This window comes from Campylobacter sp. JMF_14 EL1 (assembly GCF_027737585.1).
Classification (GTDB): Bacteria; Campylobacterota; Campylobacteria; order Campylobacterales; family Campylobacteraceae; genus Campylobacter_B.
The window spans coordinates 57,672-115,342 of sequence record NZ_JAOVTW010000003.1 but is presented as its reverse complement, the minus strand read 5'-3'; the positions used below and the strand labels follow the sequence as shown (position 1 = coordinate 115,342).

54 protein-coding genes and 1 other RNA gene (2 of these 55 cut by a window edge) are annotated in these 57,671 nt (G+C 41.0%); 20 read left to right on the top strand and 35 right to left on the bottom strand.

From position 1 onward, the window contains the following. The 7 genes from OFN73_RS05690 to OFN73_RS05660 all read right to left on the bottom strand — a co-directional run. A protein-coding gene (locus OFN73_RS05690) for a hypothetical protein (protein ID WP_270862619.1) crosses the window boundary here: on the bottom strand, positions 1 to 1,481 show its 5' portion. 319 nt of this gene lie to the left of the window's left edge; 1,481 of the gene's 1,800 nt are visible here — the first part of the coding sequence; it begins with the start codon at positions 1,479 to 1,481; its stop codon lies beyond the left edge, outside the window. A gap of 67 nt (positions 1,482 to 1,548) precedes the next feature. Then, positions 1,549 to 2,184 carry a protein-L-isoaspartate(D-aspartate) O-methyltransferase gene (locus OFN73_RS05685; protein ID WP_270862618.1) on the bottom strand — a complete coding sequence of 212 codons (636 nt, stop codon included), beginning with the start codon at positions 2,182 to 2,184 and terminating at the stop codon, positions 1,549 to 1,551. Positions 2,185 to 2,191: 7 nt separating this feature from the next. Next, complete coding sequence (locus OFN73_RS05680) at positions 2,192 to 2,896, bottom strand: hypothetical protein (RefSeq protein WP_270862617.1); 705 nt, start codon at positions 2,894 to 2,896, stop codon at positions 2,192 to 2,194. Positions 2,897 to 3,093: 197 nt separating this feature from the next. Continuing rightward, the gene (locus tag OFN73_RS05675) at positions 3,094 to 4,116 is read right to left on the bottom strand and encodes a ribonucleotide-diphosphate reductase subunit beta (protein WP_270862616.1); all 1,023 of its coding nucleotides are present in this window, start codon (positions 4,114 to 4,116) and stop codon (positions 3,094 to 3,096) included. Positions 4,117 to 4,165: 49 nt separating this feature from the next. Further along, entirely contained in the window at positions 4,166 to 4,846 is a 681-nt protein-coding gene (locus OFN73_RS05670; RefSeq protein WP_270862627.1) for an anaerobic ribonucleoside-triphosphate reductase activating protein, read from the bottom strand. Positions 4,847 to 4,909: 63 nt separating this feature from the next. Next, a complete protein-coding gene (nrdD, locus tag OFN73_RS05665; RefSeq protein WP_270858139.1) occupies positions 4,910 to 5,074 on the bottom strand; it encodes an anaerobic ribonucleoside-triphosphate reductase in 165 nt (54 codons plus the stop codon). Positions 5,075 to 5,103: 29 nt separating this feature from the next. Continuing rightward, positions 5,104 to 7,203, bottom strand: a complete 2,100-nt coding sequence (locus tag OFN73_RS05660) for a ribonucleoside triphosphate reductase (RefSeq protein WP_270862615.1) — start codon at positions 7,201 to 7,203, stop codon at positions 5,104 to 5,106. A gap of 141 nt (positions 7,204 to 7,344) precedes the next feature. Here OFN73_RS05660 and OFN73_RS05655 point away from each other — a divergent pair, with 141 nt between their 5' ends. From OFN73_RS05655 to OFN73_RS05640, 4 genes are all read left to right on the top strand, one after another. After that, positions 7,345 to 7,890, top strand: coding sequence for a hypothetical protein (locus OFN73_RS05655; RefSeq protein ID WP_270862614.1), 546 nt, complete (start codon positions 7,345 to 7,347; stop codon positions 7,888 to 7,890). A 52-nt stretch (positions 7,891 to 7,942) separates the two neighbouring features. Beyond that, complete coding sequence (gene rpsU / locus OFN73_RS05650) at positions 7,943 to 8,155, top strand: 30S ribosomal protein S21 (protein ID WP_270858142.1); 213 nt, start codon at positions 7,943 to 7,945, stop codon at positions 8,153 to 8,155. Between the two features lie 136 nt (positions 8,156 to 8,291). Then, complete coding sequence (locus tag OFN73_RS05645; RefSeq protein ID WP_270862613.1) at positions 8,292 to 9,653, top strand: sodium-dependent transporter; 1,362 nt, start codon at positions 8,292 to 8,294, stop codon at positions 9,651 to 9,653. Positions 9,654 to 9,661: 8 nt separating this feature from the next. Further along, complete coding sequence (locus OFN73_RS05640; protein WP_270862612.1) at positions 9,662 to 10,081, top strand: hypothetical protein; 420 nt, start codon at positions 9,662 to 9,664, stop codon at positions 10,079 to 10,081. A gap of 183 nt (positions 10,082 to 10,264) precedes the next feature. On the opposite strand, the gene OFN73_RS05635 is transcribed toward OFN73_RS05640, so the two are convergent. Further along, entirely contained in the window at positions 10,265 to 11,017 is a 753-nt protein-coding gene (locus tag OFN73_RS05635; RefSeq protein ID WP_270862611.1) for a sulfite exporter TauE/SafE family protein, read from the bottom strand. A 9-nt stretch (positions 11,018 to 11,026) separates the two neighbouring features. After that, positions 11,027 to 11,779 (bottom strand): peroxide stress protein YaaA, encoded by a 753-nt coding sequence (gene yaaA, locus OFN73_RS05630; RefSeq protein WP_270862610.1) that lies wholly within the window; start codon positions 11,777 to 11,779, stop codon positions 11,027 to 11,029. 70 nt (positions 11,780 to 11,849) lie between these two features. Here yaaA and OFN73_RS05625 point away from each other — a divergent pair, with 70 nt between their 5' ends. From OFN73_RS05625 to OFN73_RS05605, 5 genes are all read left to right on the top strand, one after another. Then, positions 11,850 to 13,118 carry an anthranilate synthase component I family protein gene (locus tag OFN73_RS05625; RefSeq protein ID WP_270862609.1) on the top strand — a complete coding sequence of 423 codons (1,269 nt, stop codon included), beginning with the start codon at positions 11,850 to 11,852 and terminating at the stop codon, positions 13,116 to 13,118. Then, on the top strand, positions 13,115 to 14,716 hold the full coding sequence (gene trpD / locus OFN73_RS05620; RefSeq protein ID WP_270862608.1) for an anthranilate phosphoribosyltransferase: 1,602 nt from the start codon (positions 13,115 to 13,117) through the stop codon (positions 14,714 to 14,716). Before OFN73_RS05625 ends, trpD begins: the two co-directional genes overlap by 4 nt. 180 nt (positions 14,717 to 14,896) lie before the next feature. Then, entirely contained in the window at positions 14,897 to 16,270 is a 1,374-nt protein-coding gene (locus tag OFN73_RS05615) for a WG repeat-containing protein (protein ID WP_270862607.1), read from the top strand. After that, entirely contained in the window at positions 16,271 to 17,374 is a 1,104-nt protein-coding gene (locus OFN73_RS05610; RefSeq protein ID WP_270862606.1) for a DNA adenine methylase, read from the top strand. A gap of 2 nt (positions 17,375 to 17,376) precedes the next feature. Continuing rightward, positions 17,377 to 18,003 (top strand): phosphoribosylanthranilate isomerase, encoded by a 627-nt coding sequence (locus tag OFN73_RS05605; protein ID WP_270862605.1) that lies wholly within the window; start codon positions 17,377 to 17,379, stop codon positions 18,001 to 18,003. A 32-nt stretch (positions 18,004 to 18,035) separates the two neighbouring features. On the opposite strand, the gene sodB is transcribed toward OFN73_RS05605, so the two are convergent. Then, positions 18,036 to 18,659 carry a superoxide dismutase [Fe] gene (sodB, locus tag OFN73_RS05600; RefSeq protein WP_270862604.1) on the bottom strand — a complete coding sequence of 208 codons (624 nt, stop codon included), beginning with the start codon at positions 18,657 to 18,659 and terminating at the stop codon, positions 18,036 to 18,038. Positions 18,660 to 18,810: 151 nt separating this feature from the next. On the opposite strand from sodB, the gene ribH reads away from it, so the two are divergent. The 4 genes from ribH to OFN73_RS05580 are packed head-to-tail and all read left to right on the top strand — an operon-like array spanning position 18,811 to position 21,093. After that, positions 18,811 to 19,281: a 6,7-dimethyl-8-ribityllumazine synthase gene (gene ribH, locus OFN73_RS05595; RefSeq protein WP_270862603.1), complete on the top strand. Its 471-nt coding sequence runs from the start codon at positions 18,811 to 18,813 to the stop codon at positions 19,279 to 19,281. 2 nt (positions 19,282 to 19,283) lie between these two features. Then, positions 19,284 to 19,673 (top strand): transcription antitermination factor NusB, encoded by a 390-nt coding sequence (nusB, locus tag OFN73_RS05590; RefSeq protein ID WP_270858155.1) that lies wholly within the window; start codon positions 19,284 to 19,286, stop codon positions 19,671 to 19,673. After that, a complete protein-coding gene (gene pyrF, locus OFN73_RS05585) occupies positions 19,670 to 20,356 on the top strand; it encodes an orotidine-5'-phosphate decarboxylase (RefSeq protein WP_270862602.1) in 687 nt (228 codons plus the stop codon). Before nusB ends, pyrF begins: the two co-directional genes overlap by 4 nt. Continuing rightward, positions 20,353 to 21,093 (top strand): DUF3108 domain-containing protein, encoded by a 741-nt coding sequence (locus OFN73_RS05580; RefSeq protein WP_270862601.1) that lies wholly within the window; start codon positions 20,353 to 20,355, stop codon positions 21,091 to 21,093. The genes pyrF and OFN73_RS05580 overlap by 4 nt, the downstream gene beginning before the upstream one ends. A gap of 1 nt (position 21,094) precedes the next feature. Here OFN73_RS05580 and OFN73_RS05575 read toward each other — a convergent pair whose 3' ends face one another. The 12 genes from OFN73_RS05575 to OFN73_RS05520 form a co-directional block, all read right to left on the bottom strand. Beyond that, entirely contained in the window at positions 21,095 to 21,550 is a 456-nt protein-coding gene (locus tag OFN73_RS05575; RefSeq protein WP_270862600.1) for a hypothetical protein, read from the bottom strand. A gap of 9 nt (positions 21,551 to 21,559) precedes the next feature. Continuing rightward, entirely contained in the window at positions 21,560 to 22,276 is a 717-nt protein-coding gene (locus tag OFN73_RS05570; protein WP_270858159.1) for a DUF4230 domain-containing protein, read from the bottom strand. Positions 22,277 to 22,298: 22 nt separating this feature from the next. After that, the gene (gene ilvA / locus OFN73_RS05565) at positions 22,299 to 23,510 is read right to left on the bottom strand and encodes a threonine ammonia-lyase (RefSeq protein ID WP_270862599.1); all 1,212 of its coding nucleotides are present in this window, start codon (positions 23,508 to 23,510) and stop codon (positions 22,299 to 22,301) included. A gap of 2 nt (positions 23,511 to 23,512) precedes the next feature. After that, complete coding sequence (locus OFN73_RS05560) at positions 23,513 to 23,902, bottom strand: CoA-binding protein (RefSeq protein ID WP_270862598.1); 390 nt, start codon at positions 23,900 to 23,902, stop codon at positions 23,513 to 23,515. Continuing rightward, positions 23,899 to 25,008 carry a tRNA (uridine(54)-C5)-methyltransferase TrmA gene (gene trmA, locus OFN73_RS05555; protein ID WP_270862597.1) on the bottom strand — a complete coding sequence of 370 codons (1,110 nt, stop codon included), beginning with the start codon at positions 25,006 to 25,008 and terminating at the stop codon, positions 23,899 to 23,901. The genes OFN73_RS05560 and trmA overlap by 4 nt, the downstream gene beginning before the upstream one ends. Further along, positions 24,995 to 26,698: a Na+/H+ antiporter NhaC family protein gene (locus OFN73_RS05550; protein WP_270862596.1), complete on the bottom strand. Its 1,704-nt coding sequence runs from the start codon at positions 26,696 to 26,698 to the stop codon at positions 24,995 to 24,997. Before OFN73_RS05550 ends, trmA begins: the two co-directional genes overlap by 14 nt. A 21-nt stretch (positions 26,699 to 26,719) precedes the next feature. Next, the gene (locus OFN73_RS05545) at positions 26,720 to 27,964 is read right to left on the bottom strand and encodes an ankyrin repeat domain-containing protein (RefSeq protein ID WP_270862595.1); all 1,245 of its coding nucleotides are present in this window, start codon (positions 27,962 to 27,964) and stop codon (positions 26,720 to 26,722) included. 85 nt (positions 27,965 to 28,049) lie between these two features. Next, positions 28,050 to 30,599 (bottom strand): bifunctional aconitate hydratase 2/2-methylisocitrate dehydratase, encoded by a 2,550-nt coding sequence (locus OFN73_RS05540; protein WP_270862594.1) that lies wholly within the window; start codon positions 30,597 to 30,599, stop codon positions 28,050 to 28,052. 132 nt (positions 30,600 to 30,731) lie between these two features. Beyond that, positions 30,732 to 32,900 carry a heavy metal translocating P-type ATPase gene (locus tag OFN73_RS05535; protein ID WP_270862593.1) on the bottom strand — a complete coding sequence of 723 codons (2,169 nt, stop codon included), beginning with the start codon at positions 32,898 to 32,900 and terminating at the stop codon, positions 30,732 to 30,734. A 6-nt stretch (positions 32,901 to 32,906) separates the two neighbouring features. Next, the gene (locus tag OFN73_RS05530) at positions 32,907 to 33,116 is read right to left on the bottom strand and encodes a heavy-metal-associated domain-containing protein (RefSeq protein ID WP_442867887.1); all 210 of its coding nucleotides are present in this window, start codon (positions 33,114 to 33,116) and stop codon (positions 32,907 to 32,909) included. Positions 33,117 to 33,418: 302 nt separating this feature from the next. Continuing rightward, positions 33,419 to 33,727: a hypothetical protein gene (locus OFN73_RS05525; protein ID WP_270862592.1), complete on the bottom strand. Its 309-nt coding sequence runs from the start codon at positions 33,725 to 33,727 to the stop codon at positions 33,419 to 33,421. Positions 33,728 to 33,895: 168 nt separating this feature from the next. Then, positions 33,896 to 37,003, bottom strand: a complete 3,108-nt coding sequence (locus OFN73_RS05520) for an Eco57I restriction-modification methylase domain-containing protein (protein WP_270862591.1) — start codon at positions 37,001 to 37,003, stop codon at positions 33,896 to 33,898. 150 nt (positions 37,004 to 37,153) lie between these two features. On the opposite strand from OFN73_RS05520, the gene OFN73_RS05515 reads away from it, so the two are divergent. Genes OFN73_RS05515 through acpS form a run of 3 tightly spaced genes read left to right on the top strand, consistent with a single transcriptional unit; the run spans position 37,154 to position 38,753 of the window. After that, positions 37,154 to 37,891: a YebC/PmpR family DNA-binding transcriptional regulator gene (locus OFN73_RS05515; protein WP_270858167.1), complete on the top strand. Its 738-nt coding sequence runs from the start codon at positions 37,154 to 37,156 to the stop codon at positions 37,889 to 37,891. Between the two features lie 9 nt (positions 37,892 to 37,900). Then, positions 37,901 to 38,389 carry a peptidylprolyl isomerase gene (locus OFN73_RS05510; RefSeq protein ID WP_270862590.1) on the top strand — a complete coding sequence of 163 codons (489 nt, stop codon included), beginning with the start codon at positions 37,901 to 37,903 and terminating at the stop codon, positions 38,387 to 38,389. 1 nt (position 38,390) lies between these two features. Beyond that, positions 38,391 to 38,753 (top strand): holo-ACP synthase, encoded by a 363-nt coding sequence (gene acpS, locus OFN73_RS05505; RefSeq protein ID WP_270862589.1) that lies wholly within the window; start codon positions 38,391 to 38,393, stop codon positions 38,751 to 38,753. Here the strand turns inward: acpS and OFN73_RS05500 are convergent. The 3 genes from OFN73_RS05500 to hcp all read right to left on the bottom strand — a co-directional run bounded on the left by OFN73_RS05500 (position 38,747) and on the right by hcp (position 42,198). Further along, positions 38,747 to 39,838, bottom strand: coding sequence for an AI-2E family transporter (locus tag OFN73_RS05500; protein ID WP_333720436.1), 1,092 nt, complete (start codon positions 39,836 to 39,838; stop codon positions 38,747 to 38,749). The two genes, acpS and OFN73_RS05500, sit on opposite strands and share 7 nt — an antisense overlap. A 111-nt stretch (positions 39,839 to 39,949) precedes the next feature. Next, positions 39,950 to 40,468, bottom strand: coding sequence for an EexN family lipoprotein (locus tag OFN73_RS05495; protein ID WP_270862587.1), 519 nt, complete (start codon positions 40,466 to 40,468; stop codon positions 39,950 to 39,952). 98 nt (positions 40,469 to 40,566) lie between these two features. Then, on the bottom strand, positions 40,567 to 42,198 hold the full coding sequence (hcp, locus tag OFN73_RS05490) for a hydroxylamine reductase (protein ID WP_270862586.1): 1,632 nt from the start codon (positions 42,196 to 42,198) through the stop codon (positions 40,567 to 40,569). Positions 42,199 to 42,288: 90 nt separating this feature from the next. Between hcp and OFN73_RS05485 the strand changes: the two genes are divergently transcribed. Together OFN73_RS05485 and OFN73_RS05480 are read left to right on the top strand one after the other, a co-directional pair. After that, positions 42,289 to 42,939 carry a Crp/Fnr family transcriptional regulator gene (locus OFN73_RS05485; RefSeq protein WP_270862585.1) on the top strand — a complete coding sequence of 217 codons (651 nt, stop codon included), beginning with the start codon at positions 42,289 to 42,291 and terminating at the stop codon, positions 42,937 to 42,939. 120 nt (positions 42,940 to 43,059) lie between these two features. Continuing rightward, positions 43,060 to 44,622: an ankyrin repeat domain-containing protein gene (locus tag OFN73_RS05480; RefSeq protein WP_270862584.1), complete on the top strand. Its 1,563-nt coding sequence runs from the start codon at positions 43,060 to 43,062 to the stop codon at positions 44,620 to 44,622. A gap of 172 nt (positions 44,623 to 44,794) precedes the next feature. Here OFN73_RS05480 and ruvB read toward each other — a convergent pair whose 3' ends face one another. After that, positions 44,795 to 45,808, bottom strand: a complete 1,014-nt coding sequence (gene ruvB, locus OFN73_RS05475; RefSeq protein WP_270862583.1) for a Holliday junction branch migration DNA helicase RuvB — start codon at positions 45,806 to 45,808, stop codon at positions 44,795 to 44,797. A gap of 9 nt (positions 45,809 to 45,817) precedes the next feature. Then, a complete protein-coding gene (gene panB / locus OFN73_RS05470; RefSeq protein ID WP_270862582.1) occupies positions 45,818 to 46,612 on the bottom strand; it encodes a 3-methyl-2-oxobutanoate hydroxymethyltransferase in 795 nt (264 codons plus the stop codon). 103 nt (positions 46,613 to 46,715) lie between these two features. On the opposite strand from panB, the gene ssrA reads away from it, so the two are divergent. Continuing rightward, positions 46,716 to 47,076, top strand: a transfer-messenger RNA (tmRNA) gene (gene ssrA, locus OFN73_RS05465). Positions 47,077 to 47,140: 64 nt separating this feature from the next. Beyond that, positions 47,141 to 47,899 (top strand): metallophosphoesterase family protein, encoded by a 759-nt coding sequence (locus OFN73_RS05460; RefSeq protein ID WP_270862581.1) that lies wholly within the window; start codon positions 47,141 to 47,143, stop codon positions 47,897 to 47,899. An 84-nt stretch (positions 47,900 to 47,983) separates the two neighbouring features. Here OFN73_RS05460 and OFN73_RS05455 read toward each other — a convergent pair whose 3' ends face one another. The 8 genes from OFN73_RS05455 to leuS all read right to left on the bottom strand — a co-directional run. After that, positions 47,984 to 48,484, bottom strand: coding sequence for a hypothetical protein (locus OFN73_RS05455; RefSeq protein WP_270862580.1), 501 nt, complete (start codon positions 48,482 to 48,484; stop codon positions 47,984 to 47,986). 125 nt (positions 48,485 to 48,609) lie between these two features. Further along, on the bottom strand, positions 48,610 to 49,290 hold the full coding sequence (locus OFN73_RS05450) for a 3-methyladenine DNA glycosylase (RefSeq protein ID WP_270862625.1): 681 nt from the start codon (positions 49,288 to 49,290) through the stop codon (positions 48,610 to 48,612). Further along, positions 49,277 to 50,125, bottom strand: a complete 849-nt coding sequence (locus tag OFN73_RS05445; RefSeq protein WP_270862579.1) for an ATP-binding protein — start codon at positions 50,123 to 50,125, stop codon at positions 49,277 to 49,279. Before OFN73_RS05445 ends, OFN73_RS05450 begins: the two co-directional genes overlap by 14 nt. After that, positions 50,118 to 53,093 (bottom strand): DEAD/DEAH box helicase, encoded by a 2,976-nt coding sequence (locus OFN73_RS05440; protein ID WP_270862578.1) that lies wholly within the window; start codon positions 53,091 to 53,093, stop codon positions 50,118 to 50,120. Before OFN73_RS05440 ends, OFN73_RS05445 begins: the two co-directional genes overlap by 8 nt. Next, positions 53,093 to 53,983 carry a M23 family metallopeptidase gene (locus OFN73_RS05435; RefSeq protein ID WP_270862577.1) on the bottom strand — a complete coding sequence of 297 codons (891 nt, stop codon included), beginning with the start codon at positions 53,981 to 53,983 and terminating at the stop codon, positions 53,093 to 53,095. Before OFN73_RS05435 ends, OFN73_RS05440 begins: the two co-directional genes overlap by 1 nt. Then, positions 53,970 to 55,193 (bottom strand): Mur ligase family protein, encoded by a 1,224-nt coding sequence (locus OFN73_RS05430; RefSeq protein ID WP_270862576.1) that lies wholly within the window; start codon positions 55,191 to 55,193, stop codon positions 53,970 to 53,972. The genes OFN73_RS05435 and OFN73_RS05430 overlap by 14 nt, the downstream gene beginning before the upstream one ends. After that, positions 55,174 to 55,725: an LPS assembly lipoprotein LptE gene (lptE, locus tag OFN73_RS05425; protein WP_270859283.1), complete on the bottom strand. Its 552-nt coding sequence runs from the start codon at positions 55,723 to 55,725 to the stop codon at positions 55,174 to 55,176. Before lptE ends, OFN73_RS05430 begins: the two co-directional genes overlap by 20 nt. Positions 55,726 to 55,731: 6 nt before the next feature. After that, on the bottom strand, positions 55,732 to 57,671 hold the 3' portion of the coding sequence (leuS, locus tag OFN73_RS05420) for a leucine--tRNA ligase (protein WP_270862575.1). 493 nt of this gene lie beyond the right edge of the window; only the last 1,940 of its 2,433 coding nucleotides appear in the window; its start codon lies off the right edge, out of view; its stop codon occupies positions 55,732 to 55,734.

Below are 57,671 nucleotides of genomic sequence, written 5' to 3'. Positions count from 1 at the left end.
CGAAATGCTTTCGCGCTGGACGGGGAAATTTGGGTGTCATTGACATTTGCTGCGCAGATGATAAAGAGGTTTTTTGGCACGGCGAAATAGGATTTATTGTCTTTGACGATCACGCTGAATTTTTCCATTTCCGCCTCATCAAGGGTGTCGATGAAATGCGAGTTTTTGGTGCGGATGATAGAGAGTGGGTCGTTTTCGTCGTATCTGCGCTCCAAAAGCGCAATGCTCTCGCCAAAAATTTCATCGAAATTTCCGCTATCAATGGAATCGATTATCAAATAATACTCGCCTTTTGGATCTTTTAGCGCCTTTTTGCAAAGCGCCTTAAATTCGCCATTTACTAGCTTACCAGCCACGAAGCCATCAATAAAATCGCTATATGAGAAACTCTCGTGGAAGCTAAGGTAGCAAAAATGGCTTGGGGAGAGCTTTTTATCCTTGATTAATGCGCGAATTCTTCTAGTTTTTCCTGATCCGATTGCGCCGAAAAATATCGTATTTTTGGCGACTTCTTCGCTTTTGTAATTTTGCAAATACTCGAAAAATAGCGAAGCATAGACCGGTTTGGCGTTATATGGAGCTTGGGCAGGGTATGGTTCGAACTCGCTCATAAATTTCGCGCTAGCCTCGTAAAAATCGGAGAAATTCTCGATTTGCATGGTGTAGAGCGAATTTAGCAAATTCACGCTTTCGTTTGTGTATAAAAATGTCGGAAGCTCATCGTTAGCCTGCGTGAAAATACTAGCTAGCAAGTAGAGTTTTTCTGGGCTAGCCTGCTCCAAGTCCGCGCCCGCACCCATGCCTAAATTCAGCGAACCCTCGTCGCCTAAATAATGCTCTAATAAGAAAAAATTGTCCGCCTTCATCGTCGCTTTTAAAAACTCAATTACGACAAAAGGCTGATTATGCAAGCAAATATCAAAAAATTCGCTGGCTAAATTCGCGTCAATGCTGATAAATAGCCTATACATCGTGTCGTAAAAATTTATGATTTTTTGCTTAAATTCGTTTCGTTGCAACCTCTCTTGGGTCGCCATATTGAAATTTTTGATTATATTTTCTATGAAAATGTAGAGCGAGACGACATCTTTATCCTCACCGCTAAGCACGCTCTCTACGCTAGTGGCGGCTGTTTTTGGGAAAAGATCTTTTTTGGCTGCGATGCGATCTTTGAAGACAAAATCGTAATAAAACGCGCCGATATTCGCGTCAAAAAACTGCTCCATAAAAAAATATTCAGCATGCGGAAATTTCTCGCCGAAGCTTAAAATTTTGTCGCTTCTTAAATTTCCGTCGCTGAAATTTATGTATAAATTCGACAAAAAATCGCTCTCAAAATCATCGAAACTATTTAAATTGTGCTTTAAAGTTTGCAAATGTTTTGAAATGGCTAGGTGTTTTTTGACCCAATACTGGTTTTTGCTATGATTTTTCCAATCGCTAGCAAGCGCGGTAATTTGCTCTTTTGTGAAATCTTGCATGGACTTTTCCTTTTAAGATAAATAAACTTTGCAAGATACCTAAATTTAAATAAATAATAAATAAAACTTATTGTATGCCCGAAATCAGCGGGACAAATTCACACGCACCCAAATTTTCTTGGCTTATCTCGCTAGGCGAAATTTTATGAAATTTAATGATATATTGCGCTCCGCCCTCACTCATGGGAGCAACCAAAATACCGCCGATTTTAAGCTGAGCGAAGAGCCTGTCGCTAATTTTGGACGCGCAGGCTGAGAGCAGTATCCTATCATAAGGCGCAAACTCGCGCCAGCCCACATTACCGTCATCGTGGCGGAGATTTATGTTGCGAATACCCAAATTTGCGAAGTGTTTTTTCGCCTCGCCCACTAGCCTCTCTACGCGCTCCACGGCAAAAACCCTACGCACCATATATGCCAAAATCGCAGACTGATACCCGCTCCCGCAGCCGATTTCTAGGACATTTTCTACGCTCTCATCAATGTCAAGTGCCATACTCATTCTAGCCACAGTTAGCGGAGAGCTAATCCACTGAGATGCCAAAATCGGTTGCGCATTTAGGCTAAACGCATGCGCGCTAAATGGGGCAAACTCGCTACGAGATACGCTTTTTAATGCGTCATAAAGCGCTGGCGAAATAGCGATTTTATCAGCGATTTCCTCCGCCATTTTTTCGCAACGAAGTTTTTCTAATGTCTGCATTTTATTTTTATCTCTCCGAATTTAAAATTTTGAGTTGCTTTATTTTCAGCCAAGCATAAATCAAAAATATAAAACCGATAAAATTAGTGAATATAATAAAATATCCAATCAGCCAAAGCACTGCAAATACCTTAAATGACCCAATTTCGCTCACAATAGCAAGTTCATTAAAAGCCTTATAAACATTACTATATACTAAAATCATAAATAATACAATGTAAATTAGCACAAATATGGGAATTATCCAAAAGTCTTGCGGATTTAATGAAGCACCGAATACTGCCTGAGCAACTACCAAACTAAATAAACATACAAAAAAAAGACAAAACAAATTTTTTATCGATTTTAACGCATACTCATAAGATTTTGTATTACATTTACTATCAATAAATTTAAACAAAGAAAGCGATAAAAATGGTGTCAAAATTAGCGATGACATAAACCACAAAAAAACTACACTTATCACTATAAGCGACAAGTCATTTGTTTGAAAAAAAGTTTTGTTTTCTACCATTTCGCTGACTTGTTCATTGCCACCAAATAAAAGACCTATAATAAGCAAAACAAACCACGGCATGGCGAAAAATACGACATGAAGCCAAAATCCCCATTTTTTTATTTTTATAAAATCAGCTTCATCTACAAAGCGTTCTTGCAAATTTATACTGTTTTCATCTGTTTGGGCAACCCCAAATTCTTTCGTTTCTCCCATATTTTATTTACTCCAAAATTTAAATTTTTAAAAAAGCTAAAAATTTTGCAAGCTCGCAGATAAAGTGAGCTTAGTTTAATTTTTAGCGAAGTTATTTTTGTGGTATTTTGCGCGCTATAAGTGCAGTGCAAAAAACGGGCTGACCGCCCAGCCCCTTAGCATTGCGCAAGCAAAATTCGCACAAAATAGCCAAAATTTTAAAAATCGTCGAAACTCAAACTTCCTTTTGAGTAGTTTGTAACCTTGCTTTCGAAGAAATTTGACTTTTGATCGTTAAATTTAGAGAAATCATCGACCCATTTTATCGGGTGAGAGGCGCCGTATTTTTTCTCTAAACCAATCGCAAGCAATCGTTGATCGACTAGGTAGTGTATGTATTCTTCGATGATATCGTCTGTAAAGCCCATGATTTGGTTATCTGTGATATATTTGCCCCATTTGATTTCCAAATTTCCAGCTGTTTCAAACATCTCATAAATTTTGCTGATATTTTTCTCGTGGAAAAGGTCCGGGCGTTCTTTGCGCACGGAGTTTATCATGTTTTGGAAAAGCAATAGGTGTGTGATTTCATCTCTTTGGATAAATCTAATCATCTGCGCTGAGCCAAGCATCTTGCCAGCGCGCGCCAAGGCATAAATCGAAGTAAATCCGCTGTAAAAATAAATGCCCTCTAAAATTTGATTTGCAACCATTGCTAACAGCAGTTTATCGTCCGTAACCTCGCCTGCTAGCTCCTCATACACACTTGAAATATAGGCGTTTTTCTCGCGCAAAACATCGTCGTGTTTTTCCATTTCATAAATCAAATCGGTATTTTCGCAAATCGCCTCGACCATTACCGCGTAACTTTTGCTGTGATTTGCCTCTTCGTAGGCTTGGCGAGCGAGCACAGCGTTGATTTCAGGGGCTGTTATATAAGGATTTATATTATCAGCTAGATTATTTGTCTGGAAGCTATCCATTGAGATGAGCTGGCTCCATACCAAATCATACATGCGTTTTTCGGCGGTTGTGAGATTAAAGTTATAATCCCTCACATCATCAGTCGTATCGACCTCTTTGGGAAACCAAGTGTTTGCCTCCATAATGTCCCAGAGTTTGAGCGCCCATTGGTATTTTGCCTTGGTGAAATTTAGTATTCCGTGCGGATTGCCATTAAAGACCTTGCGATTAGTGAGAGTTTCGTCTGAAAAGGGGTTGTAGATTTTTTTTCTATCCATAATTTTGCCTTTTTTTGAAATTTAACTCGCAATTCTAGCAAAATACAAATTAGAAATTTCTAAGAGAGATTTTTAGAGGCGAGATTATCTTAGAAGGGTCGAAATTTTGCTTTGGCGCACCAAGACCGCCCAAATTTTCGCCAGTATCAAGGAAATTTTGCAAAAAATACTCGCCCGTGTATCCTTGCTCGCACAAAATTTGCGCCATTTGCGAAATGTCGCTTTCGCTTAAAAGATCGCTATGCACGGTAGTTCGCACCTCGAAGGCGAAATTTACGGATAATAAAAATTTCAAAGTTTGAAGGAATTTTTCGTAGAAATTTGATTTTGTGATAAAGCTAAATTTAGCCTCATGCGCCTTAAAATCGAGCGAGACAAAATCGACTAAGCCCAAATTTACGGCGTTTTGTATGATTTGTGGATTTGAGCCGTTTGTGTCGATTTTGACCTCAAAGCCCAAATTTTTCGTTTTTTGCAAAATTTGCATAAATCCCCTAGCGCAGGTGCATTCGCCCCCGCTAAACACCACGGCTTCTAGCTTACCCACGCGCGAGCGCAAAAACGCAAATAGCTCATCTTCGCTGATTTTGCCCTCGCCACGCACGACGCTAGGGTTGTAGCAATACCGGCATCGCATATTACACCCCGCAAACCACACAATAGCCGAGAGCCGCTCAGGGAAATCTGTCATCGTAAATGGCGTGATATGGTAAATTTGAGAATTTTGCATAATTGTGAATTTTAAAATTTCGCCAAATTTAAACGCGCTAAATTTGGCGAAATTTAGCAAATTTTATTTTTCTTCGAATTTTACCTTATTTTCGTCGAAAAACACTCTCTCTTTGTGTTCGCCCTTTTTGCCTACATTGAAGCTCTCCACAGGGCGCAAATACCCCATTACACGGGTATAAACTACACATTTTGTGCGTTTTTTTTCTAACTCTTTTGGGAATTCCATTTTTTGCTCCTTATTTAAATTTTCAAATTTCAAGCACCCTTGCTCTCATACTCCGCCATTAACTCAGCGTCGCATTTCGGGCAGTATTCGTGCTCGCCTGCGATATATCCATGCTTCGTGCAGACGCTAAATACAGGCGAAATCGTAATGTATGGGAGTTTGTAGTTGCTAATGACATTTTTGATAAATTTCTTGCACGCTGTGCCTGAACTAATGCGCTCCTTCATATACAAATGAAGCACCGTGCCCCCTGTATAGCTACTTTGTAGCTCGTCTTGCATATCCAGTGCCGCAAACGGATCGTCGCTAAAACTTGCTGGGACTTGGGTAGAGTTTGTGTAGTAGATATTTTCTCCAAAGCCCGCTTGTATGATATCTGGGTAGCGTTTTTTATCCTCTTTGGCGAAGCGATATGTGGTGCCCTCAGCTGGCGTTGCTTCGAGGTTGTATAGATTTCCTGTGTTTTCTTGGAAAAGGCGAATTTTATGGCGCAAATACTCGATCAATTCTAGCGCAAATTCACGGCCAAATTTGGTCGTAATGTCTTCTTTATCATCTGTGAAATTTCTAATCATTTCGTTTGCGCCGTTAATGCCAATGGTGCTAAAATGGTTGTTAAAGCCCGGCAAATAGCGCTTGGTGTATGGATACAATCCGCGTTCGAACATCTCTTTTACGAACACACGCTTTTTCTCCAAAGTGCTTTTTGCTAACTGCAAAAGCGTTTCAAGCCTAGCGTAAAGCGCCTCTTTATCGCCTTTATAAAGGTATCCAAGGCGGGCTAAATTTATCGTTACCACGCCGATACTTCCAGTCATCTCAGCACTGCCAAAAAGCCCGCCACCGCGCTTTAAAAGCTCTCTAAGATCTAGTTGCAGTCTGCAACACATCGAGCGAACTGCGCCTGGTTTGTAGGCTTTGGGGTTTTCGACTTTGTTGCCGTTTTCGTCCGTGATATACTGGCTTCCGACGAAATTTTGAAAATAGCTTGATCCGATTTTGGCCGTGTTTTCAAACACTGCATTTGCCGCGTCGCTGTCCCAGTCGAAATCCTGAGTGATATTTACGGTAGGAATCGGGAAGGTAAATGGCTGACCGCATTTATCGCCTGCTGTCAAAACCTCGTAAAATGCGATAACAATGCGCCTCATCTCAGGCTCAAAATCGCCATAAGTAAGCTCTATTAGGGAGTTTTTGCCACGCTCTTTTGCCCTTTGCAACAGTTCCTCATCATCGATTCCCTCAAAAAGGTGGTGTTGGTTTGAGGTAGGGATTTGCGCCTTTAAATCCTCTGGGCAGGTCATATCAATCGTAACATTTGTAAATGGGCTCTGACCCCAGCGCGCTGGGACATTTAGGTTATAAACGAAGCTTGTGATTGCCTTTTTAATCTCTTTGTCGCTTAATTTATCCTTAAAAACATAAGGGGCAAGATAGGTATCAAAGCTAGAAAACGCCTGCGCTCCCGCCCACTCGCTTTGCAAAATTCCTAAGAAATTCGCCATTTGATGAAGCGCCTCTCTAAAATGCTTCGGAGCCTTGCTCTCTACGCGACCACGCACACCGTTAAATCCCTCGTCCAAAAGCACTCTTAGGCTCCAACCAGCGCAGTATGCGGTTAGGCAGTCTAAATCATGGATATGATAATCGCCGTTTCTGTGCGCAGCGCCTTCTTCGCGCGAATACACCTTGTCTAGCCAGTAGTTTGCAATGACCTTACCGGCGGTGTTGTTGATAAGTCCTGCATTTGAATAGCTTGTGTTTGAGTTGGCTAAAATTCGCCAATCTGATTTGCCGATATATTCATTGACGGTTTGGGTACAGTTTATGTAGGTGGTATCTTCTTCTAGCCCATAGACATGCTCTCTTTGCATTTTGTGCGTGTGGCGATAGATCATAAAGCTTTTTAAAACATCGAAATTTCCGCTTTCAAACAGCTTTTTTTCTATTATGTCTTGGACATCTTCGACGCTTAGGCTATCTTTGAAAACAATCGTTTTTAGGACATTTTCGAAGACTTTTTCATCAAAATTTGCGCCCACACTCTCATAGGCTTTTTTAATAGCGTCTTTTATTTTATAATCTTTGAATTCTTGAAAACTACCATCTCTTTTAATAATTTTTATCATTAATTCCCCCTAAAAAAGAAACGCGAAAGTATAGCAAGGCAAGATTAAAATTCGGTAAAAATTTTAACTTTTAAAACAAAGCCAAATTTAACCAAGCCAGAGTATAATCAAACGCTAAATTTAATAGTAGGATCAAGTTCTATGAGAATTTTAAATTTTACGATTTTAAGCATGTTTGTGGCTATATTTTTTGCTGGCTGTATCGCTACAAAATCGCCAAACAATGAGGTTTTACAAGCTAGCAAGCAAAATTTGCCAAGTGGGGAAATTTCAAATCAAATCCTAGAAAAACTTGCCAAAGATAGCACAAAAAATTTGCTTTCAAATAACAAATTTGCAAAAGAAAAAGGACGTTTTTCTATCATAGGAATTAGCGAAATTTCGTGCGAAAAAAGGTGCGAATTTGACACAGATTTTTTGCGCAAAAAGCTTAAAGTGGGGCTTATCCACTCAGGCAAGGTTGTCGTCATTGATGCTCCGAGCAAGGACGAGATTGTATTTAGCAACGATGGCATAAAAAAATCCGACACTGCTCACGCAAAATCGATTTATGCGCCAGATTTTCTGCTCGTTCCTAGCGTGAAAAAATCACAAAATGGCGAGATGAAATTTGAACTCTCACTCAAAGAGACAGAAAACAAAAAACAAATTTGGAGCTACAACAAAAATTTTAATGCCAAAATTTAAGTTTATTTTGGCTAAAATCACGCCTTAATTTTTTTGAAAGGTGGTGAGGAACGTGCCAGGAGTTAAGGTACATCCGAACGAATCATTTGATGAAGCTTACAGACGCTTCAAAAAACAAACAGATCGTAACCTTATCGTTACAGAAGTTCGTGCTAGAAAGTATTTCGAGCCTATGACTGAGATCCGCAAAAAACAAAAAATTGCGGCTCGCAAAAAAATGCTTAAAAGACTTTACACACTTCGTAGATACGAATCTCGTTTGTAATTCTCGGGCGAATTTCGCCCGAATTCTCTAAATTTCACCTAAATTTTTCAAATTTTGCCCATTAAATTTCATATCAAATTTTAAATAAATTCTAAATTTGCTATAATCCCAAAATTTTATTGCAAAAAGGACTTGCATGAACACAAAAATTTTCTCATCACGTTGGGCATTTATCTTAGCCTGTGTCGGCTCAGCTGTTGGCATGGCCAACGTCTGGGGCTTCCCATACAAACTCGGCGCCAACGGTGGCGGTGCGTTTTTGTTAATCTACATTTTTTTCATTGCACTTTTCGCCTTTGTCGCACTCTCAGCCGAGTATGCTATCGGCAGACGAGCAGGAACTGGCACGCTTGGATCGTATGAATATGCGTGGAAATCTCGCAATCTAGGCATCGTGGGCAAAATTTTGGGTTGGCTTCCACTAGCTGGATCAATGTGTATCGCAATCGGCTATGCTGTAATCATCTCGTATGTCTTAAAAGCCCTATTTCAGGCACTCAATGGCTCGCTGATGAGCGTGGATACCTCGACTTGGTTTGGCTCGTTTGCCTTCACGCCATACTCTGTCATACCTTTTCACTTTATCATCGTCGCGGGCACCTTGCTTAGTATATTTTTAGGCGCAAAGAGTATCGAGCGCACAAACAAGATTATGATGCCACTATTTTTTGTGCTTTTTGCGATTTTGGCTGTGCGTGTAGCCACGCTCGATGGCGCAGGGGCTGGGTATAAGTTTATGTTTAGTGCAGACTGGGAAAAGCTAAGCGATACAAATGTTTGGATTACCGCAATGGGACAAGCGCTATTTTCGCTATCTATCACGGGATCAGGTATGCTAGTATATGGTGCATATCTGCACAAGGACGAGGACATCGTCGATGCGGCGAAAAAAACTGCGCTTTTTGATACAATCGCTGCAATTGTTGCGGCTTTGGTAATGATTCCAGCGCTTTTTGCTTACGGCGAGGACCAAACAGCGGGCCCTGGACTGCTTTTCGTAACACTGCCAAAAATTTTGCAAGACATGCCAGGTGGCGGAATTTTTGCGATTATTTTATTTACGGCGGTGATTTTTGGCGGAATTTCATCGCTTCAAAATATGTTCGAGGCCGTAACTGAGTCGCTTTTGCATAAATTTCCAAGCTTAAATAGGGCTTTGGTTTTGGTGATTTTGTGCGTGGTCTGCTTCGGAATCGGCGTAAATATGGAGACAATCGCGCCAAGCGATACAAACCCAGCGACCACATTTTACGAAGTTCATCTGCACAACTGGGGTCCGTGGATGGATCTAGTATCCATCTATATAATCCCAATCGGCGCGGTTTTGGGCGCGATTTCGTGGTTTTGGATTTTGCGCAAGGACGAGCTTTTGGACGAAATCAACACAGGCTCGGCTAAAACATACTCAAACGCCTGGTATTATATCGGCAAATTTATTTATGTGCCAATCGTGCTTGTTTTGTGCGGTATCGCATTAATAAACAAAGTCGCGTTTTAAGTAAAATAATGTATAAACAATGCGAAGTTTGTAACGAAAAAGTAAATAAATTGCAAAATTTATTTACTTTTAAATTCGATGAGTATATAAAATGCAAAAATTGTGGAACAATATATGAAATATCAAATATAAAATTTTGCAATTTTTTATCAAATATAGTCGAAACTTTTTATGCTCTTTTTTGTATATTTTTTTCTATTGGATTTGCGATATATATAGATGAAAATTTTGATACATATTGGTTGATTTCCGTGTTTATTTTTGTATTTTCTTGGTTTTTATTATCTTTTATTTGTATGTTTTTGGAGTGGTTAATTTTACTTTTATTTGTCACTAAATTTGAAATTTCAAAAGATGATAAAAGAGATAAAAAACGAAATATATTCACTAATTTGTTTGGCAAACAATTAGGTAAATTTAAAAATTGAAGGAATTTTATGAGAAATTTATTTTTACCACCAAAAGTAACTATGAAATTTTAAATTTCGCAGAATTTTACCATTTACTCTGCTTTTAATTTGAGCTTTGTAGATTGCTTTGGAAGCCGCTTTGCGCTTCCTCGCAATGACACTTAAAAGCAAAATTTCGCCAAATTTTAAAATTCCGAAATTTTACAAAATCCCAAAATCAACCCCGAGCGTCTTTTTAAGGGCTAACAAAAACATCACCACATACATCACCAAAAGGCATTTTTTCTGCGTGCTTTTAGCCACTTTGTGCGAAATCTTCGTGCCAAAATACACGCCCACGAGGCCGCCAAGCCCCATTAATACGCCCTCTAAATACTGCACATTGCCATTATACGCCATGCTTAAAAATCCGCTAAACGAGCTAAAAATCACAAAAAATAGCCCCATAGAAACGGCTTTTTTAATATCCACACCAAGGAAACCCACCAAAATCGGCGTCAAAAAAATCGCCCCGCCAACGCCCATGCTAATGGCGATTGCGCCGATTGCAAAACCCACGGCAAAAAGCAAAATTTTGGCTGGTTCTTTGGGGGCTTGGTTTTCGACATTTGTCATCAAAACTCTGCAAAACGCGATTGTCAAAGTCAGCAAAAGTCCGATTTCCAGGACGATTGAAGCCACATTTGCGACGATAAATCCTGAAAGCGACGCGCCACAAAGTCCGCCAAGCCCCACAATCACGCCACTATCGAGGCGAAGTTTGCCTGCTTTGTAGTTTAGATACGACCCAAAAATCGCGCTAAAAAGCATTTGCAAAATCGAAATCCCCACGGCTTCTTTGATATCGTATCCTAGCGCCATCATTATCGGCACGACGATTGTGCCACCACCAATGCCGAAAAACCCAGAAATACAACCTACCAAAATCCCTAAAAATGGTATTATAAAAAGCATTTTCTCCCCTTAGTTTTCGCAAATTTCCAAAACTATCTCTTTTTTAAGCGAAATTTCTCTGATTTCGGCTAATTTTACACCGCTAAAATTTAAATTTAAAATTTCTCGCTCGGTTTGGGCTGAATTTCGTGCGATTTCGCGCAATACTTTCCCGCGATACGCCTTAGCATAGTGGCTGAGCACCTTGCCATTTTTGATAAATTTAAAGCTTAGATGCGGGACTTTTAACTCGTAAAATTTCTCATAAAACCCAGCGCGCAGATCCACCACACACTCGCCGTTCCCCACTTCGCTCTCCAAAAATTCATCGATTTTCGCACTAAAATTTTCCCTGTAAATTTTTGGCAAATCAAGCCCAGAAAATTTCTCGCCTTGTTTAAGCTTGTATTCAGGGAGCTGGTCGCGCCCCAAAATCGGCCCAAAAAGATTTGAGAAAATTATTGTGTTATAGCCCAGAAAACATCGTTCTATATAATGCAAGTTGAAAAAATCAAGTGCCTTATAAGCTACGCCACTATATCGTTCTATTGCCCATACACAGCCCTTTTCAAAGATACTCTCTCGCAAACTCTCATCAATCTGTTTTAGCCCAAAAAGCTTGGCTAGCTTTGCATCGCTAGCATTTGCGACAAATTTTGCATACTCTTTGACAGCGTTTTCTCGCACTCCGCTCTCATCGAGAAATTCAAAATTTGAGAGCTTCAAGACCCTATCGCCGCTATCTTTTGACTTCATTTCACTTGGCGAAAATAATACTTTCATCACAATCCTTATACAAAATTTAAGCCCATTTTACTATAATTTAAGTTACAAAAAAATACAAAGAGGGCGTATGTTTTTAAAAGATCCTATTTTTTATTTCAAAAATATCTTGGCAAAGTTCCCAAATTCCTATCTCGCCGAAGACGGCGGGCAGATCATCGTCGGCATTGACTGCGAATATTTGCAAGGCGATGACCTTGATAAACTAAAATTTGCCCTACAAAACACCACGCAAATTTGCGAATTTGCAGGGCTTTTTGGAGTGCTAAGCTACGAAGCGGTTTATAAATTTGAACGCTTGGGCGATATTAAGCCCCGCCTTTATGATTTTCCGACATATTTTTACGCAAACGCAAGGGCGTATCTGCACTACGACAAACAAAGCAAAATTTACAGCTTTTATGGCGAGGGAAAATATTTTGAAAATTTGGAAAATTCAGGCGATACCGCGCCGAAATTTGGGGGCGAGAAATTTTATAAAATCAAAACCGATTTAAACGCCGAAAAAAAGGACGCCGAGCGTATTTTTAAAAAAGCAAAAGAGTATATCAAAAGCGGCGATATTTTTCAGGTCGTGCCGTCTCAAACACTGCAAATTTACTCAAATTTAGATCCTTTGGAGTTTTATGAAATTTTAAAACGCCAAAACCCAAGCCACTATATGTATTTTTTCCCGACACCTTACGGCGTGGTGACTGGAAGCTCTCCTGAACTCGTGCTTCAAATCAGAAATAACGAAATTTTTGTCGCTCCCATAGCAGGAACTAGACCACGCGGCAAGGACGCAAACGAAGATGAAGCCCTAAAAAACGAGTTACTCAGCGATGAAAAAGAGATGAGCGAACACAAAATGCTAGTTGATTTGGCGCGAAACGACATTGGCAAATTTGCCAAAAAAGGCAGCGTGAAAGTGCGAAATTTAGCCCATGTGCAGTTTTTTGAAAGCGTTATGCACATTGTCAGCGATGTGCGTGGCATAAAAGATGAAAGCAAAGATAATTTTGATGTTTTGGGTGTGGTTTTTCCTGCCGGCACACTTAGCGGAAGTCCAAAAATTCGCGCTATGCAAATTATAAACGAATTAGAAAGCCACGCGCGCGGGATTTACGGCGGCGGGATTGGGTTTTGGCATTTTAACGGCGATTTGCAAATGGCGATTTTAATCCGTTCGGCGATTTTCGTGCGCGACAGGGCTAACCCCGAATTTTACGATGTTTTCGTGGGCGCAGGATACGGGCAGGTGTTTGATAGTGTGTTTGAAAATGAATACGCCGAAATCTGCAACAAACGCAAATCTTGCCTAAAAATTTTTGAAAAAATCTGCAAGGAAATGCAATGATTTTAATGATTGATAACTACGATAGTTTCGTATTTAACATATATCAATATGTGCTTGAAACTACTGACGAAGAGATAGTTTGCAAACGAAATGACGAAATCACGCTTGAAGCGATTAAATTTTTATCGCCAAGCAAGATTATTTTAAGCCCGGGTCCAAAACACCCAAAAGATAGCGGAATTTGCCTAGAAATTTTAAAGGCAAATTTAGGAATACCCATTTTAGGCGTGTGTTTGGGACACCAAGCCATAGGATTAAGCTTTGGTGCGAAAATAAAAACGCTAGAAGTGCCAAAACACGGCAAAACTAGCGAAATTTGTGTAACGGGCGAAAACGCCGTTTTAGCTGGGCTTCCGGCTAAATTTGAAGTTATGCGTTATCACTCACTTTATGTAGATGAGTTGCCGGAAAATTTGGAGATTTCAGCCGTGAGCGAAGATGGCGTCATAATGGCGATGAAACACAAAGAACGCGAAATTTACGGCATTCAGTTTCACCCTGAGAGCTATTTCACGCAGTATGGCAAAAAAATCATTGAAAATTTTGTAAATTTAAACAAACCAAAAACACAGGAGAAAAAAATGAGCAATTTCGCCCCGTTTATGATAAAGCTACAAAAGGGCTATCCGCTTGAAAGTGGCGATTATGAAGAGATTTTTAGTGCCGTTATGGCAAAAGATTATGACATCGTCCAGCTTGCAGGCTTGCTCGTGCTAATTAGCGAAAAATCGCTTTACCCAGATAGCCTAAGTGCGCTTGTGCGAAGCGTTTTGAAATACTCCAAAACTTACAGCGACGATAAGCCTATGCTAGACATCGTAGGCACCGGCGGAGACGCGCTAAAAACGATAAATATCTCCACAACCTGCGCGTTTATACTCGCTTCTCTTGGCGTCAGGGTCGGCAAACACGGCAACAGCGCAGTATCAAGCAAGAGCGGATCGAGCAATATCTTTGAAGCCTTAGGAGTGCCGTTAAATAGCGATCTTGGCGAACTTAGAGCGCTTATGGATAAGACAAATTTGGCGTTTTTCCATGCGCCGTTTTTTCACAAGGTTACAGCCGAAGTCAAAGAAGCGCGAACTCGCCTTAAAATCGGCACTTTCTTTAATATTTTAGGACCTTTGCTAAATCCAAATTTGACCCTTTCGAACCAAGTCGTAGGCAACTACCACGAAGAGGTAAATGAGCTTATAGCGCAAACCTTGCAAAAACTAGGTCGCAAGCACGCCCTAGTCGTGCATGGTATGGACGGCATGGACGAGATCACGCTGTGCGATGAGACGCTCGTGCATGAAGTGCGGGGCGAAAAAATCATCGAGTATAAAATCACGCCTGAGCAATTTGGCTTTAACCGCGCCTTTCACACCGACATCGAGGGTGGAGATAGCAAATTTAATGCTGAAATTTTCAAAAGCACGATTAAAGGCGAGTTAAAAGGACCTAAACGCGACATAGTCGTGCTAAATGCGATGTTTGCTTTGTATGCGGCTGATTTTGCTAAAAGCCCGAGTGAAGCCAAAGAGATAATCGAAAACGCCATTGATAGCGGCAAAGTGTGGGAATTTTATCAAAATTATATTGCAAATTTTAAATAATTTCACTCAAATTTGGCGAATTTACAAATTTGCCAAATTTGTAAATTTACAAACCATTTTTATAAGCCTTGAAGTGAAATTTATATAAAATTTTGTTACTTTATGGTTATTAAGGATTGTGTGTGATAACAAATATATCGCTTGTGAAAAACTTAAATTTATAGGATTTTTGAAAAAATAATGAAGCTATTAGTTCGGGTAAAAAAAAATAATAAATATGGTTTTGTTGATAATCAACTAAATGAAATTATTCCGTTTGTTTATGATGATATTCCTTATTATTGTGAGAATTTACTCAAAGTAGAAAAAAATGGAAAATGGGGTTTTATAGATAAAGATTGCAATGAAGTTATTCCTTGCATATATGATAAAGCTGATAATTTTGAAAGGGGTTTGGCTAAGGTAATAAAAAATAATGAAATTTTATTTGTAGATAAAAACGGAAATGAAATAGAAGCTAATAAAACAAAAAGATTTAGTAATAAATACGATTATTATGGAAATTTTGACGGAGAATTTACTATTGTAGGAAAAGGTAGGCATGTGCGTTGGTGGGGGTTTAGGGGTAAATTTGGCTTAATAGACAAGTATTATAACGAAATAATACCTTGTATTTACGATCACATTACTTTGTCAAAAGATAATTTAGTAGCTGTTAAAAAAGAAGGAAAATGGAATTTTTTAGATAAAAAGGGAAGAGATATTTTATCTCGTTTATATGATGATTTTAATGGATTTGGCGAAGGTTTAGCGGCAGTTTGTATAGATATGAAATGGGGATATATAGATAAATTTGGAAAAGAAGTAATTCCGTGCATATATAGTAATGCTAGAAATTTCCAAGAAGGTTTAGCTGCCGTCGAAATAAAAATATCTGAAAATAAATATAAATGGGGTTTTATAGATAAATTTGGAAAAGAAGTTATAGCTTTTGATTATGATTATGCTCTAAATTTTAATAATGGCTACGCAGAAATTGCACAGGGAAATTCTTGGAATAGTTATAAACGAGGTTTAATAAACAAAAATGGCGAAATAATTATTCCTTGTATATATGATAATATCGTTAAATTTAACTCGGATTTAGTTATAGTTGGAAAAAGAGAGAAATGGAATTTTGGTATTGTAGATAAAAACGGAAAAGAAATTGTTCGTTGTAAATATGAAAGTATAGGCGATTTTAACGATGGATTAGCCATAGTTAAGAAAAAAAAGATAAAGAATTTTTTTACAGGCAAAAAAGAAAGCAAATTTGGCTTTATAGATAAAAATGGTGTAGAAGTAATTAAATGTATTTATGATAGTGCCGATGATTTTAGTGAAGGTTTGGCAGCTGTCGAAAAAGATAATAAATGGGGTTTTATTGATATTTATGGAAATATGGTTGTTCCTTTTATTTATGATTCTGTTGATAAATTTTGTGATGGTTTTTCTGCTGTCGCAAAAGACAATAAGTTGGCTTTCGTAGATAAAACTGGAAAAGAAGTTACTCCTTTTGTATATGATTTTATCAACTTTTATTCGATTAAAGTAAAAGAAAGTAAAGAGTTATAAATGGCAAATTTAAAAGAAAACGAAAACTATCTTAGCGAACAACTTATTAGCTATCTAGGAAACAAACGCTCACTTTTGGGGGTGATAAATGGCGTTATAACGGACATTAAGGCAAATTTGGGCGCCGAAAAAATCGCTTTTGCCGATGTTTTTAGTGGCAGTGGCGTGGTGGCGAGATTTGCCAAAGCTCACTCAAATTTGGTTTTGGCAAATGATTTGGAAAAATACTCTTTCATCATAAATTCGTGCTATTTGGAGAATTTAACGCCCCAGTTAAGAGTAAATTTAGCTAAATTTCATGCCGAAATTTTAACGAATTTTAAGCCCTGCGAGAGCTTTATCAGCGAACTTTACGCCCCAAAAGACGATGAAAAAATCAAAAAAGGCGAAAGAGTTTTTTACTCACGCCAAAACGCCCTTATTTTGGGGGGGTTGCGCGCCGCAATCAGCCAAATTCCAAGTGAGTTTCAAAAATACTTCATCGCTCCGCTTTTAAGTGAAGCCTCTATCCACTCAAACACAGGCGGCGTTTTTAAGGGCTTTTACAAAGACAAAAACGGCGTGGGGAAATTCGGCGGTAGTGGCGAAAACGCGCTATCTCGCATTTTGGGCGAGATTTCACTTCCAATGCCGGTTTTTTCAAATTTCACAAGCGATTTTCAGGTTTTCAAAAGTGATGCTTACGAGTTTAGCAAACTTGCTCCAAGCGTGGATATAGCGTATTTTGACCCGCCGTATAACCAGCACCCTTACGGCTCGAATTATTTTATGCTAAATTTAATCGCTGATTTTAAAGCACCAAATTTAGGGGATTTAAGCGAAGTTAGCGGTATCCCAAACGGCTGGAACCGCTCGAATTACAACAAAAAATCTCGTGCCGCAGATGAATTTTTCACGCTTTTGGCTGAATTTAGGGCAAAATATTTGATAATCTCGTTCAATTCAGAAGGCTTCATCAGCGAAGATGAGTTTTTAAAAAATCTTGCTCTCATCGGTAAAGTGGGAAAAATCGAGATAAAATACCCTGCGTATCGTGCAAGTAGAAATTTGCGAAACCGAAATTTGCATGTAACCGAGTATCTGTATATCGTCAAAAAGGCGTGAAAATGGGCGTTGCAAGAGTAAAAATCAAAATTTGCGGGATTAAAAATTTAGCCGAAGCAAAAAGCGTTTTAGAGTGCGATTTTAACGGCATTAAAGTGGATTTTTTGGGTTTAATTTTTGCCCAAAGTCCGCGAAAAGTAACGCCCGAAATAGCAAAAGAAATTTCAAATTTAGTGCATGAATTTGGTCGAAAAAGTGTCGGCGTTTTTACCGATACGAGCGATGATGAAATTTTGCAAATTTGCAAATTTGCAAATTTAAGCGCGGCGCAAATTTATAAAGAAATTTCGCCGAATTTAAAGCAAAATCTAGCAAACATCGGCGTAGAAGCGTGGCAGGTCGTGCGCGTGAAAGATGAAATTCCAAATTTAGTAAATCTAAATTATGATAAAATTTTATTTGATTACAAAGGCGAAAAAATGGGCGGAAACGGCGAAAGCTTCGAGTGGAAAATGCTAAAAAATTTGCAAATTCCATTTATCTTAGCAGGCGGTATCGGCGCGCAAAACCTCGCAAACGCCCTAAAAATAAAGCCATTTTGCCTCGATATCAATAGCAAAGTAGAAAACGAAAATGGCATAAAAGACTCAGCAAAAATAATGGAAATTTTAAAGATTTGCGCGCAGTAAATCCACGCGCAAAACAAGAAGTAAAATCAGAATTAGTCGTTAGCATGAAGCTCGTCGATATAGAATTTCACCGAGCCCATACCCTCTTTCAGAGCCCACTCGTAGGCACTTGATACGAACTCCCAGTTGATTCCAGCATAAAATTTCTCCAAATACGCTGGGCGCGCGTTGCAAACATCGATATAGTATGCGTGCTCCCACACATCGACTACTAGAAGCGGCACAAGCCCGTCGCGCGCAGGTGTGTCGGCGTTTTTCGTAGCGACAATCGAAAGCTTTTTATTCGCTGGATCACACACTAGCCACACCCAGCCAGAGCCAAAGTGAGCCGTCGCTGCCGCGATAAACTCAGCTTTAAAATCAGCGAAATTTTCAGCCAATGCCGATTTTAGCGCCTCGCTTGGCTCGCTAACTTTTGCGATACAATCCCAATAAAAGTCGTGGTTATACACCTGCGCCGCGTTGTTAAAAAGCCCGCCAGTAGCGTTCATTACGATATCATAAAGCCCCTTGCCCGCGAACTCGCCACTTTCGGTCATTTTATTCAAATTTGCCACATAAGTTGCGTGGTGTTTGCCGTGGTGATACTCACAGGTTTTTGCGCTTACTACGGCGTTTTTCTCTGCCTCGAAAGGTAAATTTCTAAGTTTAAACATATTCTCTCCTTTAAAAAAATTATCCCCTATGATACAAAAACTCTCTTAAACAAAAGATAAATTTTATCCTTTAATTGAAATTTATAAATTTATTAAAAATTTTGCCTAATTTGGCTAAACTTAGCGAATTTTGAAATTTAAAGGATATAAAATGAACATTATCGAAGGAAATTTGACCCTAAACGGCGATGAGAAAATCCTAATCATCAACGCCAGATTTAACCACATCATCACAGATCGCCTAGTCGAAGGCGCTCACGACGCATTTTTGCGACATGGTGGCAAAGAGGAAAATTTAAGCCTAATGCTAGTCCCTGGCGCATTTGAAATCCCACTCGCCCTAGAAAAGGCACTTTTATCGAAAAAATACGACGCCGTCGTCTGCGTAGGCGCAGTCATCAGAGGCAGCACACCGCATTTTGACTATGTCAGCGCAGAGGTCAGCAAGGGTATCGCAAACACCATGCTTCGCCACGGCGCGCCAGTTACCTTTGGCGTGCTTACCACAGATACTATCGAGCAAGCAATCGAGCGCGCAGGCTCAAAAGCCGGCAACAAGGGCTTCGAGGCGATGACAGGCGTCATAGAACTACTTAGCCTATTTCGCGAAATAAAGGCGTAATCATGGCGACAAGACACCAAGCGCGATTGGCGGTGATTTCGCTACTTTACGCAAAAGATATGAACGAAGAAAAGCCTGAGTTTGAAAACGAGTATTTAGAAGAAAAAAAGATTAGAAACGAGCAGAGAAATTGGACGCTGAGCCTGCTTCACAGCGTGCGCGATAATACAGAGACGATTGACGCGCTTTTAAATGAGTATTTGAAGGAATTTAAACTGCATGAAATTTCGGCGGTTGAGCGCGCTATTTTGCGACTTGGCGCGTATGAGTTGCGTTTCAGTGATACAGACGCTGGTATCATCATAAACGAAGCCGTAACCGCAGCCAAGGAGCTTGGCGCGTCATCGAAGCTAATAAACGGCGTTTTAGACGCTATTAAGGTCGTGAAATGAAGCTTTGCGTAGCCTTAGATATGGCTAGCAAAGAGCAAAATTTAGCTTTGAGTGCGAATTTAGCGCAATTTGGGGATCAAATTTGGCTCAAAGTCGGCCTGCGCTCGTATCTGCGAGACGGGGCGAAATTTATCGAAGAACTCAAAAAAATCGCAAATTTTAAAATTTTCTTAGATCTTAAATTTTACGATATTCCAAACACCATGGCTGACGCCGCGCAGGTAGTCGCAGGTCTTGGCGTAGATATGATAAACCTGCACGCAAGCGCTGGAAAGCGCGCTATGAGCGAGGTTATGAACCGCTTAGACGCGCTAAATGCCCGCCCGCTCGTGCTTGGTGTATCGGCATTGACAAGCTTTAACGAGAGCGAATTTGGCGAAATTTACAATGACGAAATTGCGCCAAGCGTGGTGAAATTCTCGCGTTTTGCGCATGAGTGCGGGCTAGATGGCATGGTCTGCTCGGTTTTTGAATCAAGTGCGATTAAAAACGCCACAAACGATAAATTTATCACGCTTTGCCCTGGCGTGCGACCTTTTGGCGAGAGTGCAAACGATCAAGCGCGTGTGGCAAATTTAAGCGACGCTAAAAGCGCAAACGCCGATTTTATCGTGGTCGGTCGCCCGATTTATCAAGCACAAAATCCAGAACAAATCGTAAATCAAATTTTGGCTAGCTTATGAGAGTTTTAGCATTTCTTTTTTTCTTTTTCGGCGCAGTATTTGGCGAGACTATCGAGGCGCACTACGATATTTCTTACGGCGTTTTTGGCGTCGTAGGGCATGCCGATGCTAAATTAGTCAAAACCGCCAAAACCTACGAAATCACGCTAAATGCGAGGGCTTATGGGATCGCTGGCTCACTAAGCGGGGATAGAAGGGAGAAATTTTACTCCAAAGGAAGTGTTGTGGGCGAGATTTTAAAACCCAAAATTTACCGCCACGAAGTCGAGCGCAAAAAAGGCAAAAAAACCATAAACACGCGCCAAATTTTCACCTTTGATTACAACAACAAACGCATTAGAGAGCAGAAATTTAAGGGCGAAAACGGCGATTTGCGTCCTAGTAGCGACAAAATTTTGCCGTATTTTGCGACAAACGACCTGCTAAGCGTGTTTTTTAATTTCGGCAAAATTCCGCACAAAGGCGATATGTTTTTCCTAACCGCAGCCGGAGCCAAAAACGAAACTGGGCGCATAGATGTGCAAATCCCGCGTGGCAAACACGCCAAAGCTATCCAAAACGCCTTGCAAACAAGCTCGAACCCATTTATCGTTTTTATAAATCAAAAGATTTTTTCTAGCAAAAAGGGCGAACTCTACCTCTCGCTAAATCGCCAAGAAATCGCAGAAAATGTGATTTTAAAAGATGTTTTGTTTTTCGGCGATATCCATGCTAAGCTAACTGAGGCCAAATTTTAGCCTAAAATTCATATCCGAAAATTTTAATGCCCTCTTCTAGCTTTTCATAGCGAATTTGCGGAAATTTTGCTAGCAAATCTAACACCATTTCCAAATCATTTTTTTTCGTTTTATCATAGCTTTGTGGTATGAAAATCCACGCTATCTCATCGTATGTAAAAACCCCGATTTTAAAGGCGATTTGCGCGTTTTGTATCTGCCATTTAAAGCTGTTTTTGATAGCGTAAAAATTCGGAAAAAGGATTTTTTTTATGATAAAGCATTTGCAAAAGCTAAATTCGCCAAAAAAGCCCGCCCAAAGCTCGTCTGGCACGAAATAGCCCTTGGCTTTGAGCCGTTTTTTCTCCCTGCTTAGGCGAATCGGAGTGATAAATCGCTCGAATTTAGCGTAAATTTTGCGCTTAAAGCTCGTATAATACGAAAAATACAGCTTAAACAGCGCCTCGTAAGCCTGCAACGCTCGCCCTTATTTCTCTTCGATTTGCGATTTTAGCGAGCTTGCAATAGAAATATCGCTTGGATTGATATCGATTGTCTCTAATGCCTTGTCTTGGAAGACAAAGCCGATTTCTTTGGCGCCAAAACTTTTTGCTATGGTTTCGAGTGTGTCGGTTGCGGATTTGTGGATTTTGCCCCCTAAATCGTTTATGATTTTAAGCGAGAGTGCCTTAACCTCGTTTTTCGCGTCGTCGATTAGGCGGTTTTTATCGCTCTCATCAAAGCTTGACCCAAAAATACCATTTAGCGAATCAGGCAGCAAAAACGGCAAAAGTTTGGAGTTTTGCTCATCGTAAATTTTCATATCCTTAATCGAATATTTGTATTTGCAAGGTGGCATTTTGATCTCGTATTTGTCCTCGCCACGCGGAATTATGCTAAATTCAGGGCTTAGCAGATCATAGACGAAATCTATCTCAAACTCGAAAATAATCGCAATCTGTTTTTTCGTCATCAGTGGCGAAACTAGCGAGCCAAGGAAGCCATCAGCGACATTTTCTTTGCGCGTAACAATCTCTTTGGAATAAATTTTAAACACGCTTAGCTCGCCTATGCTTTTTAGGCGCGTAATATCCGTGCTAATCTCCGTTTTAGGGGCATTTGCGCCAGATTTTTTCATACGCAAAAACATATAAACCAAAATCACAAAAATTAAAAAATTTAAGATAAAAGCCAAATTTTCCAAATTTTATCCTTTCAAATTTCGCCTAAAACAGCTCTTTGAAATCATATCCTGCGCTTTTTAACGCCCACGCAATCTCCTCTTGGTGCGCCTTGCCCTTGGTTTCTAGCGTGATTGTAATCTGCGCATCTCCGTATTCAATCTCGGTCGAGAAGCGATCGTAGTCGATTTTGACGATGTTTGCGTTCGCATCACGCAAAACATTTGTAAGCTTGGTTAGCGAGCCCGGTTTATCGACAAGAGTAACATTTATCGTCATTTTGCGGTGAGATTTGATAAGACCTTTTTCGATGATGATGTTTAGCATCTGCACATCGATATTTCCGCCACTTAAAATAATGCCGATTTTAGCGCCCTCATTAAAGCTAAATTTATGATTTATCAGCGCAGCCACGCCCACAGCTCCTGCGCCCTCGACAATGATTTTTTGATTTTCTAGCAGATACAAAATCGCGCTTGCGACCTCCTCATCATCGACTTGAACGAACTCATCGACGCTTTCTAAAATATGTTTTAGCGTGATCTCGCTAGTATCACGCACCGCGATACCATCGGCGATAGTGCGCACACTCTGAGAGTTTATCGCCTTTTTGGCTACGAAGCTATCGTGCATAGCAGGCGCGCCCTTTGCGCCAACGGCGATGATTTTTATATCAGGATTGATTTGTTTAGCACAGCTCGCGACGCCACTGATTAGTCCGCCACCGCCCACAGGCGCTATGATATAGTCGAGATCTGCGACATCTTCTAGCATTTCAAGCGCGATTGTGCCCTGTCCTGCTTGGACCAGCTCATCATCGAAAGGATGGACAAAGGTAAGGTTGTTTTCCTTGGCGTATTCGAGCGCATAAGCGTAAGCCTCGTCGAAATTATCGCCTTTTAGGATAATCTCAGCCCCCAAAGCTTTCGTCCCACTGACCTTTAAAAGCGGAGTTGCTTCTGGCATGACGATTACGGCGCGCACGCCAAATTTTTGCGCACTCATAGCCACGCCTTGTGCGTGGTTGCCCGCACTCGCTGCGATTACGCCACGGCTCTTTTCATCTTCGCTAAGATGAGCGATTTTGTTGTATGCGCCACGGATTTTATACGCGCCCGTGCGTTGTAAATTCTCATTTTTTAGATAAATTTGCGCCCCGTAAATTTCGCTTAGCTTTGGCGCGAAAGCGAAGGGTGTCTTATGCACAAAAGCCGCTATTGTGCGCTTTGCTTGAACTATTTTATTTAAATCTACCATTTTTAGCCTTTCAAATTTTTATGCTCTATCATTATGCACTTGTTTTGGATAAAATTTACTCCATTTTTTTGCGCGAGAAAAGCCACGCTGTCGTTAAAAATGCCAACTTGCAACCAAAGCGTTTTGGCTTTACACGCCAAAACATCGCTAAAAAGCGCATTTGCGAACTCGCCTTTTCGAAACATAACGACAATGTCGATTTTATCATTTATTTCTTTTAAATTTCTATAAACCTTTCTGCCTAAAATTTCATCAAATCTAGGATAAATCGGAAAAATTTTAAAATTTTGCGCGGCTAAATACTGCCCCACGCGGTTGCTTGGCTTGCTCTGATTTGGGCTAAGCCCCACGATAGCGATATTTTTGGCATTTTGTAAAATTTCACTTATCACGCTAACGCCTTTAAAATCACGCCACACTCGACATGATTAGTGTGCGCGAACTGATCGAAAATCGCAAATTTCTCCAACTTATGCGTTTTGCAAAGTGCGCTTAAATTTTGCTTTAAACTTTGCGGATTGCACGAAATGTAGATTATGTTTTTGTAATCTTTGATGAAATTTAGCACGCTTGCTTCAAGCCCTGCGCGCGGTGGATCTACCAAAATATGCGAGATTTCATAGCCTTGCAAATCCACCCCCTCTAAGCGGGTAAATTCGCGCTTCCTAGCAAATGCGCTCATTAGCTCATCTGCGCTTAGGCGCACAAATTTTATGTTTTTGGCGCCGTTTTTTTGCGCGTTTAAAAGTGCGTTTTTTATGCTATTTTTGCTAATTTCATTTGCCAAAATTTGGCGAAATTTAGCACTTAGCGGGATTGTGAAATTCCCATGTCCGCAATACATTTCAAGCAAATCTTTTTTAGGCGTTTTCTCATCGCCCACTGCGCCTAACACCCACGAAATCATCTTTTCATTAACGCCTCTGTTTGGCTGCGAAAACGCCGTAGCTTCGAAAGTGTAGCGATAAGCTTGTCCCTTTATTTCAAACTCGTCTTCTAAATTTTCCCTGCCAAAAATGAGCTTTTTCCCGCGCGATCTAGCGATTAAATTTAGCCCTAAATTTCTGGCTAAATTTGCCAAATTTGCCTCGATTTCCACGACATTTCGGTGATATAAAAGCACGCATAAAAAATCATTTTTCGTGGCGATAAACTCGCACCCAAACAGCCTAAATTTCAAAACCTCATCGCCCCGCAAAATCGGCAAAACTCTATCCATAAAGCTTTGGATTTTTTCATCTACGATAGGGCAGTTTTGCACGAAAACACGCTCTTTATCCCTGCCCCGCATACTAAAATGAAGCTCCTCGCCCTCGTGAAAAATCCCAAATTCAGCCCGCGAACGAAATGCGCTTTCTTTGGAGGCAAAAACCTCGATTTCGCCAGTATAAAACGGCGCAAACTCCGCGCTTATGCGCTCTTTTTTTAAATTCAACTGCTCTTTGTAAGGCAAATCATAAACGCAACTTCCACAAATACCAAATTTATCGCACTTCACCGCTTACCTTTTTGCCTAAAATTCGTATCGCAAGCACGGTTACGCCAAGCCCAAAGACTAGGCAGACCCAGACATTTACCCCAAAGCTAGCTGGCAAAAACCCGCAAAGTGTGCTGATGATACCCACGACGATAGCGTAAGGTAGCTGAGTGCTGACATGCTCGATATGATCGCAACCTGCGCCCATTGAGGAGAGGATTGTGGTATCTGAAATCGGCGAGCAGTGATCGCCAAAAATCGCCCCTGTAAAAACCGAGCTGATATTTAAACACATAAAAGCATGAAATTCATCGCCGCTAAGGCCGTATTTTGCCCCCACAGAGGCAGCTAGTGGCACAGCGAGTGGAGTTACGATACCCATAGTGCCAAAGCTAGTGCCTGTTGAAAATGAAATAATCGAGCTTAGCACGAAAATCACGAGCGCAAGTAGCACCATAGGGGTGCTCTCGCCTAGCAAATCGACAAGGTATTTTGAGGTGCCAAGCTCTTTTATCGTAGAGCTTAGTGACCACGCAAAAAGCAGAATTAAAACGGTTGTGAGCATGGTTTTCCAGCCCCCAATCCAAATTTCAATCCCCTCTTTGATACCATAAATTTTTTGCCACAGCCCCAAAACTATGCCGATTATTGACGAAAACATAGCCGCTTGAAACAGCACCACAGAAGCGTCAGCCCCGCTAAATGCCGTTCTGATAGAAACGAAGGAAAATGGATCTGCTTGCACAGCCTTTAATTCCTCTTCGCCAAGCGCGCCAAGTCCGTTTGCATAAAACCCAATCACGCTTAGCACAATCATCGCTCCAAGCGGAATTAAAGCATTAATCTTGCGCGGTTCGATACCCTCTTTTGGGCTAAATGCTTGATCTTCTAAATTTGCGATTTTAAAGTCCCGTCCGCCATTTTTGCCAGCGCGAGAGGCGATTTCGGCGCGATACATAGGGCCAAATTCCCTCATCATTACAGCACCTGCCACGACAAAGAATAGCATGTAAATATTATAAAATCTATACGGGATTGTCTCCACAAAAATCGTAAATGCGTTGATATCCTCGACGCCGATTTGCGCATACGCTTCCTTAATCGCCGAAATCTCAACCCCGACCCAAGTCGAAATCAGCGCAATTCCAGTTATCGGCGCAGCTGTCGCGTCGATGATAAAGGCAAATTTCGCACGCGAAATTTTAAATCTATCCATTAATGGACGCATGATAGGTCCTAAAATAAGGGCGTTTGCGTAATCATCAAAGAAAATGATAATTCCCATAAACCAAGTGTAAATTTGCGCCCTAACACCAGTGTGCGCCCTAGCCCCAAGCCACATAGCAAGGGCTTTGGTGCCGCCACTTTTGGTAACTAGCGCGATTAAGCCTCCGATACACATAACTTGAAGCAAAATTCCCGCATTCCACGCATCGGCCATGGAGGCTACCACGCGCGCGCACAAATCCGTAAAAGCTACGACAAAGGCTGAAAGCACGCCATTATCGTTCATACCGATGAGAAATGTCCCGCTTAACACGCCCAAAAACAGCGATAAAATGACATCTTTGGTGATAAATGCAAGAGCAATCGCCACAAGTGGCGGAATCAGCGTCAGTGCGCCATAAATGCTTGCATTTTTTTCAGCTGGGCTAAGCTCCGCGCCAAAGATAAAAAACGGAAGCAAAAAAATAAATAAAATCCTAAACATAAATTTCCCTTTTGTATTAGATTAGTTCGCTATATCTTCGAAATTTTCCTCTGCCATGCTTCCCATGAAATCCCCATTATTCGCGCTTACACTAGGTTTAAGTCCGATAGATTTGAGGTATTCTTGGATCTTTTCATCGCCACCAAAAATAGCGTAATCAAGCGCGTTTAGCCCGGCCTCATCTACTCTTTTTTCATCTGCGCCGGATTTAACCAAAAACTCGGTGATTTCTTTATTTCCATGCAGTGCCGAATACATTAGCAAACTAGCACCCAAATCATTAAACGCACATGCGTCTGAATACCCGCCAAGTGAAGCTAGCGCACCCTTTTCGGTAGAGCCGATTTGGCGGACATTGACACTTGCGTGGTTATAGACCATGAAATTTACCATTTCGTAGTTTTTGCTAGCCACAGCGTAGAAAATCGGGGTTTGGCCAAGTTGATTTTTGTGCGATACTTGCGCGCCTTTGGAGATTAGAAATTTCGCATTTTGTAAATTTGACATAGCGTAAAATAGCGCGCTATCGTCCCCGTCGTTAATCTTCGCCCCACGCATAATAAGTGCGTCGATAAATTTCGTATCATATCCTAGCAAAAGTGCCAAATTTAGCGCACCGCTAAGGTCGTTTGCGCTATAAGTGTCGCTGCTTAAAAGCACATTAAACTCATCGATATTTACCCTGTTTTTAAGGGCTAATTCGAGCTTATTATACGCGTCGATACTGCGATTTTTGGCCGCATATAGGGCAAATTCGCTCAGCACCAAATCCGCAATCTCGCTAGCCTCGTTTGGGGATAAATTTGCGCTAAAATGGCTTTGCAATGCCGTTTTTGCCAAATTTATCTCAGAGATAAAATTTTTAAAATTTATGAAATTTATAAATTTTTGCTCAGAGTAAAATTCTAAAATTTCTAGCGCATTTGCATACGCTGCGCCTAAATTTTTCTGCTTAGCCTCGCGCAAAAATCCCTCACTATCCATGCCAGCCTGCGCTAAGATGCGTTCGAATTTTTTCTCATTTATGCTAGCTTCGTTTCCCACGCACTCGATACTCTCGCCCCTAATCGTCCTAGCTAAATTTTGCAAATTTCGCAAAAATGGAGCCTTTACAAGCGAACCCTTGCAATCATAATCACTCAACAAAAGTTCGCTAGGGCTTGGCGCGCTGGCAAAATAGGCTTTCGGATCTGCCTCGATATCTGCGCAGGTCACGCCAAAAGCACAGATTGCGCCAAATATCCATAAAATCAAAATTCTTTGCATAACCAACCTTGTCAAATTTAACCCGCCATTTTAGCGAAATTTTGCTTATTTAAACTTATTAGCGCAAAACGCGCTAATTCGTGGCTTAGAGCACGAAATTTTCTTCCTCGTTAAAATTTAAATAACGATAAATTTCGCTATTTTTGCCACTTAATTTCTCGCGCACTATCTCTTTGTATTCTCTCGCGCTAGGAATTCTGCCTAGCATCGCGCAAACAGCGGCTAGTTCGGCACTGGCTAAATATACCTTAGCGCCCATACCCATGCGATTATCGAAATTTCTAGTCGAAGTTGATACTACGACCGCATTATCTTTTACTCGCGCTTGATTTCCCATACACAGCGAGCACCCAGGTACCTCTGTGCGCGCTCCTACCGCGCCAAATACGCTATACACGCCCTCTTCTTTGAGTTTCGCCTCGTCCATTTTCGTAGGCGGTGCTATCCAAAGGCGGGCTGGTGTTTGCGCGCTACCCTTTAAAATCTGCGCTGCGGCGCGATAATGCCCGATATTTGTCATACAGCTTCCGATGAAAACCTCATCGATATTTTTCGCCCTTGTTTCATCGGCTAAAATTTCGCTTAGCGTTGCGACATCGTCAGGGTCGTTAGGGCAGGCTAAAATCGGCTCTGTAATCTCACCCAAATCTATTTCAATCACTTCTGCGTATTTTGCGTTTTCATCGGCTTTTAGAAGTGTCGGATTTTCTAGCCATTTTTTCATTTTTTCGCCCCTTCTAGCTAGCGCGTCGCTGTTTTGATAACCAGCTTTTATCATAGCGTCGATTAGAGCGATATTTGAGCGTATGTATTCGCACACACTCTCGGTATTTAGCGCGATTGCGCACGCCGCTGCACTTCTCTCAGCACTAGCATCGCTTAGCTCGAAAGCCTGCTCGGCCTTTAAATTTTCAAGCCCTTCAATCTCTAAAATTTTGCCCGCAAATATATTTTTTTTGCCCTTTTTCTCGACGCTCAATAAGCCTTTTTTAATCGCATAGTAAGGAATTGCATTTACCAAATCGCGCAAAGTAATGCCCTCTTGCAACTCGCCTTTAAATCTCACAAGCACGGATTCTGGCATATTTAGTGGCATACTTCCAGTAACTGCCGCAAACGCCACTAGTCCGCTACCTGCTGGAAAGCTAATGCCGATTGGAAATCTCGTGTGGCTATCTCCGCCCGTGCCTACGCTATCAGGGAGCACCATACGATTTAGCCATGAGTGGATTACTCCGTCCCCTGGGCGCAGTGCCACGCCACCACGACTACTCATAAACGGCGGAAGTGTTCGGTGCGTGATAGTATCGCTTGGCTTAGGATAGGCTGCTGTGTGGCAAAAGCTCTGCAACACGAAATCTGCGCCAAATCCAAGGCTGGCAAGCTCTTTAATCTCATCGCGCGTCATAGGGCCTGTGGTGTCTTGCGAACCCACAGTTAGCGTGAGTGGCTCGACATACATACCGGCTCTCACGCCCGCCATGCCACAGGCTTTGCCGACGATTTTTTGCGCGAGAGTGTAACCTGCGCTCTCGTCAAATTTAGGTTGCTTTGGTCTAGTAAAAATCTCATCATCGCCTAAGCCTAGCTCTTTTCTAGCCTTAGCGCAAAGCCCTCTTGCGATGATTAGCGGGATTCGCCCGCCGGCTTTGTATTCATCGAAAATCGTATTTGGGCTCAGGCTAAATTTGCAAACGACCTCGCCATTTTTAATAATCTCGCCCTTGTATGGATAAATCTCGATTTCATCGCCCATTTCGAGGTTTTCGACACTCGCTTCGATTGGCAAAGCACCGCTATCTTGGGCTGTGTTAAAAAAAATCGGCGCGATGACCGAGCCTATGATTACACCGCCTGTTTTTTTGTTTGGGATACCATAAATTTCCTCGCCGATATGCCACTGCACGGAATTCACGCCACTTTTGCGACTACTTCCAGTGCCCACGACATCGCCCACATACACGACCTGCCTACCGCTTTTTTTAAGCTGGGCGATTGTTTCTAGGCTACCGGCTTGGCGTTTGCTAAGCATGCTTAGGGCATGAAGCGGGATATCCGAACGCGTGAAAGCCTCACTAGCAGGGCTTAAATCATCTGTGTTTGTCTCGCCAGCGACCTTGAAAACCACGCCTTTGATACACTCGCTCAGAGGTTTTTTTGCCTTAAACCACTCCATATTCGCCCATGCTTCAAGCACGGCTTTTGCGTGAGCGTTGCCCTCTTTTGCCAGCCTTGCGACCTCTGCGAAGTAATCATGCACGAAAATCGTCCTGCCAAGAGCCTTTGCTGCGCCCTTTGCGATGGCTTCATCTGCGCTTTGTAAGGCGCGAATTAACTCGATCACGCTGTATCCGCCAAGCATGCACTCCAACATCGCAAAAGCCTCATCTTTGCTAATGCCAGCCACGCTACAATCGCCGTTTATGATTTCGCCCAAAAACTCAGCCTTGATTTTAGCGGCATCATCGACGCCAGGGTTAATGCGTGTTTTTAAAATTTCGATTAATTTTTCGCTTGGATTGGTTTTTAGGATTTCGCATAGCTGCTTGGTTTGCTCGGCGCTAAGTGCTAGTGGCGGGATACCTAGCTTCGCGCGCTCATTTACGCTGGATTCGTAGTTTTGTAAAAAGTCCATATTTTGCCCCTTTTTGGTAAAATTTCGGACAATTTTACAATAAATTTGATTAAATAGTTAAATTCACAGGAATTTTAAATTTGCACTCATTGCAAGAAATTTGCATTAGCAAAATTCAAAACAATTTAAATTTTAAATTTTCGCAAATTTTAGGCGGATTGAATTTAGCACCACGGTTACCGAGCTAAAACACATTGCTGCTGCGCCAAACATCGGTTTTAGTAGTACTCCACATAAAGGATATAAAATTCCAGCCGCCACAGGTATGCAGATGAGATTGTAAAAAAACGCCCAAAAAAGGTTTTGTTTTATCGTCGTCATGGTTTTTTGCGACAAATTTATCAAATAAGCCAAATTTCGCAAGTCATTTTTGATAAAGATTATATCTCCGGCACCCTTGGCGATGTCGCTGCCTGAGTTCATCGCGACGCCTATGTCTGCGGTTTTAAGAGACGGAGCGTCGTTTATGCCGTCCCCTATGAAAAGGACTTTTTCGCTGTTTTTTAAATTTGCTATAAATTCATATTTTTGGCTTGGCAAAACTTCGCTTATGATCTCATCTACGCCTAAATTTTTGCCGATGAAATTCGCTGTTTTGGCGTTATCGCCTGTTAGCATTATGGTTTTTATGCCTTGATTTTTAAGTGTGTTTATGCACTCTACGGCTTCATCTCGCAAAATGTCGCTAAGTGCCACAAAGCCCACGAATTCGGCATTTATAGCCACAAAAATCACGCCAAAGCCATCGCACAAAAACTCATCTGCATTTTTTGGAATTTCAAATTCCACGCCGTTTTCATTTAAAAGCTCTTTATTTCCCGCTAGTAGCGTAAATTCGCCGTTTTTCGCCTTTATGCCTCGCCCTAGCAGGCTCTCAAATTCCCCGTCAATTTTAGCAAATTTAAGCCCTTTTTCTTTCGCAAATTTCACAATCGCCTTTGAAATCGGATGTTCGCTTAGCATTTGCACGCTTGCGATTAGTGCGAGATTTTCATCGCTTAAATTTGTAAAATTTACCGAAATTTCGCCTTTGCTTAGTGTGCCTGTTTTGTCAAAAACGGCGATTTTCGTATCTTTTAGGATTTCTAAAACTTCCGGGTTTTTCACCAAAACGCCGTTTTTAGCGGCATTTGAAATAGCACAAACTATCGCAATGGGCGTAGCCAAACCCAAAGCACAAGGGCATGAAATAATCAAAACGCAAATTGCGCAAAGCAGGCCAATATAGGCTTTCCCAGCGACTAGCCAAATCACAAACACGCAAATGGCAATAAAAATCACGCTTGGCACAAAGATATTTGCGATTTTATCGGCAAAGCGAGAAATCGGCATTTTTTTGCTTCCTGCTTCGCTAAGTAAATTTTTGATTTCAGCCAAAACGCTTTGGTGCGAAAATTTGGTGATTTCGACCTGTAAAATTCCTGCGACACTCACGCACCCAGCATTTACGCTATCTCCTGCCTTTTTAAAAACGGCTAAACTCTCGCCGGTTATGAGGCTAATATCAATTTCAGCTTCGCCACTTATGACCACGCCATCGCCCGGGATTTGTGCGCCGTTTTTGACTAAAACTTTATCTCCCGGTTTTAGTTCGTTAGCCAAAATTTCGCTTGTCGTGCCGTCAGGGTTGATCAAAATCGCCTTTTTTGGGCTTAAATCTATGAGTTTTTTAATGTAATCATTAGCTTTAAGTTTGCTTCGCTCTTCAAGGTATTTTCCTAGCAATATGAAAGCAATTATCATCGCTGACGAGCTAAAATACAAATTCGCCCACTCGTTTCCGCCCTTAAAATAGACAAAAATCGCACTTCCTAGCGAATACAAATACGCCGCAGACGAGCCAAGCGAGACTAGCACATTCATATCGTAGTTTTTGTTTTTTAGCGACCCATAGGCGTGGTAAAAGAAGTTTTTGCCACAAAAGCCTAGCACGACGGCGCCCAGCACAGCGCAAATCGAGGCTTTTACGGCGAAGCCGAAATTTGATTTCATTTCGATTAGCATTATAAAACACGCTAAAATCACGGCTAAAACGAATTTAAAAAGCATATTTTTTAAATTTCGCGCCTTTTTGGCTTCTAGCTCTTCGTAGTTTGTGGCGATTTCATAGCCTAGTTTTGTGATTTTCGCTTTTACGGCGTCTAGGACGGCTTCATCTGCTACTTCAAATTCGCCGAACCCAGCTGTGAAGCTCACATTTACGCTTTCTACACCCTCAATCTTGCGCGTAACTCGCTCGATTGCGTTCGAGCAATTCACGCAGGTCATTCCGACTATGTTTAGGTTAAATTTTTGTGACATTTGCGATTAAATTTTGGTTGCGCTAAATCCCAAATCGTCCATTTCGCTAAGAAATTTTTCCACCTCATCCGCGCTTAAATTTACGCTTACGACCTTGTTTTCTACATCGACGCTAATCTCGCCAAACTCCTCAGCTAGGGCGTTTTTGATAGTATTTGCGCAGCCGTTGCACATGATTTTTGGTGCGCTAAATTTCATAGTTTGTTTAAAAGACATTTTCGCTCCTTGAAAAAATTATTTTGCGATTGTATATCATAAAGTTAAATGTTCGGAATTTCGCTAGCGCAACCCCATAATACTGCGCCGAAAATTTGTCATTGCAAAAAGTGAAGCAAAATTTGCCTTCATTTGTCATTGCGAGCTTTCGCAGAAAGCGAAGCAATCCAGGGAAATTCAGATAAATTTTAATTAATTCAAATTCTCTCTAAATTTTACTGGATTGCTTCGAAAACTTCGTTTTCTCGCAATGACACTTTTTTTTGTCATTGCGAGGAGCTGTGAAACAGCGACGAAGCAATCTACGAGTTTAAAATTCTTTGCGGTAAATTTGCAAAAACGCTGACCTTAAATTTTAAAGTCGTAGATTGCCACGAAACGGCTTGCGCCGTTTCTCGCAATGACACTTTTTTGTCATTGCGAGGAGCGTAGCGACGAAGCAATCTAGTAAAATTTAAACAATGTTTGATTTTATAAACGGCTTCGCCGTTGCTGGATTGCTTCGAGCCTTTCGGCTCTCGCAATGACACGAAATTTGCGTTTGGATTATTTATGCTCGTAGATTGCCACGAAACGGCTTGCGCCGTTTCTCGCAATGACAGATTATGCAAAATTACTCGCTATTGTCATTGCGAGGAGCTGTGAAACAGCGACGAAGCAATCTACGAGTTTAAAATTCTTTGCGGTAAATTTGCAAAAACGCTGACCTTAAATTTTAAAGTCGTAGATTGCCACGGCGACTGCGTCGCCTCGCAATGACAGATTGGGCATTGCGAGAATTAAGAGTTTTCGATTAAGGCGATTTCGTCGGCAGTTAAATCGTAAAGTGCAAAAACTAGCGAATTTAGTTCGTTTTCGCTCTGTGAAATTTGCGATTTTAGGCTCAATACCTGCGATTTGTATTCGCTAAAAAAGCCTTGATAGTAATTTTTAAATTTCACTTCTGCAAGTTTGTCTGTGAATTTTTCTTTTTTAGCTTTTGCGTATTCTTTGATAAATTCGTCAAATTCCAAATTTTCAAATTCAGCTAGTTTTTGCGGTATTTTTTCTAAATTTAATTCACGCAAAAATTCGGTTTTTGTGATTTGTAAATTTTTGTTTAAATCTAAAAGTAAATCAACTTTTTGGACAAACGGCTCTTGTTCGTCTAAATTTGCAAGTTTTGGTAACCCAAAAGGATTTATATAATTTGTATTAAATCTAAAATATCCACCCCTTAACTCTGTTCCTATATTTTTTAGATAAAACCATAAAAGTTTTGAATTTAATATCGCAAGATAAAATTTTGTAAATTCACTAAATTTATCATTTATTACTATTCCGTAACCACCATTTTTTATACAATAACCAATATTATCAAAAGAAATTTGAATTCCAAAAGTTATATCGGGCACAACTAATTTTTTACTATCTATCAAATTTAAACTTTTTGGATAAATGTATAAAAACCAGCCGTCTTTATCCATTTTGCCTTTTTCTCTACCACGCAAAAAAGCTTCATTTGCTTTTAAATATTCGTATCCATTTGGAAAATTTGATTTTATATAATCTTCGCTCATAGGCGTTGCTTTGCCGTTTTCAAGCAGATATGGAAAAATCACAAAATAGCGATTTTGCAAATTTGCGTAGCGTTTAATGTCTTCGCCTTTTAAAATCGGTTTTAAAAGTCCTTTTTCGACTTCGACGATTTTATCTAATGCTTTGGAATAAAGTCCGTTTTTTGTAATTTGTAGCAAATAAACATCATCACCACTAGTTGCAATGCCTTGAAAAATTTTGGCAAAAACATCTTGGACTTTGAGCGGTTGAGAATTTATCTTTTTTAAAATATTTGCTGTTTTGTTGTCTGTTAAATTCCATTTGTCGCTACTTAAATTTTGATATGAAATTTCGTTTAAATTTAGCGAATTTGTTAGTTCATTTGGATTTAAATGTGTAAATTTAAGCTTTTGGTTATCGTGCGATAAAATACAGATACAAGTATAAGTCGAAGCATCGCTAAAAACGCTGTGGCTACCGAAATGATAGAGTTTTTCAAGGGCTTTGTTTTGGCTTAAAAAATTGCGAATTCCATTTCCAAAATCTGAAATCAAAAATTTATGTGGCAAAATAAAGCCTAATTTGCCGTTTTTGTTAAGCCATTTAAAACCTTGTTCCATAAAAAGCACATAAATATCGTAATTTCCTGTGGCAGAAGTAAATTTTTGTTCGTAAATTTTACTTTCTTGTTCATGGTGTGCTTTTAAACCTTGCACTCTGATATACGGCGGATTTCCGATAACGCAGTCGAATTTGAAATCAAACGGAAAATCTAAAAGCGAATTCGCGCATTTTATATTGTTTGATAAATCAGTGAGTTTTCGCCCTTTTTGCGCGGTGCGGAGCCAAAGCGAGAGTTTGGCGATTTGGACTGCGTCGGCGTTGATATCTACGCCAAAAAGGTTGTTTTCTAAAATTTGGGGTTCTATGTCGTATAACGGCAAAGCTTCGTTTTCGTAAATTTTGCGAAATTTATCTAAATTTTTGTGTTCGTTAATGAGAAAATCCAAAGCCCCGTTTAAAAATGCTCCACTTCCACAAGCAGGGTCGATGATTTTTAAATTTAGCAAAAAATTCTTATAAGCACGGATATTTTCGAGCGTTTGCGTTTCTGCTTTGCTAAGGCGTTTTGGGTTTTTGGGAAGTGAAATTTCGTGCAAATTTAGCCTTGACTTTTCGTTTTCGCAAATCTGCCCTAGGGTTTGGCTAATGATAAATTTCACAATATATTCAGGCGTGTAGAAAATGCCGTCTTTCTTGCGTTTGCTATCTTTTTTGTCAAATTTATCGCCTATGATTTGCGAATTTAACTCTTCAAGGTCGCTTAGGCTCTGCTCGAAAATATGACCTAGGATATTCACACCGATATCGCTTGCAAAGTCGTAAGATGAGAGTTTGGCGATATGGGGTTGCAAAATTTCATCGTCAAATTTGAGCGAATTTAGCGTCTCATCAGTGGCAAAAAGTCCGCCATTGTAAGCCGGGATTTGCAAATTTTGGCTTCCTTTGTCAATCGCTTCGAAATATTTCTGCCAAATTTGATAAAGCGACATATCGGCAATGTCCTTTAACTGGGTAAATTTATCATTTATTTCGCTAACCAAATTCGATTTTAAAAGCCCCATATCTTCGGCAAAAAGCACGAAAATAATGCGGTCGCAGAGTTTTTGGGTTAGGCTTAAAATCGTAGTTTGCGAAATTTGCGAATTTAGCGAAACGGCATTTTCAAAGAGTTTTAGGCGAAATTCACTAAAATCAGCGTAGAGTTTTTTAGAAATTTCTTGCTCGAAATTCTCGCTTTCTTTTAGCAAATTTAGCGTTGCGTTTGAGATTATGTTCTCAAAGCATAAAATTTGGTGAAAAAACTCAAATTCCGCACGGCTCATCGTAAAAAGGCTGAATTTTTCGTAAGCTGTCTTTTTGTCGATATATAGGCGAATTTCATCGAAATTTGAGATGATGATATAGCGACTTTTGGCGTGAGAGTTGTGGTAGTTGAAGGCTTGGATTTCTATTTTGTCTAAATCACGAGTTTTTTGGTCTTTTAGCTCAATGACGCCGATGACTTCGCCGTTTGCGCCTAGGATTGCGCCGTCTGCTTTTTTGGCGTCAGTTTCGTTTTTGCTCTCTCTTGCTAGGTTGAAATTTTGCGGATTTGTCGTTTTTAGCGTGTAGCCTAGGCAAGCCTCAAAAATATCGTGTAAAAAATCCGTCTGATACTCTTCTTCTTTTATGGTTTTTAGAAGTTCGATTTTAGCTTGAAATTTTAATAAATTTGCGTAGCGTTGTTCGAGCAGTTCGGAGTTTTGCGTCTGATTTTGTGCGATTTTTCGTTTGAAAAGTGGCATATTCATTTCCCAAAATTTTGAAATTTAAAAATTTTGTAATTTTAGCGAAATTTGATTTAAAATACTGCAAATATCCACAATAACACAAAATTTAAGCCAAATTTTGCTACAATCGCAGGTTTTTAAATTTTAAATTCACAAGGATAATTTATGGGACGAGCGTTTGAGTATAGACGAGCGGCAAAAGAGGCTAGATGGGGGAAAATGAGCAAACTTTTCCCAAAACTTGGCAAGGCAATCACAATGGCAGCCAAAGAAGGTGGCGAAGATCCTGAAATGAACGCCAAACTTCGCGCTGCAATCGCGACTGCAAAGGCGCAAAACATGCCAAAGGACAATATCGACGCGGCGATTAAACGCGCCAGCGGTAAGGATAGCGCGGAGATTAAGACCGTATTTTACGACGGCAAAGCCCCACACGGCGCGCTTGTCATCGTCGAGTGCGCCACAGACAACCCTACTCGCACGGTTGCAAACATAAAATCAGCCTTCAACAAAGGCAAGGGCGAGTTTTTACCAAGCGGAAGTTTGAAATTTATGTTTTCTCGCAAGGCAGTTTTTGAGACGAAATTCCCAGATGGCGCAGATATCGAGGAGCTAGAACTCGAACTAATCGACTTTGGATTAAGCGAAATCGAGGTAAATGAGTTCGAAAACGACAAAGGCGAGAGCGAAAAAACGCTAATCATCTACGGCGAATACGAAAATTTCGGCACTCTAAATGAGGGTATCGAAAAGCTAGGTTTGGAGCTAATTAGCGGAAATTTGAAATTTATCGCCAACGACAAACACGAATTCAGCGACGAGCAAATCGCCGATATCGACGCGCTACTAGATCGCCTCGAAGACGACGACGATGTGCAAGCAATATATACAAATATCGAATAAGGAGAAAAAATGGAAGAATTAAAAGTCTATGAAATCGACGAAAGCGCGCTATCAAAGCTAAAATTCGCCATAATCCACACAGACAAAGGCGACATGACGCTAGAATTATACGCAGACGAGGCACCACAAGCTGTGACAAATTTCGCCACACTCGCAAACTCAGGCTTTTATAAGGGGCTAAATTTTCACCGCGTTATCCCAAATTTCGTAATCCAAGGCGGCTGCCCTTACGGCACTGGCACAGGCGGTCCTGGCTGGCGCATAAACTGCGAGTGCGTAGGTCAAAAACACCGCCACGAACGTGGTTCGCTAAGCATGGCGCATGCTGGACGCAACACAGGCGGAAGCCAATTTTTCGTCTGCCACAGCGCGCAACCGCACCTTGACGGCGTGCATACGGTATTTGGCAAGGTCGTGGATAATGCAGGACTAGCCGTGCTTGACGCGATTAGAGCCGGCGATAAAATCCTAGATATCGAGATCAAAGAAACTCTATAAAATGCTAAAAATCGGCACGGATATTACCCAAATTTCCCGTATCGTAAGACTTCGCGAAAAATACGGCGCGAAGTTTTTGCGTAAAATTTTGCGCAAGAGCGAGCGGGAAATTTTCGTGCGCGATGAGAGTATCGCTGGGGCGTATGCCGCCAAAGAAGCTCTATCTAAGGCACTTGGCGTGGGTATTGGAGCGAAATTTAGCTTCAAAGACGCCAAAATTTATAAAGACAAATTTGGCGCACCAAATTTTAAATTCACAAAAAAACTAAAAAAGAAATTCCGTATAAAAGCCTCGTCGCTTTCGATTACGCACGATAACGGCGTCGCGATTGCGATTGTAGCGATAAATTTGAAAACTCACTGAAAATCTGCGCTTTTGAGATAATCATACAGGCTTAGCACGCTTAAAAACAGCGTCAGTATCGCAGGACCTAGTATCACACCCCAAAACCCAAAGGTCGAAATTCCAGCTAGCATTGAGAAAAATATCAAAATTTCGTTGATTTTGGCGGGATTTTTGACAAGGCGCGAGTTGATAAATTTAATCACAAGCGGCTTTACAAAGCTATCAGCGATCGTCGAAATCATCACCACACAATAAATCAAAATGATAAGCGCACCACTCGTCGAACCCCCGATAAAGACGATTAGCGCGGTAGGCACATACACGAGCGCGCCACCGATCGCAGGGATTAGCGAGCAAAATCCAAAAATCACGCCCATTAACACAGGGTCAAATCCGTAGCTTCCAGCAATCACCGAAAACAAAAGCCCCTGCAAAACGGCGTTAAAAATCGTCGAGTATAGCACCACGCTCATGGTGTTTGCGGTCTCTGCGAAGATATAATCAAGCTGCTCGGCTTTGACGGGAACGATTTTTTTGATAAATCCCGCAATATCGGCGCCATAAAGGTATGAAAAAAAGCAAAAAATGATGATTAGCACCATATCAGCGATAAATTTTAGGCTCGATTTGCCCGCCACAGAAAAGTATGAAAACGCCTGTTTCGCGGTGGCTGCAATGTCTAGATTGCCCAAAAATTCCTTGATTTGCGCCTCAAATCCATTTAGTGCCTTTGGGAGCTGAATATCCATATTTTTGGCGTTTTCGACCATTAAATTTAGGCTAGAAATGTCAAAATGCGCGATATTTTTCGTAATCTGCGTGCCAGCATAGATAAATGGCACAAACAGCACCACGCACAGCACCAGCGTCGTTAGAAGCGAGCCTAGGACCTTTTTGCCACGCACAAATGAGAGGATTTTGATATGCAAACCAGATGTCGAAATCGAAATCAAAACCCCAATCGCAATCGCCAGCAAAAACGGCGAAAACAGATAAATCACGCAACAAAACAGAAATAAAATTATACCGATGAAAAAAATCTTGCTCGTTTTTGCGTTTTTCGCCCTAGCTTTGCCTAGCGGTTCGCCCTTAGAATCGACGATATTAGGGCGTGAGTGTGAAAGTGTGTCTAAATTTTCGTTATTTGCCAAATTTTATCCTTTAAATTTCAAAAGGGGTATTTTATAAATTTAATTTTTAAATTTCAAATTTTACTATTTTATCTCGATGATAGCCCCGCTACCGACGCCAAGAGCGCCAGTTTCGATAAGCGCGCCACTACCGATATCAAAAACGCCGTTTTTCACATCGCTAAACACCCCAGCACAAATTTCATCATCGCGGTTTATGCTAACCTCGATTTTAGCGCCATTTACGCGGTGAAACTGGGCGCAGGTTTTATCGCCGATTTGTAGTGGTAAGGATACATTTGTCATCGAGCCAGGCTCGCTAAATTCGCCCTTTGCGACATAATACGCGCCAAAATCGCTAAAAATCGTGTTAAACGATAATTTTACCTTTGATTTGGCGAAATTCATTTTCTCGGCGACTTCGCGTAGGGCTGCTCTTGCGTTTTGGCAATTTTTGTCCTGTTTGGACTTTGCGTTACACTGCGCCACGACGCCCTTGGCGACCTCTAAATTCGCTCTGTAATAATCCACGCTTTTTTCGCTTTCGCAGCCTAAAAAAACGGCGCAAAACGCCACAATAGCGCAAAATTTTATGAATTTCATTTTTAGCCTTTTTGTGAAATTTGAAGAAAGATTATAGCGAATTTGGAGTTAAAATTTGCTCGCCAAAACGGCGAGCATAAAAGGAGAACTATTATTATTTATCCAACAAGCAATCTCATATCGGCCTCAACCGAGCTAATGCCCGCAATGCCGAAGTTTTCGACCAATACCTTTGCCACATTTGGCGATAAAAACGCTGGAAGCGTAGGGCCTAAGTGGATATTTTTCACGCCAAGATATAAAAGCGCTAAAAGCACGATAACCGCCTTTTGCTCATACCAAGCGATATTAAATGCCAAAGGAAGCTCATTTATATCATTTAGACCGAAAATTTCTTTTAATTTCAAAGCAATTAGCGCAAGTGAGTATGAATCATTGCATTGTCCTGCATCTAGCACACGCGGGATTCCGCCGATATCGCCAAGGCTAAGCTTATTGTATTTGTATTTCGCACAACCTGCGGTTAAAATCACGGTGTCTTTTGGCAAAGCTTTTGCAAACTCAGTGTAATACTCCCTAGATTTCGCCCGTCCGTCGCACCCAGCCATGACGACAAATTTACGGATTGCGCCTGATTTTACAGCTTCTACGACCTTATCGGCTAGGGCGAAAACCTGTGCGTGAGCAAAACCGCCTACGATTTTACCACTTTCGATTTGTGTCGGTGGGGCGCAGGTTTTGGCCTGCTCGATTATGGCGCCAAAATCCTTATTTTCGCCGTGTTCGCCCTTAATGTGCAAGCAACCCTCCACGCCCACAGCACCTGTCGTCCAAAGTCTGTGTTTGTAGCTCTCTGGCGGGATTACGACGCAGTTTGTCGTCATTAAAATTGGCCCGTTAAATTTCTCAAATTCCTCTTTTTGCTTCCACCACGCATTACCGTAATTTCCGATGAAATTCGGATATTTTTTGAAAAACGGATAGTAGTGGGCTGGAAGCATTTCAGAGTGTGTATAGACATCTACGCCACTGCCTTGTGTCTGCTCCAATAGCATTTCTAAATCGCGCAAATCATGCCCTGAAATTAAAATTCCTGGGTTTTTCCCTACGCCGATATTTACTTCGCTAATCTCAGGATTGCCGTAAGCGCCTGTATTTGCGCTATCTAGCAAAGCCATGCCAGATACGCCAAATTTGCCAGTCTCCATGGCAAGAGCGATTAAATCATCAATGCTTAGGCTATCATCAAGGGTTTTTGCCAAAGCCTTTTGGATAAAAATATCAATGCTCTCATCTTCCTTATTTAGGGCGTTTGCGTGTTTCATATACGCAGCAAGCCCCTTTAATCCATAAGTGGTAAGCTCTCTTAGGCTTCGTTTGTCCTCATCAGCCGTGCTTAAAACTCCGACTTCTCTTGCTTTTTGCGCAAATTCGCTCTCTTCTCCCTCCCAAAGTGCAAATTCTGGCAAATTTGAACAATCGCCTAAATTTGCGATAAGCGATTTTTTCATTTCTAGGGTTTTTTTGATGATTGCGATAATCGCAGGATTATCGAAATTTGCGTTTGTGATAGTTACGAATAAATTCATCGTTACTCTGTGATTTACCTCTTTTGCTACGCTTTTACCCTGCGCCCTTAGCGCACAAGCTACGCTTGAAAGCCCTTTTGTAACATAAACTAACAAATCTTGCATAGCTGCAACTTCTGGCTTTTTACCACATACGCCACTAACCGTGCAGCCCGTGTTTTTGGCTGTTTCTTGACACTGAAAACAAAACATATTTTCCATAATTTCTCCTTTGAAATTTGAAATTCAAGGCGCATTATAATATAATGCGAAATTAATTTCTGTTGTTATAACAACAAAAAGGCAAAATTTATGAATTTATCCAAAACTATACTTTTTAACGGCATAAGCGAAGATGAGATTGCAGATTTGCTCCCTTGCTTGGAAGCACAAAGGGCGAAATTCGCCAAAGATGAGATAATCTTTCGCTGTGGGGACAGCACTACAAAAATCGGGCTCGTGCTAAGCGGAAGCGTGGATATTGTCGTAAATTTCTTGCGTGGAAATAGCAATATTTTTGGGCGTATTACCAGAGGCGATATATTTGCTGCAAACTACGCCATAAGCGCAAAACCCCTAGAATGCGATGTCGTAAGCGCAGAGCCAAGTGAAATTTTATTTTTAAATTTGCGCAAAATTCTAACTTCTTGTGCCAAAAATTGCCCCTATCATCACAAAATCATCTATAATCTGTTTAAAATTTCAAGCAACAAAAACCTAAATCTCTCAGCCCGTATGATGCACACTGCGCCCAAGACTATACGAGAGAGATTACTTTCTTATTTTGGTGAGCAAGCACTCAAAAACGCAAGCACCAGCTTTTGTGTGCCGTTTTCTAGGCAGGGGCTGGCTGATTATTTGGGTGTGGATCGAAGCGCTATGTCAAACGAACTTAGCAAAATGGCGAAAGACGGGCTAATAAGCTATGATAAAAACGAATTTCGCCTGAATTTTGATATTTGAAATTTTTTAAAATTTGCAAAATTTTGCGTTAAATTTTGCAAATTTTCATTGTGCCTTTTTTGTTTAGTAAATTTAAGCGCTTCCAATGTAAAATTAGCCCTTAAAAAATCAAGGAAAAATATGTCAGCTAAAAAACCACTTATTGTCTTTGTTCTTATTTTTGTCGCTATACTTGCTTTAAATTCCGATTTTATGGGTGGTAGAAAAATAAAAACATTTTCAGTTACAGCCGATACAAATGTTTCGCAAGTAAAAGGTCTGTCAAAATATGTAACACAAGAAGAGATTGATAGTTTTGCGTTTAGACATTGGAATATTGATAAAGATAAAGTCATGAATAACGACAAAATGGAAAATTTACGATTACTTTTAAAATCAAAAAATACACAAGAAATTTTAGCTTATATGAAAGATAATAATATCAGCGTTGATGAGCCACTTCACTATGGAGTAACGCCTTTAATGTATAGTGCATTTTATGATGATATAGATACTGCAAAAGAGCTTTTAAATTTAGGTGCAGACCCGCACAAAAAAGATAGATACAAACTAAGCCCTATGGCGTATGCAATAGGTGCAAATTCCATAAATACTGTCAAACTGCTTTTTGAAAATGGTATTAAATTTGAAGAAACCAAAATAGCACAAAGTTATGTTGATGGAAAGTGGTATCGCTCATCAATGTATAAACATATATTGATAGATGAAAACAAAAATATTTTAGAATTAGTATTAAGAGATGATATGAAAAACCAAAATTACAAAAGAGCATATTTCGGCGGAACTATATTTTATGTTATGGTTGAAAATGGATTAATTGATATAGCAAAATTTGCATTAGATAATGGCTACCAACCATATACTTATCAATATACTGATGCAGACGCTTTCACTACATTTGGCAATACCCTAGAAGAAGTTTTTACGCAAGAAGAGATGAAAATACTAATAGAGACTGAGAAAACATTTTTTAAACACAGAACAGATAAAGAATTTAACTTGGAACTTTATTTAGACCAAGAAAGATTTAGAACAAGTTTATATTATCCATTAACAGAAGTTCATAATTATGAGCCTATGTTAAATTTATTGTTAGATTATAATATCTCGGGGCAACCTACTCAAAAGGTTATGAGAGAAGTTTATGAAGATTGTTATGATAAATATAAAACAGCTATTATAAATAAAGCTAAATATATAATTGATATGAAAACTGGTTTTGATGAGAAAAAAGAGCGAGAAATCCTTAATAAATATGAAAGCGATTATACAAAAAAATCAGAAAAAAACATATTAATAGTAAGAACACCTATGGAGCCAAACCCAATTGCATTAAATTTATTTGATGAAGTTATAAATAGATATGGTAAATATTGTAGTGATAAGAATTTAGATTTTGATAAATTGATTTATTTAGACGATAAGATTATTAATCAATACGAACAATATAGGGCAGTCTGGAATTATGAAGATAAAAAACAACTTGATGAAAATGAAAATTTTAAAGATGTCAAGGAATTTATTGCATATCTAAATCAACAAACAATGAATAGGGTTAGAGGCGGATATGTATTTTACGATACAAATCAAACATATGATGAATATTTTGACAGTTTAATAGAAAAACTTGCAAAAACGCAAACAGAGAGAAACATATTTTACAAAAATTATAATCATCTTTAAATAAAATTTAATTAAAGGAGAAAAAGCATGGCAGAATTTAATCGTGCAGAATATATTGCGCAAAAAGTTGAAAAATTTTGAGCCAAAGAAATATAAACAATCTCAAATGCTCCTAAAATTTAGACTATAAATTTGCAAAATTTAGCGTTAAATTTTGCAAATTTAACGCAATTTAATCAAAAAATCCCCGTTCATCGAGGCTAGTTTCGTATCCTAGGGCTGATTTTGCGCGCACGCTCATAATGCGCCCTTTGGCTGTCTTTTCGATGTATCCGTTGGCTAGTAAATACGGCTCGATGACATCTTCGATCGTGCCCTCGTCCTCGCTAAGTGCCGCTGCGATGGTGCTTAGCCCCATGGCTCTCTTGCCCGCTTCGCCCAAAATCGCAAGGTATCGCAAATCCATCTCATCAAATCCAAGCTCATTGACCCCAAGCGCGTCCAAACCCTCGTTCGCGCGCTCTTTGGTGATGATTTTCTCGTCTTTGACCTCAGCAAAATCTCTTATGCGCTTCAAAAGTCGAAGCGCGATGCGTGGCGTGCCACGGCTACGACGCGCGATTTCTAAGCTAGCGTCTTTTTCGCACTCTTTTTCGAGTTTGATCGAGGCGATTTTTACGATTTTGGCAAGCTCTTCGGTGGTGTAAAACTGCAAGCGAAACTGCATACCGAAGCGATCTCGCAAAGGCGCAGAAATCATGCCTGCGCGCGTGGTCGCACCGATGAGTGTAAAGTGTGGAATATCGATTTTAATGGTTTGCGCCGCTGGACCTGAGCCGATGATGATATCAAGGCGGAAATCCTCCATCGCAGAATACAGCACCTCCTCGATCGCCGGGGAGAGGCGGTGAATTTCATCTATAAAAAGCACATCGCCCTCTTCGAGATTTGTCAAAATCGCGGCCAAATCACCACTTTTTTCTATCATCGGAGCGGCGGTTACTTTGATATTAGCCCCCATTTGCGTGGCGATAATGTGCGCGAGAGTGGTCTTGCCAAGCCCTGGTGGCCCATAAAACAGCACATGATCTAGGCACTCGGCGCGCTTTTTGGCGGCCGTGATTGCTATATTTAGGTTCGATTTGATTTTTTCTTGCCCGATATAATCCTCGAAATTCGCCGGTCTTAGCGAAATTTCCGACGCTTCATCTAGTTTTAATTTTTCTATTTCTACGATTCTGTCCATTAAATTTACCTATTTCAAATACTCAAATTCTTCGCTTGGGAAAATGCCTTTTTTTACATCGTTAGCGTAGTTTTTCACAGCTTCTCGCACGAGTTCGGCGCCGTTTAGGTAGCGTTTTACAAATTTTGGCTTAAATTCGTCAAAAAATCCTAGCATATCGCTCCATACTAGCACCTGTCCGTCGCAGGATCCTGCGCCGATACCGATAACAGGGACATTTGCGACGCTCATTACTTCATTAGCCACGCTAGAAACTGTGCCTTCAAGCAGAAGCAAAACCGCTCCCGCATTTTGCACGGCTTTTGCGTCATCAAGTAGCAAATTTAGTGCGTTTTTCTCGCGACCGCTTACCTTGTAGCCACCTTGAAAGCGAGAGAGTTGCGGACGCAGTCCTATGTGGCTCATAACGGCAATGCCGTTTTTGCTAAGAAGCTCGACGGTAGCCACAAAGTCCTTTCCGCCTTCGATTTTAACGGCGTCGCAACCTGTTTTTTCATAAACTTTGGCGCAGTTTTTAAGCGCAAGCTGGGGCGTAGCGCACGAACAAAACGGCATATCCACGACCAAATATGGGTGCGTTAGACCGCGCCTAACAGCTCTTGCGTGATAAATCATCTCATCTACGCTTATGCCAATAGTCTCAGCGTGTCCGCCAAAGCTCATATTTAGGCTATCGCCTACTAGCACCATATCGACTTGGTCATTAAAAATTTTGGCAAAAAGTGCGTCGTATGCTGTGATCATAACGATTTTTTCGCTGTTTTCTTTCATTTTATAAAGGTCATTTATAGTGATTTTTGCCATATTTTATCCTTAAAAATTTTTTGCGATTATAGCCTAAATTTGGCAAATTTAACCCAAATTTGACAATATAAAATTTTTGAAGTAAAATGTGCGACTTCCTTTTGGGGGTGACTTGGCTTCGACAGAAATGGATTGGTCAAGGTGGCATGCCGCTTCGGATATAGCGTATAAAATCCAAATTAAAATTAAACGCAAATAACAAAAATTTTGCTCCTGCTTACGCAAAAGTAGCGTAATCGCAGTCGAGCCCTGCACTGCGCCCATACTATCTAAGCGCGGTAGCGGGTAATCCTAGATAGCGTAGTTTCGCGCTCTGACGAGGCGCGGGGCGAAATTTAGTCTTTGCTTTGGCGATTTGTTTTGGAAAGTGAGCAAGCTGGGGCGAGATTTTCACTTTTGCTAAGCATGTAGAGGCTTTGGTCGTTTGTTTTTGGACTGCGGTTCGATCCCGCACACCTCCACCATTTAAGCTTTTTTTGAGTTATTTTCATAAAATTTACAAAATTTCATAAATTTAAAGGCAAAACAATGGCTAGAATTTTCATCACAGGCGATACGCACGGCGGTTGGCGTGGGTTTAGCGGCGAAATGAAAAGGTTTGAAAAGTTTAGATACAAAACCGAAAAAGAGCTTTGCAAAGACGATTTTCTCATTATCGCAGGGGATTTTGGCTTTGTTTGGGAGAGCGAACCAGATAAAGATGAAATTCGTTGGCTAAAATACTTTAATGAACGAAATTACACCACGCTTTTCATCGACGGCAACCACGAAAATTTCAATCGCTTAAATTCGTATGAAATTAGCGAATTTCACGGCGGAAAAGTGCATAAAATCTCAAAAAGCATCTATCATTTAATGCGGGGGCAGGTTTATGAGCTTGCAGGGCACAAAGTCCTTAGTATGGGCGGTGCAGCGAGTATCGACAGGGAGTATCGCACGCAAAACATATCGTGGTGGGAGGGCGAAAATATCAACGAGGCTGAGTTAAACGAGGCTTACGAAAACCTCGCTAAGCACGATTTTAGCGTGGATTTGGTGCTTTCGCACACTGCGCCGAATTCTATCGCGCTAAAGGTGCTAGCCCTAAATGAGTTTGCGCTGAATTTCCGCGATCCAAACGGCGATTTGTTAGAAGAAATTTATCGCAAAATCAAATTTAAAAAATGGTTTTTCGGACACTTTCACGAAGAGCTTTTATGCGTAAATAGCCAGTTTATCGCACTTTGGCACGATATAGTGGAGCTGAAATTTGATGGCGAGAAAATCAAGCATTTGTGCGTGATTTAATCTCGCTTCGCAAATTCTAAACACTGCGCCGAAATTTTAAAATTTCCAAGTGGCAAAACCATTTAAAATTTTGCCATTTTGGGTTTATTTATGCTTTTTTCGTTTATTCTTGCGCGGTTTTGACTTGCCAGCTTTATCATCTGCTAAAATTTCATTTTTATGTGCATATTTTTGTTTCAAATAGTGCTCATAATCCACCAAATTTCCAAAACATTGTTTGCACCTTAAATTTTTTACCTCATAAAAATAAAAAGTCTTTTGGCAATTTTTGCAGAAAAATAGTTTATTTTGATTGCTTTTTTTACCAAATAAAAAAGCAAAAAGCGAGGCAAAAGCCACAATAAAAGCAAAAATTTTGCCCCTTGTGCCAAGTCTTACCCAGCCTTGGTATTTGTTCCACACTTTATATCCGTTTAGCGAAGCAAACCCATCAAAAAAAGAGATTGCAGACAACATAAAAGTGCCAGGCTTATCAGAGCGAAAAGCATAGATAAAAAAGAGCATAACACAAATAAAAATAATGTCGAAATAATCCATACCAACACTAGATAAAAGCCCATTTATAAGGCTGTTTTGCCTAAGCATTTCTATGCCAATACAGACAAAAGACAAAAAAAGAAAAATTTGAAAATAGTTTTTATTTTTTATCTGGCTAGGTAGCGACAAAAGGGTGTAAATCACGAGAAAGATTGTTAGAAAAATTTGGATTTTTAACTGCATTTTAACTCATCAAACAAATTTATCGCAAATTCATCGAATTTTTTGCCCCTTAAATGCTCTTTACAAAATTCCACGATTAGTCCGTGAAATAGCGCAAATGCGCCGTTTTCGTCGCAGGTAAAATCATCATATCGCGCGCGGAATAGTTCAAAAATTTCGCCAAATTCTAGCCCGCCAAGCCACTCACTAAGCTCGTCGTAACTCTCAAACTCATATCCAAGCGCGCCTAGCAAACGCGCAGAGTAGCTATCTGCGACCATTACGGCTCTTCCGCACGCATAGCACAAAATCGCGTCGCAGGTTTCCGCGCCTATGCCTTTTTGGCCGATAAGCCACTCACGGCTTACGGCGTGCGCGAAATTTTCAAAATCGCCAAATTCTGCCTCAATCGCCCTGCAAAGCGAGTTTAGCCGTTTTGCTTTTTGGTTATAAAATCCGCTTGGTTTGATAATTTCTGCCAAATTTGCCACTTCTAAATTTGCGATTTTTTGCAAATCTAAAAGCCCAAATTTCCTTAAATTTTCAAGTGCGAGTTCGGCGTTTTTCCAGTTTGTGTTTTGGATCAATATCGCGCCGACAATCACTTCAAATTCGCCATATCTCGGCCACCAGCGAAAATCATCAAATTTAATCGCGCCAAAAAGTGCGCGAAATAGCTCAGTCGCGCTCATTTTCGGGGCTAAATTTCGCAAAAAACTCGCTTGCATAGCTTAGCGCAAACTGCTTTGCAATCCGCCCGCTTCGGCTCGCCCTTAGCCTCGCAAACTCACTAGCTTTGGCGCGCAACTCATCAAGTGCGTGCGCGAAACACTGCCTAAACTCATCAACGCTCATAAATCTAAATGCCGCGAAATAGTTCTCCACCACGCCCAAATACTCGCTCATATTTCCACTATAAAAGCTAAGTTGCAAGCCAAATCGCTCGCTAAGGCTAATGCGCTCGTTTTTGGCGTCGCTTAAATGAAGCTCGTCGGTGCCCACATGCGCGCCCATGTTATCGCTGGCTAACTCACTCAAAATATGCCTACGATTAGATGTCGCATACATTAGCACATTTTTGGGCGCGCGCTCCATAGATCCGTCAAGTAGCGGTTTTAGGTGCTTGTAGGCGTTTTCGCCAAGCTCAAAGCTAAGATCATCGCAAAAAATGATGAAATAATAATCCTGAGTGCGAATTTCATCGATTATGTCGATGAGATACTCCAAATCATCTTTGCCGATTTCGACGATTTTAAGCCCGTCTTGCAAAAATTTCGTAAAAACTGCCTTTGCTAGGCTTGATTTACCACACCCTGGCTCGCCCCAAAGCAAGGCGTGATTTGCCCCACGCCCGTGGATAAAATTTCGCGTATTTTCTACAAGCGCAGTTTTTTGCGCCTCCAAGCCACAAAGCGCGTTGATATCAACAAAATCAATATCTTCTATCGCTCGCAGTTTTAATCCGTGTCTGCGAAACTGCGCTACTTGCACGCTTTGCCAATCAATTTTCAAATTTAACTCAGACATTTTTGTTTTCCTTTCGCAAATACACTAAAATTTCCGCTAGCACATCATCATCGTCTTTCGAAGGCGATTTTAGGCGGATTTTCTCGCCATTTTTATCTGTGATTACGATATTTACATCTGCGCTCGAAATCGCGCGCACACCGATATTTTGGGCTAGCACCTTTATCATCATCATATCTATGAATTGTTTGGTATAAACATCGGCCTTGCCGAATCTATCCTCGATTTCAGCGTAAATTTCATTTATTTGCATAGCGTTTTCGCATTTGCTAAGCCTGCGATAAATATCAAGCCTCAACCTATCCTCCGCGATATATTCGCTGTTTAAAAAGGCATTGACTGAAATTTTAAGCTCGACGCTTAAAATGATTGTTTTTTGGTTTAAAAGCTTGTTTATCTCATCTTCTAGCATACGCAAATACAGGCTGTATCCGATAGCCTCGATATGCCCGCTTTGCGCTTCGCCGACAAGGTTTCCACCACCTCTGATTTCTAGGTCATGATACGCTAGCACCGAGCCAGAGCCCAAAAATGAGTTGCTCTCTAACGCTACAAGCCGTTTTAGCGCATCGCTAGTAAGGGCGGTTTTATCGCCAATCAAATAGTAGCAAAATGCCTGTTTGTTGCTGCGCCCTACCCTGCCACGAAGCTGATGCAGGTCTGCTATGCCGAATTTATCGGCATTGTCGATTAAAATCGTATTGACGCGTGGCATGTGGATTCCACTCTCGACTATGCTCGTGCATAGCATCAAATCATACTCCCCAGCGATAAATTTAGCTATCTCGTCCTCGGTGGTTTGCGCATCGATTTTAGAGTGTAAGATTACGATTTTTAAATTTGGCAAAATTTCAAGTAGCCGTTTTTTCACGCTAGGCATGCTTGCGATATGATTATGCACATAAAAAATCTGCCCGCCACGGCGAAGCTCGCGCGTAATCGCCTCTTTTACGATTTTTTCGTCCCACTCTTTGACCATTGTGCGCACATCGAGGCGATCAAGTGGCGGTGTTAGAAGCGTGCTGTAACTCTTAATCTGGCTTAGCGCCATATTTAGCGAGCGTGGAATCGGCGTAGCAGACATGCTTAAAAGATGCGAATTTTGCGATTTTTCCTTTAATTTCTCTTTTTGTTTCACGCCGAATTTATGCTCTTCATCGACGATTACAAGCCCTAAATTTGGCGCTTCGACATTTAGCAGGCTATGCGTGCCCACACACACAATCGCTTCGTTATTTTTAAGTCGTTTTAAAATTTCGCTTTTTTCCTTTGCTTTGCTAAATCTATCTAGCCTAAAAACAGGGATTTCAAACTCATCAAATCTCGCTTTTAGCGTGGCGTAGTGCTGGGCGCACAGCAAAGTCGTCGGCACGAAAAAAAGTGCTGAAAAGCCACTTTTTATCGTCGCAAATATCGCGTTCATCGCCACTTCCGTCTTGCCAAAGCCCACATCGCCGCTTAATAGCCTATCCATGACCTTGCCACTGCGTAAATCCTGCAAAATCGCGCTAATCGCGCTTTCTTGATCTGGCGTGTATGAAAACCCGCTAGAAGCAATAAATTTGGCGTAATTTGGGCCAGTATTTTCTATCATCACGCCACGAATTAGCTCGCGTTTGGCGGCGGTTTGGATTATTTTGCTAGCGATGACAAAGAGCTTTTCGCGCACCTTTTCTTTGATTTTTGCAAAGCTTGCCTTGCCTAGGCGATCGGGGCTTACTACGCCACCGCCAGCGATATATTTGTCGATTTTGTTTAGGTATTCCACAGGCAAAAGTAGCTTGTCGCCACCTTCGTATATCAGGGCGACAAACTCACGCGAATGCCCCAAAACGGTGGCTAGTTCAAGGCCAGCGAATTTGGCGATTCCATAGTCTTCATGCACGACAAAATCGCCCGGATTTAGCTCATCGAGCGCAAGGCTAGATTTGCGAACGCGCTTTTTAGGGATTAGCTTGTTTAATGAAACGATAATCTCGTCAGAGCTGATTAAATTTAGGATAAAATCCTCTTTTAAAATTTTCGCATTGCTTAAATTTGAGAGATCCAAATGCGCCAAAAGTGCGTCATTTCGCGCGATAATGGTGATTTTGTCATTTTTGTGAAATTCGAAAAATTCGCTATTTGGCGTGATTTGCAAATCCTTAAATTTACGCGCCTGCGGGATTAGCGGCAGTGTATCAAGGACGCTTAGATCCCTTTCGGCAAAGATTTCATCTTTTTTGATAGGACACGCTAAAACTGCGCTAAATTCTTGCAAATAATCCACAAACCCATCAATAAACCAAAACCCAAGCGAAGTTAGGTCGTTAATCAAAGCGTCGCTATCAAAGGCGCTAATTTTTTCGTTTGCGCTCTCAAACTCGCCCTTGTTTAAATTCGCCAAAAACGGCTCAATCTCGACGCTTTCTAGCTCGATTTTTTCGGATTTTTGCGTATCAATGTCAAAATGCCTAATGCTCTCGATTTCATCATCATCGAGCAAAACCCTCACCCCGCACTCGCCTCCAAGCGGGAAAATATCGATAATCTCGCCACGAAAGCTAATCTCGCCTGCGCTTTCGACGACCTGCGTCACGCTGTATCCAAGGCGCAAAATTTCATCTTTGAATTCAGCCAAATTTAGCTTTTGGGCAAATTCGATTTTTATCCCTTTTAGTTGCGATTTTGTGGGGAGTTTGTTTAAAATCGTGCGAACTGGCGAGATTAAAATTTTGCGCCCTTCGCATTTGTAATACGCGCCAAGCGAGCGTGAAATGCCGATTAGCTCGTCATAATAGCTTCGCAAATCCTCGCCAAAATGCGCCCTAAAATCAGGCAAAACAAAGGTTTTAAAACCCAAAAATTTCAGCACCTCAGCGCAAAGCGCGCTATCTTTTTCATCATCTGTGATTAAAATTTGAGGACAAATTTGCGCAGAATTTTGCGCTAAAATTTGTGAAAAATACTCATAAATTCTAGCTTGCATTATTTTTGCGCCCCACTTTGCAAGACGCGATTTATCTCATACCACGATACATTTGGCTCGACCGACCAGATATTTAGATTCGAGCTATCCCACAGCATGAAATTTAGTGGATCTAGCGTCATACCCAAAAACCGCACCTCATAGTGCAAATGTGGTCCCGTGCTATACCCTGTATTGCCCGTATAGCCGATAACCGTGCCTTTGCTAACCCACATGCCAGGAGCCACGCTAACCGAGCTTAAATGGCCATACCTTGTCGAAAATCCGTAATTGTGCGTAATTCGCACGAGTATGCCATATCCGTTTCCGCTCTCGCCGGCAAAATCGACAAATCCATCTGCTGTGGCGATTACCGGTGTGCCGACACTGGCGCGCAAATCTATGCCGTGGTGCATGCGTTTGACACCGGCTATCGGGTGCGTGCGCATGCCGTAATTATCGGTAATTCCGCGGTTTTTTATCGGATAGCGGTTTGGTATGTATTGAAACATCAATTTATAGGTGTTATCGTTTGCGCTGATTGTTTTAGCGTTCGATTTGTTTCGTTGGGCCAGTCTTTCGCTGAAATACTGCGCGATTTGCGCGTCGCTCTCATCGCCGTCAGGGCCTTCGTTTGCGATATCAAGGGTAGTTTGTTCGCGCATTTGATTTGCCTGAATTATCAAATTTTGGTTTTGCTTTTCTAGCTTTTCGATCTGCGCCATTAGCGTAGCATTGGTGGTTTTTAGGTTTTTTTTGTCGTTATTTAGGCGAAAAAGCGCGAAAAACAAAACGAGCAAAAACACAATGATAAATGCGACTAAAATTTTAAGTTGAAAGCGAAAATTCTCGCCAAATTGCATAGTTTTCGAGCCGAAATTATCACTAATTGTGATTTTAGTTTTTGCCAAATTTCGCCCCGTTATTATAAAATTTCAAAAATTCCTCGACTAAATGAAACGAACCAAACACCAAATAAAGCTCATTTTCATAGGTTTCGCCCATAAATTCAGAGTGCGCGATACCAAGCTCGTTAAGGGCATCAGTAATCATCTCCCCGCCAAGCTCGCGACCTGGGGCATCGTAAGGCAAAATTTGGACATTTTTGATAATCGGCGCAAGGGTTGAGAGAACCTTTTTGATATCCTTATCGGCAAAGGCGTTGTAAATCAGAGTAAATTTTTTGCCTGCAAATTCCTTGGCAAGTGCTGCGGCGGCTAGTTCGTTGTGCCCCACATCGATAATAATATTTGAAGCGATTGCTTCGGCTCGCCCAGGCAAATCAAGTGGCAAAATTTCAGCAATTTTAAAATTTAAGCCCCAAAATTTCGCCCCGGCCACGGCCAATTTTAAATTTGAATATTGGAAATTTGCTAGATTGTGAATTTTGATATATTCGGCAATTTCGCGCTTTTCATCTGCGCTTAAAAAATCGCTTGCAAACGCCAAATTTGCCCCCTTTTGCGCTGCGATTTCACGCGCGATTTTCACGCTAATCTCGTTCATCTCATCGCTTAAAATCGCGTTTTGCGCCATTGCATTGAGCTTCGTGCGCGAAATTTGCTCCAAATTCTCTCCAAGCATGCCGATATGATCGGTGCCAATAGGGGTAAAAAGCGAAAGCTCTCTATCAAAACTACTCGTAGCGTCAAACTCGCCACCCATACCAGCCTCAAATACGCAGTAATCGCACTCCCTAAAATGCACCGCAGCCGCCAAAGTCAGGTATTCGAAATACGAAAGATTATTTCTAAATTTTGCCGGCAAATTTGCTTGCAAAAACTCGTGCGCACCTTGCAACTCATCGTCGCTAATCTCGCGCCCGTCGCGGTAAATGCGCTCGTTTAATCTCATAATATGTGGGCTAGTGTAGTGTCCGACGCTAAATTTAGCGCCCGAATTTCGCCCATTTGCGCCATTTGCACTCATAATAATCCTAGATAAAAACCTGCCAGTGCTTCCCTTGCCATTGGTGCCGATAATTTGGGTGATATTTTTTAGCGGGAGTGCGCTACGCACGGCCTCAAAGGCAGTTGGAAAACGCTCGTAATCGATCTTTTTATAATAAATCGGACGAGCGTTTAAGAAGTCAAAAATAGAGCTAATTTTTAGCGCGTTCAAGCTGTATGCCTTTGATCGCAAGCGCAGAAATAAACTCATCAAACGCCTGAGTAGAGGCATTTTCGATAGCGTCATAGCGCTCTTTGTCGCTGATGACTGAGATTGTGTCGTGTTTGTTTTTGACTAAGCGAGAGACCGAAAAATCATGATCTCCTACGCAGTCTTTGCTAAAAATTTCGCCATTTTTAAGCTTTGTTTTGAAATTTAGCGTCAAATTTGCGCGATAACTCGTGATATAGCCGTATCTATCATAGGTAAGGGCTGTGAAAGTCAGCCTTTTTATGCTGGCTACGATGTAGGTTTGTGCGCTAGATTTGTCGGCTAAATTTGACCCTAGGCGCGCTACGATACCGCTTTTGACAGCGTCTTTGATAGCCACTGTGTTTTGAGGGTCAGTTTTACTCATCAGCACATCGACATACACGCTTTTTGACATAATCTGTGAAGTGATTTTTGATACTGGCTGATATCCGCAACCAACAACCAAAACCACAAACGCAAAAACGGCTAAATTTTTAATCAAATTTCTCATTTTTTCCTACTTTACGACCAAATTTACAAGTTTGTTTTTGACATAAATTTCTTTTATTAGCGTTTTATCCTCTAACCATTTTGCGACATTTTCTTTGGCAAGTGCTAAAATTTCCGCCTCGCTCGCGTCCGCATTGGCGTCGATTTCGGCGCGTTTTTTGCCATTTACGGTAACTGCAAGCGTGATAGTATCGCTCACAAAAACCTCAGGCAAAAGCTCAATTTTTGTGAAATTTTTGCGCCCAAAAAGCTCTTCGCTTAGCTCGCTTGCGATATGAGGGACGATTGGTTGAAGTAAATTTAGGATAATAAAATATCCCTCGGTGTAAATATCAGCGTTATCCTGCGCATTTAGGGCATTTAGAGCCTCCATACACGCCGCGATTAGGGTATTAAAGGCGAAATTTTCCGTATAGACATCGTGTGATTTTTTTAGCGCTTCATAGACTTTTAATCTCGCGTATTTTTCATCTTTGCTTAAATTTGCGTGGTTAATGCTAGGAATTTTATCTGTTTTATACGCATTGCTTGAACGCTCGTAAAGGCGGTTTAAAAACTTATAAGCGCCCTCTACTGCGCTATCGTTCCACTCTAACTCTTTTGCAGGAGGTGCTGCAAAAAGTATGAAAAGTCGCGCAGTATCAGCCCCATAAGTAGCGATGATATCATCAGGATCGACGGTGTTGCCCTTAGATTTGCTCATTTTTGCGCCGTCTTTTAGCACCATGCCTTGTGTCAAAAGTCTAGCAAACGGCTCACTATCGCGCAAATAACCCAAATCGCGCAATGCTTTTTGGAAAAATCTAGCGTAAAGCAGGTGCAAAATCGCATGCTCGATACCGCCGATGTATTGATCCACGCTCATCCAGTAATTCACGCTCTGCTCGTCAAATGCCTTGCTTGTCCAAGTTTTCTCATCGCTTGCATAGCGCGCGAAATACCAGCTACTCTCGAAAAATGTATCAAGCGTATCAGTCTCGCGAACGGCCTTTCCGCCACATTTCGGGCAGGTGCAGTGCTTCCAAGTAGGGTGTTTATCAAGCGGATTGCCAAGTCCTGTGATTTGCACATCATCAGGCAACGCAACTGGCAAATTTTCGATTTTTTCGCCAACTAAACCGCATTTTTCGCAGTGAATCATAGGAATCGGCGCGCCCCAGTAGCGCTGGCGTGAAACGCCCCAGTCGCGGAGTTTGAAATTTACCACACGAGAGCCTAAATTTCGCTCTTCAAAAATTTGCAAAATTTTCTCATTTGCCTCTTTGTATTTTAGGCCATTTAAAATTTCAGAATTTGCGTAAATTCCTGTTTTTTCGACATGCGGTAGGGTTTCGTTTTCGAAAATATTTATAATTTCAAGTCCAAATTTACTCGCAAACTCAAAGTCCCTCTCATCGCCTGCTGGCACAGCCATAACCGCGCCATCGCCATAATCTGCCAAAACAAAATTTGCTATCCACACTGGGATTTTTTTGCCAGTTAGGGGGTGTAGGACATTTACGCCTAGATACGCTCCGTCTTTATCGGCGATTTGTCGCTCTCTTGGGCTTTGGTTTAGGATCGTGCGGACCTTTTGCTCTACATCTTTTGGAAGTAAATTTTTCTCCAAAAGCTTCGCAATAACCGCGTGTTCAGGCGCAAGAGCTGAGTAGCTCATACCATAAATCGTATCAGGGCGAGTCGTAAATACATCAAATCCGTCGATTCCGTCTAGCCTCTCACGGCTTTCATCGTCAAATTTAAAGCGGAATTTCAAACCCTCACTTCGCCCAATCCAGTTTTCTTGCATGGTTAGGACTTGATTTGGCCATTTTCCCTCCAAATCCTTCAAGCAATCAAGCAGTTCCTGCGCATAATCAGTGATTTTTAGGTAATATCCTTGCATTTGCTTTTGCACTACTTCATTGCCACAGCGCCAGCATTTGCCGTCTTCGACCTGCTCGTTTG

Bases quoted from the DNA above. Each gene is read 5' to 3' on its own strand.
- OFN73_RS05685 (WP_270862618.1), bottom strand. From the start codon at position 2,184: ATGCAGACATTAGAAAAACTTCGTTGCGAAAAAATGGCGGAGGAAATC.
- OFN73_RS05680 (WP_270862617.1), bottom strand. From the start codon at position 2,896: ATGGGAGAAACGAAAGAATTTGGGGTTGCCCAAACAGATGAAAACAGT.
- OFN73_RS05675 (WP_270862616.1), bottom strand. From the start codon at position 4,116: ATGGATAGAAAAAAAATCTACAACCCCTTTTCAGACGAAACTCTCACT.
- OFN73_RS05670 (WP_270862627.1), bottom strand. From the start codon at position 4,846: ATGCAAAATTCTCAAATTTACCATATCACGCCATTTACGATGACAGAT.
- nrdD (WP_270858139.1), bottom strand. From the start codon at position 5,074: ATGGAATTCCCAAAAGAGTTAGAAAAAAAACGCACAAAATGTGTAGTT.
- OFN73_RS05660 (WP_270862615.1), bottom strand. From the start codon at position 7,203: ATGATAAAAATTATTAAAAGAGATGGTAGTTTTCAAGAATTCAAAGAT.
- OFN73_RS05655 (WP_270862614.1), top strand. From the start codon at position 7,345: ATGAGAATTTTAAATTTTACGATTTTAAGCATGTTTGTGGCTATATTT.
- OFN73_RS05645 (WP_270862613.1), top strand. From the start codon at position 8,292: ATGAACACAAAAATTTTCTCATCACGTTGGGCATTTATCTTAGCCTGT.
- OFN73_RS05640 (WP_270862612.1), top strand. From the start codon at position 9,662: ATGTATAAACAATGCGAAGTTTGTAACGAAAAAGTAAATAAATTGCAA.
- OFN73_RS05635 (WP_270862611.1), bottom strand. From the start codon at position 11,017: ATGCTTTTTATAATACCATTTTTAGGGATTTTGGTAGGTTGTATTTCT.
- yaaA (WP_270862610.1), bottom strand. From the start codon at position 11,779: ATGAAAGTATTATTTTCGCCAAGTGAAATGAAGTCAAAAGATAGCGGC.
- OFN73_RS05625 (WP_270862609.1), top strand. From the start codon at position 11,850: ATGTTTTTAAAAGATCCTATTTTTTATTTCAAAAATATCTTGGCAAAG.
- trpD (WP_270862608.1), top strand. From the start codon at position 13,115: ATGATTTTAATGATTGATAACTACGATAGTTTCGTATTTAACATATAT.
- OFN73_RS05615 (WP_270862607.1), top strand. From the start codon at position 14,897: ATGAAGCTATTAGTTCGGGTAAAAAAAAATAATAAATATGGTTTTGTT.
- OFN73_RS05610 (WP_270862606.1), top strand. From the start codon at position 16,271: ATGGCAAATTTAAAAGAAAACGAAAACTATCTTAGCGAACAACTTATT.
- OFN73_RS05605 (WP_270862605.1), top strand. From the start codon at position 17,377: ATGGGCGTTGCAAGAGTAAAAATCAAAATTTGCGGGATTAAAAATTTA.
- sodB (WP_270862604.1), bottom strand. From the start codon at position 18,659: ATGTTTAAACTTAGAAATTTACCTTTCGAGGCAGAGAAAAACGCCGTA.
- ribH (WP_270862603.1), top strand. From the start codon at position 18,811: ATGAACATTATCGAAGGAAATTTGACCCTAAACGGCGATGAGAAAATC.
- nusB (WP_270858155.1), top strand. From the start codon at position 19,284: ATGGCGACAAGACACCAAGCGCGATTGGCGGTGATTTCGCTACTTTAC.
- pyrF (WP_270862602.1), top strand. From the start codon at position 19,670: ATGAAGCTTTGCGTAGCCTTAGATATGGCTAGCAAAGAGCAAAATTTA.
- OFN73_RS05580 (WP_270862601.1), top strand. From the start codon at position 20,353: ATGAGAGTTTTAGCATTTCTTTTTTTCTTTTTCGGCGCAGTATTTGGC.
- ilvA (WP_270862599.1), bottom strand. From the start codon at position 23,510: ATGGTAGATTTAAATAAAATAGTTCAAGCAAAGCGCACAATAGCGGCT.
- OFN73_RS05550 (WP_270862596.1), bottom strand. From the start codon at position 26,698: ATGTTTAGGATTTTATTTATTTTTTTGCTTCCGTTTTTTATCTTTGGC.
- OFN73_RS05545 (WP_270862595.1), bottom strand. From the start codon at position 27,964: ATGCAAAGAATTTTGATTTTATGGATATTTGGCGCAATCTGTGCTTTT.
- OFN73_RS05540 (WP_270862594.1), bottom strand. From the start codon at position 30,599: ATGGACTTTTTACAAAACTACGAATCCAGCGTAAATGAGCGCGCGAAG.
- OFN73_RS05535 (WP_270862593.1), bottom strand. From the start codon at position 32,900: ATGTCACAAAAATTTAACCTAAACATAGTCGGAATGACCTGCGTGAAT.
- OFN73_RS05530 (WP_442867887.1), bottom strand. From the start codon at position 33,116: ATGTCTTTTAAACAAACTATGAAATTTAGCGCACCAAAAATCATGTGC.
- OFN73_RS05520 (WP_270862591.1), bottom strand. From the start codon at position 37,003: ATGCCACTTTTCAAACGAAAAATCGCACAAAATCAGACGCAAAACTCC.
- OFN73_RS05515 (WP_270858167.1), top strand. From the start codon at position 37,154: ATGGGACGAGCGTTTGAGTATAGACGAGCGGCAAAAGAGGCTAGATGG.
- OFN73_RS05510 (WP_270862590.1), top strand. From the start codon at position 37,901: ATGGAAGAATTAAAAGTCTATGAAATCGACGAAAGCGCGCTATCAAAG.
- acpS (WP_270862589.1), top strand. From the start codon at position 38,391: ATGCTAAAAATCGGCACGGATATTACCCAAATTTCCCGTATCGTAAGA.
- OFN73_RS05495 (WP_270862587.1), bottom strand. From the start codon at position 40,468: ATGAAATTCATAAAATTTTGCGCTATTGTGGCGTTTTGCGCCGTTTTT.
- hcp (WP_270862586.1), bottom strand. From the start codon at position 42,198: ATGGAAAATATGTTTTGTTTTCAGTGTCAAGAAACAGCCAAAAACACG.
- OFN73_RS05485 (WP_270862585.1), top strand. From the start codon at position 42,289: ATGAATTTATCCAAAACTATACTTTTTAACGGCATAAGCGAAGATGAG.
- OFN73_RS05480 (WP_270862584.1), top strand. From the start codon at position 43,060: ATGTCAGCTAAAAAACCACTTATTGTCTTTGTTCTTATTTTTGTCGCT.
- ruvB (WP_270862583.1), bottom strand. From the start codon at position 45,808: ATGGACAGAATCGTAGAAATAGAAAAATTAAAACTAGATGAAGCGTCG.
- panB (WP_270862582.1), bottom strand. From the start codon at position 46,612: ATGGCAAAAATCACTATAAATGACCTTTATAAAATGAAAGAAAACAGC.
- OFN73_RS05460 (WP_270862581.1), top strand. From the start codon at position 47,141: ATGGCTAGAATTTTCATCACAGGCGATACGCACGGCGGTTGGCGTGGG.
- OFN73_RS05455 (WP_270862580.1), bottom strand. From the start codon at position 48,484: ATGCTTAGGCAAAACAGCCTTATAAATGGGCTTTTATCTAGTGTTGGT.
- OFN73_RS05450 (WP_270862625.1), bottom strand. From the start codon at position 49,290: ATGAGCGCGACTGAGCTATTTCGCGCACTTTTTGGCGCGATTAAATTT.
- OFN73_RS05445 (WP_270862579.1), bottom strand. From the start codon at position 50,125: ATGTCTGAGTTAAATTTGAAAATTGATTGGCAAAGCGTGCAAGTAGCG.
- OFN73_RS05440 (WP_270862578.1), bottom strand. From the start codon at position 53,093: ATGCAAGCTAGAATTTATGAGTATTTTTCACAAATTTTAGCGCAAAAT.
- lptE (WP_270859283.1), bottom strand. From the start codon at position 55,725: ATGAGAAATTTGATTAAAAATTTAGCCGTTTTTGCGTTTGTGGTTTTG.